The sequence below is a fragment of the Mycolicibacterium septicum DSM 44393 genome (assembly GCF_000455325.1).
Taxonomy (GTDB): Bacteria; Actinomycetota; Actinomycetes; order Mycobacteriales; family Mycobacteriaceae; genus Mycobacterium; species Mycobacterium septicum.
In genome coordinates this window covers 1,510,825-1,561,107 of the sequence record NZ_HG322951.1, presented here as the reverse complement: position 1 = coordinate 1,561,107, position 50,283 = coordinate 1,510,825, and the positions used below count along the sequence as shown (strand labels likewise).

Sequence of the window (50,283 nt, the reverse complement as noted above, 5' to 3'; positions counted from 1 at the left end):
CAGGCGACATGTCCGTCTGGGACTGGCACTGACGCGAACGCATCAGTCCGGGAGTGAGTTGCTCAACCGCTCGGTGGCGGCGAGGTAGTCCTCGATGAACTCGCGGACCACCTCGCGGGCCGGCTTGACCTTGTTCATCAAACCCACGCCCTGCCCGACGAAGTAGGTGGCCAGTGCTTGCGCCCCCGGATGCCCCTGGGCGGCAAGCACATCCACGCGCCGGATGATCGGCTCGGCCAGCATGTTCTGCAGCGGCAGCGGCAGGGTCTGGTGACCTTCGGGATTCGGCTGCCAGGCGTCAGTCCATTCCGACTTGAGCTGGCGGGCCGGCTTGCCGGTCCGCCCGGTCGAGCGCACGGTGTCCCGCGAGGTCGCCGCCAGCATCTTCTGCACGGTGTGCGGTGCGGTCTCGGCCTCTTCTGTGGTCAGCCACACCGAGCCCGTCCAGGCGCCGGCCGCACCCATCGCGACGGCCGCGGCCATCTGCCGGCCGGTGACGATGCCGCCGGCCGCCAGCACCGGGATGTCACTGCCGGCCTGCTCCAACGTTTCGAGTACTTCCGGCACCAGCACCAGTGTGCTGACCTCACCGCAGTGCCCGCCGGCCTCGGTCCCCTGCGCGACGATCAGATCCACCCCGGCCTGAACCTGTTTGAGGGCGTGCTCGCGGGCACCGACCAGGGCCGCGACCGGGACACCGCGCTCGCGGCCGGCTTCGATCATGTAGTCGGGCGGCACCCCGAGCGCGTTCGCGATCAGCTTGATCGGATGACTCATCGCGACGTCCAACAACTCCCGGCCGGTGTCACCCGACAACGAGGACCCGCCCAGGCGTTGGCGGTCCTCGGGCTCGATGCCGTGATCGGCCAGCAGTTGCGCGACGAACTCGCGGTATTCGGCCGGGATGCGATCGGTGAGCTGTCCGCGCGACAGGTTCTCGCCTTTGCCTTCGAACTTCGCCGGGACGATGATGTCGGCCCCGTAGGGCTTGCCGCCGACCTGCTCGTCGATCCAGGACAGCTCCTGGTCCAGCTGCTCGGGCGTGTAGGCCGTGGCGCCCAGCACGCCGAAGCCGCCGGCGTTGGTCACCGCGGCCACCACGTCACGGCAGTGGCTGAAGGCGAAGAGCGGAAAGTCGATACCGAACTGCTCACAGATCGCGGGTTTCACCCCGTCAGTATTGGCACCCCTACTTGACGGGTGTCAAGAGGGTGCCCGATCTCAGCCCGTCACGGCAGTTCGAACGGCAGCTTCACCCCGTCGTGGGCCAGACAGTGCGTGCAGGCACGCTCGGTGTCGACGGCCTCCAGCGCCTCGTGCACGAGCTTCTTGAACGGCACCAGGTTGCGCTCGAATTCGGCGAACACGTCCACCGTCGTCACCCCGGATCCGGTCTCGATGCCGGCATCCAGATCGGTCACCAAAGCGATTGCCGCATAACACATCTCAAGCTCGCGAGCCAGAACAGCCTCGGGGTAGCCGGTCATGTTGACCAGGGTGAAACCCTGATCGGCGAACCACCGGCTCTCGGCCCTGGTGGAGAACCTCGGCCCCTGGATCACCACCATGGTGCCGCCGTCGACCACCCCGGGCAGCCCGGCCGCGGTCGACCGCAATGCCGGGCAGTAGGGATCGGCGAAACCGACATGGATGCCGCCGGAATCGAAGTACGTGTCGGCCCGCGCTCGGGTGCGGTCCACCAACTGATCCGGCACCACGATCGAACCCGGGCCCAGCTGCGCGGTCAGGCTGCCCACCGCGCACGGACCGAAGATCCGCCGCACCCCCAACATGCGCAGCGCCCACATGTTGGCCCGGTACGGGACCGTGTGCGGCGAGAACTCGTGGCCGGCCCCGTGCCGGGGCAGAAAGGCCACCTCGTGCCCGCCCACGGCCCCGATCGTGATCGGTGCGCTGGGCGCACCGTACGGGGTGTCCACGGTGACGGTGCGGGCCTCCGGCCCGAAGAACGAATAGAAACCGCTACCACCGATGACGCCGAGCATGCAGTGCTATTCGGCCTCGTCGGGTTTCTTGACGGGATCTGCCGGGCCCTCGTCGAGATCCGCGTCCACGGCTGCGCCGAGGTCGTCGTCGTCGAAGTCGTCGAAATCCTCATTCGCCTTGCGGGCGCCGTCGGCGATCTCGAAGACATCGGTGGCCAGGCCACCGATGACGGTCGCGACGTCCTTGACGGCCGTGGTGATGATCGAGGTGACCTGCCCGACCGTGGAGGCCACTGCCTCGACGGATTCCTGCAGCACGTCCTTGCCGATCTCGGTCTTGCTGAGCTGCTCCTTCATAAGGCTCAGTGTAAGAGTCCGCGCGGGGTGGCACCGGGTCAGCTCATACGATGGCCGTCGTGGCCAGTTTCGCGCAATGGATCGAGGGTGCCCGTCCCCGCACCCTGCCCAACGCTGTAGCCCCGGTGCTCGCCGGTACCGGGGCCGCCGCCTGGGTGGGTTCCGCCGTGTGGTGGAAAGCGTTGCTGGCGCTGGCCGTATCGCTGGCACTGATCATCGGGGTGAACTACGCCAACGACTACTCCGACGGTATCCGCGGCACCGACGACGTGCGGTCCGGCCCGCTGCGCCTGGTGGGTTCCAAGCTGGCCTCCCCGCGCGCGGTGCTGACCGCGGCCCTGGTGAGCCTGGCGGTCGGCGCGGTGGCCGGGCTGGCGCTGGCGGCGGTGAGCGCGCCGTGGCTGATCGCGGTCGGTGCCGTGTGCATCGCCGGGGCCTGGCTGTACACCGGCGGCAAGAAGCCCTACGGCTACCTCGGCCTGGGCGAGGTAGCCGTGTTCGTCTTCTTCGGCCTGGTCGCGGTGCTGGGCACGCAGTACACCCAGGCCCTGCGCGTCGACTGGGTCGGCCTGGTCGCCGCGGTGGCAATGGGCTCGCTGTCGTCGGCCGTGCTGGTGGCCAACAACCTGCGCGACATCCCCACCGACAGCCAGTCCGGGAAGATCACCCTCGCGGTGCGCCTCGGCGACGCGCGTACCCGGCTGCTGTATCAACTGCTGGTCGGCGTGGCCCTGGTGCTGCCGCTGGTGCTGATCCTGGCCACTCCGTGGTGTGCGGTGGGCCTGCTCGCGGCCGCACCGGCGGTGCGGGCACTGCGGCCGGTGCGCAACGGCAGCACCGGCGCCCAGCTGATCCCGGTGCTGCGCGACACCGGGCTGACCATGCTGGTGTGGGCGGTTGCGGTGTCCGCAGCCCTGTTCCTGGCCTGATCCCTCTCCCGCGAGCAGACGTGAAAGTACCCTCCAGACATCGTTTTCGGGTACTTCCGCGTCTGCTCGGCACCGGTGAGCGCAAGGTTATCCACAAGTCGTAATCGGCACCTTCCTCTCGGAGACGCCGGCAGCCACGATCGTGAACGTGAGCGTCGAAGAGATCTTTGCCGCCAATGGCGGAGTTGCCACCGCTGCACAGTTGACCACCGTGATGACCCGCAAGATGGTCGCGTCGCTGGTGCGGTCGGGCGCAATCGTGCGCGTACGACGAGGTGTCTATGCCCCGAGCCGCCCCGATATCGCTGACCGATTGGCCGCCCTCGACCTGCTCAACGCCACCCCCATCGCCGTGTGCATGAGCACAGCTGCCGCGATGTACGGTTTCGACACCGAAAACGACGACCGGATCCACGTCCTCGAACCCGGGGTCCGTATCCGGCCCGACGCCCATGTCATGGTGCATCAACGCCTCGGCGCACCGCTGCGGCGCGTGTCCGGGCGGCTCGCAACAGCACCGGCCTGGACGGCAATCGAAATCGCCCGCACGCTGCGCAGACCACGGGCACTGGCCACACTAGACGCTGCACTGCGCGTCAACGCGTGTACGGCTGCGGAGTTGGATGCTGTGATCGCCGAACAGAAGGGGCGCCGTGGCATCGTCGCGGTACGCGACCTACTGCCGCACGCCGACGGCAGGGCCGAATCTCCGATGGAAAGCGAAATGCGTCTTGTCTTCATCGACTGGTCGGTGCCGCCTCCGGAGCTTCAGTACGAGATCGTTGACCGCAGTGGTCAAACGTGGCGCGTCGACTTCGCCTGGCCACATGCCAAACTGGCCGCCGAATACGACAGCATCGAGTGGCACGCCAATCCTGCGGCATTCACCCACGACCGGATCAAGACTGCGCGGCTGCAGGAATGCGGTTGGACCACGATCCCGGCAGTGGTAGATGACATCCGCAAGCAACCCGAGCACTTGGTGCGCCAAGTGCTGTGGCGCTTGAACTATCCCGCACTTGTCGGCTGAATTTCCCGGCGAGCAGACGCCAATGCACCCCACAACGACGGATTTGGGGTACCGGCGCGTCTGCTCGGCAAAAAAGCACTAACGTGGCCGTCGGCCTGCAACGCCGACCACCTGGGGGATGCGCATGACCATTTCGACCGAGGCGCATCAGCCCGCACCGTCGGGCCGCGCCGAAACCCGTCGGGCCATCTGGAACACCATCCGGGGTTCGTCGGGCAACCTCGTCGAGTGGTACGACGTCTACGTCTACACGGTGTTCGCCACGTACTTCGAAGCGCAGTTCTTCGACAAGGCCGACAAGAACGCGACGGTCTACGTGTACGCGATCTTCGCGGTCACGTTCCTCACCCGCCCGATCGGCTCGTGGTTCTTCGGCCGATTCGCCGACCGGCGCGGCCGCCGTGCCGCGCTGACCTTCAGTGTCTCGCTGATGGCACTGTGCTCACTGGTGATCGCACTCGTGCCGTCGCGCGAAACCATCGGTGTCGCAGCGCCGATCATCCTCATCCTGTGCCGGCTGGTGCAGGGCTTCGCGACCGGCGGCGAGTACGGCACCTCGGCGACCTACATGTCCGAAGCCGCCACCCGGGAACGGCGCGGCTTCTTCTCCTCGTTCCAGTACGTGACACTGGTCGGCGGTCACGTGCTGGCCCAGTTCACCCTGCTGATCATCCTCACCACGCTCAGCACCGAGCAGGTCCACGAATTCGGTTGGCGCATCGGCTTTGCCATCGGCGGCGTGGCCGCGGTTGTGGTGTTCTGGCTGCGCCGCACCATGGACGAATCGCTGTCCGCCGAACAACTCGAAGCGGTCCGCGAAGGAAAGGACACGAGCTCGGGCTCGTTGAGCGAACTGCTCACCCGCTACTGGCGGCCACTGCTGCTGTGCTTCCTGATCACCATGGGCGGCACCCTGGCGTTCTACGCCTACAGCGTCAACGCCCCGGCGATCGTCAAGACCACCTACAAGGACCAGGCGATGACCGCCACCTGGATCAATCTGATCGGGCTGATCTTCCTGATGGCGATCCAGCCCATCGGCGGGATGATCAGCGACAAGGTGGGCCGCAAACCGCTGCTGCTGTGGTTCGGCATCGGCGGGGTGATCTACACCTACGTCCTGTTCACCTATCTGCCCCAGACACATTCACCTCTGATGTCCTTCCTGCTGGTCGCCGTCGCCTACGTGATCCTGACCGGCTACACCTCGATCAACGCCCTGGTGAAATCCGAGCTGTTCCCCTCGCACGTGCGGGCCCTCGGCGTGGGAATCGGCTACGCCCTGGCGAATTCGATGTTCGGCGGGACCGCGCCGGTGATCTACCAGGCGCTCAAGGAACGCGACCTCGTGCCGTGGTTCATCGCCTACGTCACGGTGTGCATCGCGCTGTCCCTGCTGGTGTATCTGTTCTTCCTCAAGAACAAGGCCGAAACCTATCTGGACCAGGAGAAGGGTTCGGCCTTCATCCGGTAGCGCCGGCGCCGACAGAACGGGGACCCAACCGGTACGTTCATGGTCGTGATGAGTGCGCTGCGGGTGGTCGTCGCCGACGATGACGTGCTTCTGCGTGAGGGCTTGGCCAGCCTGCTCGACCGGTCCGGATTCGACGTCGTCGGGCAGGCCGCCGACGCAACGGAATTGCTTGCCCTGGTTCGGGATCAGGCACCGCAACTGGCCGTGGTCGACATCCGGATGCCACCCACCCACACCACCGAGGGCCTGGACGCCGCAAAGGTGATCCGTACCGAGTCCCCCGATACCGGCATCCTGGTGCTGTCCGCGCACGTCGACGTCGAGCACGCGACCGAGCTGCTCGCCAGCGGCCACGGCATCGGCTACCTGCTCAAGACGCGGGTGACCGACGTCAACGATTTCGTCGAGACCCTGGAGCGGATCGCCAAGGGAGCCTCCGTGGTCGACCCGGCGCTGGTGTCCGAGTTGGTCTCGGCCCGCCGCCGCGACGACCCGCTGGCCGCCCTCAGCGCCCGCGAGCGCGAAGTCCTGATGCTGATGGCCGAGGGCCGGTCCAACGCAGGCATCGCCCGCCGGCTCTGGGTCACCGAGGGCACCGTGGAAAAACACGTCCGCAGCATCCTGACCAAACTGAACCTCCCCGAGACCGGCGACGACCATCGCCGGGTCCGCGCCGTGATCACCTATTTGGAAGCGCGGTAGCCGTCAACTCGCGGAGCGCTTCCACCGACAGCGCGTATTTCGACACGAAGCCCAGCGCCGGGCTGGCCGCGATCACCTCGACCAGATCCTGCTCGGAGTAGGTCGAGGTGAGGATCACGAGCGGCCGGTGCGCACTGCGGTGCAACTGGTCGGCCACGTCGAACCCGCTCTCGGCGCCGAGCATCACATCGAGCAGAACCACGTCGGGCCGCAGTTCGTCGCACATCTTCATGGCCTGCTCGCCGTCGGCCGCCGCGCCGACGACCTCGACCCCGCCGCCACCCAACAACCGGGTCGCGGCGCTGCGGAATCCGGCGCTGTCATCGACGATGAGGCAGCGCACCGGGCCCCCACATCAGAGTCATGAACTCAGCGTCTCAGTCCCGGATCGCGGTTGCATTACCGCTAGCCGGAATATCGCCGCACAGCCGGCATGAACGCCGGCGGCGTAGCGTTCGTACTGTTCAGATGACTGTCGCCCGTGCTGTCCCGACTCTCGCCGACCGGCCCTGGCGGTCGGTGCGTACCCGGCTGCTGGGGATGCTGCTGCGGCCGAAGGCGCCGCCGCTGGCGGCCGGGATCGTCGTTGCGATCGTCTTCATCACCGCCGAGACCCTGGTCGTCACCCAGTTACGCCGGACGGCACCCGAAAGCTCGTTCGGCGCGGTGTTCCTACTCGGGGTCCTGGTGGTCTCGGCCGGCTGGGGAATCTGGCTCGCGGTGGCCACGTCCTTGGCCAGCGCCGTGGTCTACGTGCATTTCCACATGGAGACCCACGGCGCACTGATGCCGATCCACGACCAGGACATCACCGCCATCCTGGTCTTCCTGCCGGTCGCGCTGCTGACCAATCTGCTGGTCGGGCAGGCCCGGCTGCGGGCTGCCGATGCCGCGGCGCTGGCGGGACAGCAGGCGGCGCTGCGCCACGTCGCCACCCTGGTGGCTCGCGGATCCCATCCCGACGAGGTCTACCCGGTGGCGGTCGCGGAGTTGGCCGGCGGGCTGGGTATGGACCACGTGGGGCTGCTGCTCTATCAGGACGACGGGACCGCGGCGGTGCTGGCCTCTCGCGACCCACACGGTGCGACCAAGCTGCACATCGGCGAACGATTGCCGCTGGAGAGCGGGTCGCTGCTGACCGCGATCGCCGAGACCGCCGAACCGGCCCGCATCGAGGACTACGCCAGGGAGACCGGCGTCACCGCGTCGCGCATCCGGGGCATCGGGATCCGCTCGGCCGTCGGCGCCCCCATCACCGTCGACGGTCGGGTTCGCGGCCTGTTGGTGGTCGGCTCGGCCCGGCCGGGCGCCTTCGACCCGGGAACCGAAGCCCGGGTCGGCGACTTCGCGGACCTGGTCGCCACCGCGATCGCCAACTCCGAAACCCGTGCCGCACTGACCGCCTCGCGGGCCCGGATCGTGACTGCCGCCGACCAGGCCCGGCGGCAGTTCGAACGCGACCTGCACGACGGCGCCCAGCAGCGGGTCGTCTCACTGAGCCTGGCGTTGCGGGCCACCCAGGCATCGTTACCGGCCGGCCAGACCGAACTCAACGAGCAACTCGACAACCTCGTGGCGGGGCTGTCCGCGCTGTCGACCGAACTGCAAGAGCTTTCCCGCGGAATGCATCCGGCCGTGCTGTCCCGCAGCGGCCTGGGCGCCGCGATCCGCTCCCTGGCCCGCCGCTCACCGATCCCGGTCGACGTCGAGGTCGACCTGAACGACCCGATCCCCGAATCGGTGGGCGTGGCCGCGTACTACGTCCTCGCCGAGGCTTTGACCAACGCGGCCAAGCATTCCGGCGCAACGGCCGTGGAAGTCACGGCCTCCGTCACCGACCACACCCTGCACCTCTCGGTGCGCGACGACGGTGTCGGCGGTGCCGTCACCGGGGCCGGGTCCGGATTGATCGGTCTGGCCGACCGCGCCGAGGCACTGTCCGGTCAGCTCAGTGTCACCAGCCCACCGGGAACCGGGACCACGATCTGCGCCTCGATCCCGCTCAATTGCGGTCAGCCGCAGCCTCGTCAGTGATGGAACAGCAGCCCGTACGGCCCGAAGAACGGGTACTGGGCCTGGTAGTCCACAGCCGGCGGGGTCGCGACGACCTGCGCATTGCCGTCGGATCGGCACACCGTCGAGGTCGCCCCGGAGGTGGTACAGGTCTGCGCGCCGGGGTCGGCCTGGGCCACGGGTGCCAGAGCGATTGCCGCAGCGGACGCGGTCAAGAGCATCGACAAACGTATCGAGTTACTCATGGTGGCGGTACTCCTTTGTCAGCCAACTCAATTCGAGTAACTCAAGCCTCGCCGACAGTGGCGCCGGAAACGACGGCGCTGACCCCCAATTCTCGTTACCTGCTATCCCCCAGAAGCTTGATCGCGTTCTGGGAGTGAAGATTTGCTGCTATTTGGATTTCGGTGGCTCGTCGCCGCGCAACCGCGCCTGCAGCTGCTCGCGATCCTTGCGCCGTCGCTCGTCGACGACCGCGATGGAGGCCGTCGCCCGCTCGCGCAGCGGCCGGAACAGCCAGATCCCCAGCGGCAGTGCGATCACGATCGCGAACAGCAACGCCACCACCACCGGGAAATCCCCGGTGACCAAATACCCCAGACCGTAGATCGCACCGGTCAGCACAGCGACCAGCACAAGCCGGGCGATGAGGTAAACCACGACGTCGGTGACCATGCGGGAGGTCGAACCACTTCCTGACACGCTCCGAGCCTACCGACGGCGCGTATATTCGGATAAAGGAGGTTTCGAGTGGCGTATCTACTCCTGCTCATTGCCGCAGCAAGCCTGGTGTACATCGGCTGGCGGCTGGCGCGGGTTTCCGGCAGTCAATCCAAGACCCGGGTCATCGGTCCCGATGACGACCCGGAGTTCCTGCGCCGGCTCGGGCACGGCGACAATCCCCGCAACTAGCCCGCGTCAGGCGCGCGAGTTCGTCGACCGGCGTGCCCCCGCGAAATCGGATGCCACCACCGCCGCCAGCTCGATCAGCGCCTCACGGGTACCCGGCTTGAGACGATCCAGGCTGATCTCGGCGCCTTCCTCCAGATGCGGATCGAACGGCACCAGCCGCACCGCACGGCACCGCCGCGAGAAGTGGTCCACCACCTTGGACAGATCGACCTTGCCCGAGCGTGGCCGCACCGCGTTGATCACCGCGATGGAATTGCGCACCAGATCCTGATGGCCGTGGGCGTCGAGCCAGTCCAGCGTCGCCGACGCGCTGCGCGCCCCGTCCACCGAACCCGAGCTGATCACTACCAGCACGTCGGCCTTGGACAGCACCGCCGACATCGCCGAGTGCATCAACCCCGTCCCACAATCGGTGAGCACCAGGCTGTAGAACCGCTCCAGCACCTCCAGCGCGTGCAGATAGTCGTCGGAACTGAACGCCTCCGACACCGCCGGATCGCTCTCGGAGGCCAGCACCTCCAGCCGGCTCGGCCCCTGTGAGGTGTAGGCCCGCACATCGCTGTAGCGCTCGATGCCTTCGGCGTCCCGCAGCAGGTGCCGCACCGTCGCAGCCGTCTCCAGCGGCACCTTCTGGCTCAGCGTGCCCCGGTCGGGGTTGGCATCCACCGCGACCACCCGATCTCCGCGGATCGAGGCGAACGTGGCGCCAAGCGTCGCGGTGACGGTGGTCTTACCCACGCCGCCCTTCAAGGACATCAACGCGATCCGGTAGCAGCCCTGCAGCGGCTGGCTGACCTCGCCGACCAGGTTGTTGCGGTGCGTGGCCTTGGGGCTCTCACCGACGTTGACCTGCTTGAACGACGCGACGTAGAGGGCCTTGCGCCAGCCCGAGGTGGGTGGGTTCTTGCGTTGGCCCAACAGTGCGGCGGTGGAGAGGTCCCGGTAGGGCGTCGCGAAGTCAGCAGCGGCGGGCCGCTCGACAGACCCAGCGGCGGGCCGCTCGACAGATCCAGCGGCGGGCCGCTCAACAGACCCAGCGACGGGCTCGACAGGTCCACCGGCGGGCCGCTCGAAGATTCCCGCTGCCGGCCCCGGGAAGTTTGCGGCGACCGGCCCCGGAAAGTGGCCGGGCACCGGCGGTGCGGTGATCACCGGGATACCTTGCGGCGGCGTCGGGGCGGTCCACTCCGCGGGCAGCGGCGTGGAAACACCGGGCTCGGTGGGGTTGCTGAACCGCTGCTGACCGCGGAAACCGGGCACCGGTGCGAACACCGACGGCACGAGCGGAGGCTCGGCGACCGGGGGTGGCGCGAGCGCCGGGGAAGCCGCGGGCGGTGCGTCGAGCGCGGCGTCTGTTGACGGTTCGCTGTTGTCCTGTGGGGCGGATTCCTGCGTCTCGGACGGCTCCGACACTGACTCAGGCACTGGTTCGGACACGAATTCCCCTCTTCTCCACACGCTTCCGACCGGACCGCGGCTGCGCCACAACCTCAGGGCGCGCGGTCACTCACCAACCCGACGGTGCCTAGCCGACCCCCGCGTACGAATGCAGACCCACGGTCACCAGATTGATGAAGAACAGGTTGAACACCATCGCGACGAAACCGACGACGTTGATCCAGGCCGCCTTGCGGTCCCGCCAACCCGCGGTCGAGCGTGCATGCAGGTACGCCGCGTAAACCACCCACGCGATGAACGACACCGTCTCCTTGGGGTCCCAGCCCCAGTACCGGCCCCAGGCCTCCTCGGCCCAGATCGCGCCGAAGATCACGCCGAAGCCGAAGATCGGGAACGCGAAGATCGTGGTGCGGTAGGCAATCCGGTCCAGGGTCTGCGCGTCGGGCAGCCGGGCGATGATCCGCGCGACGGTCCCTTCGCGGCCTGGCTCGCCCAGCGGCGACATCTTCAGCAGGAACAGGATGCTGGCCACGCCGGCCACCAGGAACACCCCGGAGCCGAGGCTGACCACCGAAACGTGGATGGGCAGCCAGTAGGACTGCAGCGCGGGCATCACCGGGGCGGCATTGGAGTACAGCCAGCGTCCCGACACCGTCAGCAGGATCAGCACCGGAACCAGCACGAACACCCACAGCGCGCGGTACAGCGGCTTGCGCAACACCACGGCCGCCGCGATCAGACCGCAGAAACTGGTCAGGTTGATGAACTCGTACATGTTGCCCCACGGCACCCGTGAGGTGGCCAGGCCGCGCAACACGATGCAGATGAACAGCATGCCGATGCCGACGTAGGTCAGCGCCAGCCCGGTCTTGCCGACCCGCTCGTCGAACGGGCGCCGGGGTTCCTCGGCGACGACGCCGGGGGTGACGCTGTCGGCGCCGACGGTGGCACCGACCAGTTCACGGCTTTCGACGCGACGTCCGCGGCTGTAGGCGAGTTCGACGGCGAGCAGGATCAGCGCGCCGACCAGAATCACCACCGACGACGTGAACGCCCAGTCGGAGTACCTGGCCAGTCCGATGTCGATGTGCTCGGTATTCACTGGTCCGCCTTCTCTTCTACCGCCGGCGCGTCGTCGTACCCCTCCAACAGCCGCGCGGTCAGCTTTTTCGAACTCATCGCCCCAACCGGAGTTGTCGGTACGGGCCAGCCCGCCCAGCTCGACGTTCACCGTACCCGCAGTCGCGGGTTGGATCCGAACCCAGATCCGGCGCCGCCGTACCACCAACGACACCAGCAACCCGGTCATCATCGACATCGCGAACACCAGCACCCAGACCTGGGCCGGGTCGTGGGAGACCTGCAGGTTGACGAACGGCACCGCGCCGTCGAACCGGACCTTGGTGCCGTCGTCGAGCCGGGTGTCCTGACCTTCGACCAGGTTGACGCGGGCCACCTTGGTCAGTTGCTTGCGATCGATCAACCGGGGATCGAGGGAGAACAACGACTGCGGCCGGCCGGTGTCCAGGCCGGTGTCACCGCGGTAGATGTCGATGGCGACGGCCGGGTCGTTGAGCGCCGGGAAGCTCGACGACAGCAGCGTGCCCTCGAGTTGCTTGGTGGGTGCGAACAGGCCCTGGATCGCGATCTGGTGCTTGCGGCGCTCGTCGGCGTCGGGATACGTGCCGGCGGGCGGGTCGATCCGGACGACACCCGAGGACAGCAACGTCAGCTGTTCTTCGGGCCGCCATTGGATGGTCTGGCTGCGTTGCTGACCGTCGGGGAAGGTCACCGTGAACGACGGCGCGTAGCCGTGTCCCTGCAGGTACACGCGGTCGCCGCCGATGCGCAGCGGGTGGTTGACCTCAAGACGGTAGGACCGCCAGGTATCGGCGGCCAGATCGTCACCGGACTGGTAGTCGATGTCGGCGGCGAACGACAACGCCTGCCCGGTGGGCAGGTAGTGCGCGTCGAAGTCGTTGACCCGCAGACAGATCGGGCTCAGTGAGGTGCCGTCGACGGTGTTGCCGGCCCGGAACGAGTCGAAGGCCGCCGGCGAGGCGGTGCAGAATCCGGGGCCGCCGTCGGCGATGACGATGACGTTGCCCTCGTACCCGAACAGCTTGCCCGCGGCCACCGCCGCCAGCAGACCGAGCAGCGAGAAGTGGAAGACGATGTTGCCGAACTCCCGCAGATAGCCCTTCTCCGCCGATATCTCGGTACCAGCATCGGTCTGCCGGGTGACCTTGCGCCAGCCCTTCAGCCGCCGCGTCACGGTCTCGGCGATCTCGTCGGCGTCGGCGCTCACCTGCTCGGCATTGTGTTTGGGCAGCCGGCCCAGGTTGCGCGGTGCCGGCACCGGCACTGCCCGCAGGTTGCGGAAATGCTCGACCATCCGGGGGGTCAGGCAGCCCACCAGCGAGATGAACAGCAGCACGTAGATGGCGGTGAACCAGAAGCTGGAGAACACGTCGAAGGCCTGCAGCCGGTCCAGCCACGGCCCGAGGGTGGGATGTGCGGCCAGGTACTCGTCGACCTTGGACTCGTTGAGGCTGCGTTGCGGCAGCAACGCACCCGGGATCGCGCCGAGCGCCAGCAGGAACAGCAGCACCAGCGCGGTGCCCATCGAGGTCAGGGTCCGCCAGGTGTTGCGCACCAGCGCGATCAGACGTGAGAACGCTCCAGGGCGCCGAGTTTCGGCGTCGGTCATATCGGCAGCCTCACATCACTGACGAACGCGTCGCGCACCCACGACACGAAGTCGTTCCACAGACCCGTCACGAGTGCGGTGCCCACCAGGATCAGCAGCACACCGCCGAGAATCTGAATGGTCCGGGTGTGCCTGCGCAACCAGCCCAGCCCGGTCACCGCCCGCGCCGAACCCAGCGCCAGCAGCACGAACGGGATGCCAAGGCCCAGGCAGTAGGCCAGCACCAGCACCACCCCGCGAGCCACGGTGGCGCCGTCGGTGGCCGAGGCCACCGCGATCACCCCGGTCAGCGTCGGGCCCAGGCAAGGCGTCCAGCCCAGCGCGAACACCGCGCCCAGCAATGGGGCGCCGGCCATCGTGGACCACTGCCGGGGCGCGAACCGGGCCTGGCGTTGCAACGCCGGGATGAAGCCGACGAACACCAGGCCCATCACGATCGTCACGACACCGCCGATGCGTTGCAGCAGAACCTGATTGGCGATCAGAGTGGTGGTCATCCCCAGCACCGCGACGGCACCGAGCAGAAACACCACGGTGAAACCCGCGACGAACAGTGCGGCCGCACCGGCCACCCGCAACCGCGCGGTGCGGGTCGCCTGCTTCGTCAATCCGGCCTCGCCGGCCACCGGGGCTTCCTGGACCCCGACGACCGCGGCCAGATAGGACAGGTAGCCGGGCACCAGCGGCACCACGCACGGCGAGGCGAACGACACCAGACCGGCCAGCACACTGATCCCCAGCGCCAGCAGCACCGGCCCGGCCGCGGCGATCTCGGCGAACCCGGTCATTTCTGCGGTCCCGGTTCGGCCGCCAGCCGCTCGACGACCGGTTGCAGATCCTCGGCCAGCAGCTCGCGCAGGAACACTGCGGCCACCCGGTGCTGACGGTCCAGCACCACGGTCGACGGGATCACCGTGGTCGGGTACTTCCCGCCGAACGCGATCATCGTCCGCATCGCCGGGTCGTAGATGGACGGGAAGGTGACCTTGCGGTCGGTGACGAAATCGACTGCGGCATCACGGTTGTTGTCCCGCACGTCGATGCCGAGGAACTGAACGCCGTCGCGACGGGTCGCTTCGTACACCTTCTGCAGCTGACCGATCTCGGCCCGGCACGGCCCACACCACTGGCCCCACACGTTGATCACCACGACCTTGCCGGCGAAATCATCCAGCGAGATGGTCTTGCTCGGGTCGGCTAGGTCGGGACCGCTCAATTTGCCTGGGGTGCCGCGCTTTTCGGGCGGATCGTAGAAGATGTCGGTCTTGCCGCCGGGTGCGACGAACTCGAAGGTGCCACCCTGGGCCACCGCGTCGTCACCCGTCGAGCATCCGGTGAGCAGCACCAGTCCTGCCAGCACCGCCGCACTCACCCGGGCGACCAACGACCTCATTCAGATTCCCCAGGGCTCCGTGTAGCCCCACCGGATCAGCTTGTCGTCGTCGAAGCTGAACGACGTGATCGAAGACAGGTTGCACAACCGGCTGTGCGGCAACGGCAGGTGGGCCAGCTTGCGTCCGGTCATGGCCCGGCGCAGCGTCTCGACCGGGAGCTGGTGACTGACGCACACGGCCTCGTGCCCGGCCGCCTTCTCCCGGGCGCGGTGCATGGCCGCCATCATCCGCGGCGCGATCTCGTCGTAGGGCTCGCCCCAGGACGGTTTCATCGGGTTGCGCAGCCGCGGCCAGTTCCTCGGGTCGCGGAGCGCACCGTCGCCGGGGGCCACCCGCTCCCCCTCGAACATGTTCCACGACTCGATCAGATCGCCGTCCGTGGCGATCGGCAGCCCGTGGCTTTCGGCGATCGGGGTGGCCGTTTCCTGAGCCCGCTCCAACGGTGAGGCCACCACGTAGACGACGTCCTTGCTCGCCAGCCAATCCGCGGCGGCCTGCGCCTGGGCCCGCCCGCGGTCGGACAGGTGGTAGCCGGACAGCCGGCCGTAGAGCACCTTCTCCGGGTTGAACACCTCGCCGTGGCGCATCACGTGCACGGTCGTTCGCGTCACTGCTTGGCCTCCGCGGCGGCACGGGCCGCGCCGGGCAGCGCGTCGGCGATGCGGGAGAACGCCTCGTCATCCAAAGCCGCTGAGACGAACCAGGTTTCGAAGGCGCTGCACGGCGGGTAGACCCCGGCCTCGAGCAGCGCGTGGAAGAACGGCGGGAAGCGCCAGGTTTCGGTGGCCTTGGCCGCCGCGAAGTCGTCGACCTGCTCGTCGGTGAAGAACACGCTGAGCATGTTGCCGGCGCGCTGCACGCGGTGGGCCACGCCGGCGTCGGTGAGCGCACCGGTGAGCAGGCCTGCCAGCCGGTCGGCATTGGCATCCAGCCGGGCGTAGGCGGCGTCGTCGGCGTTGCGCAACGTGGCCAGCCCGGCGGCCATCGCCACCGGGTTACCGGAGAGGGTCCCGGCCTGATAGACCGGCCCCAGCGGGGCCAACCGCCCCATCACCTCGGCACTGCCGCCGAAGGCCGCGGCCGGCAGGCCGCCGCTCATCACCTTTCCGAAGGTGAACAGGTCGGCGGCGACGGGATCGAGCCCGTACCAGCCGGCCCGGCTCACCCGGAAGCCCGTCATGACCTCGTCGAGGATCAGCAGCGCGCCGTGGGCCGCGGTGATCCGGCGCAACGCCGCGTTGAAACCGGGCAGCGGGGCGACCGTGCCCATGTTGCCCGGGCTGGCCTCGCTGATGATGCAGGCGATCTCGTCGCCGAACCGGCCGAAGATCTCTTCCACCGCGGCGATGTTGTTGTACGGCAGCACGATGGTGTCGGCCGCCGCCGCGCCGGTGACACCGGGCGAGGACGGCAGACCCAGGGTGGCCACACCCGAGCCGGCGTCGGCCAGCAGCGCGTCACTGTGGCCGTGATAGCAGCCGGAGAACTTGATGATCTTGGCGCGACCGGTGTAGCCGCGGGCCAGCCGGATCGCGCTCATGGTGGCCTCGGTGCCCGAGTTGACCAGCCGCAGCCGCTCGACGGGGGCGACCCGGTCGATGATCTCGGCGGCCAGTTCGGTCTCCGATGGGGTCGGGGCACCGAAGCTCAGTCCGTCGACCACCGCCTTCTGCACGGCCTCCACGACCGCGGGGTGCGCGTGGCCGAGCAGCATCGGGCCCCACGAGCAGACCAGGTCGACGTAGCGGTTGTCATCCGCATCGGTCAGCCAGTAGCCCTTGGCCGAGGTGATGAACCTGGGGGTGCCGCCGACCGAGCTGAAGGCTCGCACCGGGGAGTTCACTCCACCGGGGATAACTGCGCAGGCATCGGCGAACAGCTGGGCCGATCGCTGAGTCTGCGGTTGATCAACACGCATGGCCACCAGTGTCCCAGTCGGCGCAAGCGCGTCAACTACAGGGTGTAGTGGTCGCGGTCACCCAGCCGGCGTCAGCGCGAACACGGGGTGATCCGCGTCGTCGGGCAGGTCGCGGAAGTAACCCTCCACCACCTTGCCTGCCAGCGGCCGGTAGGCCGCGATGATGGGCGCCCGCTGCTCCACCGGAACCTCGGCGGCGAGGTAGCTGGACTTGCCCAGCGTGACGCGCGGATTGGCCCGGATGTTGCGCACCCATTCCGACTCACCACGGGTGGAGACCAGATACCGGACGCCTTCGACCACAGGAACCACGACGGGGATCTGCTGCGCCTGTTTGCTGACGCGGGTAGTGATGGTCAGGGTCTCGCTATGGCCGATGCCGGTGGCCATCGCGATCCGGTTGAACACTGCGCGAACAAACCAAGGGGGCTTGAGGTAGGCCATGGCTTCAGTCTCGGCTCATTCGACCCGGCGCGGCAAGATGAAACGATGGTGCGATTCTCAGACCGACGTGCTCGGTTCAACCGACGCGTCACCAACCGGATCTTCCGGCCTGTGTCGGGCTACCTGCCGATCTGGTCGATCATCGAGCACACCGGGCGACGCAGCGGCACCATCTACCGCACACCGGTGACGGTGTTCAGCACCGAAGAAGGAGTGGCGGTGCTTCTGCCCTATGGACGACAACGGGATTGGGTGAAAAACCTACAGCGCGCGGGCGGCGGCCGGGTGAAGTTCGAAGGGCGCACCTTCGCCGTCGATCAGCCCAGAATCGTGCCCACAACCGAGGCGCTGCCACATCTGAGGGCGCCGTGGCGCCAACTGATGGCGCGCGCGGGTGTCGAGCACACGCTGTTGCTCAGGCGTTCGGACGAAATCCGACCACAGTAGGTTGTGACCGCCGTCACGGCCGCGATTGAATGGGGCTATGCAGCTACCGCAATCGCTGGCCCGGTTCAACCGCCATGTGACCAACCCCATCCAGCGCATGTGGGCGGGCTGGGCACCGACGTTCGGCATCCTGGAACACGTCGGCCGGAAATCCGGCAAGACCTACCGGACGCCGTTGAGCGTCTTCAGCACCGACAACGGCGTGGCCATCATGCTGACTTACGGTCCGGATCGGGACTGGCTGAAGAACATCACCTCAGCGGGTCACGCGCGGATCCGCCGCCACGGTAAGACCATCGAGGTCAGTGGGCCGCGGGTGGTGTCCAAGGCCGAAGCGGCCGAGCATGTGACCGGCGCGATGCGTCGCCCGTTCGCGCGACTGCCCTTCGAACAGGCCGTGCTGCTCAAAAAGGTCTAGCGGACACCAGCGGGACCGGGGACGCCTGCGAGTCCAGTCGCCGGTTCTGACAGATCACCACCCGGCGTAGGCCCAGCAATATCGCGGCCGGCGCCGCCATCAGCGCCATGATCTGGAGCATCTCACTCATCGCGGGTTCCGCCTCGGACGCCCGGGCGGAATCAGTGCCACGGCGGTGGCGGGAAGTTCATTCGGTGTTTCGTCTCGCATACCTGCCGGTCTACGCCGGTCCCCGGCACCCGGCGTCGATCTCAACGGTTTCTTGACGGCCGAGGATCGAATCCTTACAGGCCCTGTGATCGTGCCCGTCAAGAGACTGTGCAGAATCCCGTTGCACCCGTATAGAAGTCGTGAACGATCGGGCCGGCGGGCGCGCGAGCCGCTGGGATGACATGCATGGCACATGACGACGCGGACAGACGGCACTGGCAACTGCACGCGAGGTGTCGAGGCATGGACGCTTCGGTGTTCTTCTCCCCCGAAGGAGAACGCGGGCGCGCTCGATCGAATCGCGAACAGCGGGCCAAGGCGCTGTGCCGGGACTGCCCGGTGCTGGCGCAATGCCGAACGTATGCGCTCACGATCGCCGAACCGTTCGGCGTCTGGGGCGGATTGTCGGAGGCGGACCGGCACGGCCTGATGGATCCGAAACGATCCGCGACCGGTTGATTCAGCAAACTGACAAACCCTTGTTCACCTGGGAATTCAAGGTCTACCGTAGATAAGTCACTACTGCGGTCAGCAGCAGGGCGCGGCATCTGTCCCGACGGTGGCAGGAGGTCACCATGAAGCGCCTGTTCATCATCGGTTACGGGATCGTGAGCTATCTGGCGTTCCTCGTTGCCTTCCTCTACGCGATCGCCTTCGTCGGCAATTTCGCGGTGCCGCGCACGGTCGATTCCGGTATCGCCGCACCGACGTCCGAGGCGGTGCTCGTCAACGTGCTGCTGCTGTCGGTGTTCGCCATTCAGCACAGCGTGATGGCCCGGATCTGGTTCAAACGCTTGTGGACGCGGATCGTCCCGCAGGTGATCGAGCGAAGCACCTATGTGCTCTTGGCGAGCCTGGCGCTGTTCCTGCTGTACTGGCAGTGGCGCACCATGCCCGCGGTGGTGTGGAACGTGGAATCCGCTGCGGGACGGGTGATTCTGTGGGCCTTGTTCTGGGCCGGCTGGGCCACGGTGCTCGCCTCGACGTTCATGATCAACCACTTCGACCTGTTCGGGTTGCGGCAGGTGTGGCTGAATTGGCGCGGCCGGCCGTACAGCGAGCTGGGCTTCCGCACCGTGATGTTCTACCGGGTGATCCGGCACCCGATCATGGCCGGCTTCATCGTGGCGTTCTGGGCCACCCCGACGATGACCGCGGGCCATCTGCTGTTCGCGGGTGTCAGCACCGCCTACATCCTGGTGGCGATCCAACTAGAAGAACGCGACATGATCGAGATGATGGGCGATCAGTACCGCGACTACCGGCACCGCGTCGGGATGCTAGCCCCCGGTCTGCACCTCGGGCACGACACCCCCGCCCCGAAGGTCAGGCACCGGGCGGCGTAGCGGGACAACTCTTGAGAAGCCGGGTGTGGTGAGCGGCTCCGCCGAACCACACCCGGCATACCGCTACTCTTCGCCGCCACCTGCACTCCCCGAGGACTCGTTGCCCCCGGAAGCCGTTGCTGGTTTGTTCAGCCCCGACTTCACCTTCTTCACAAAGGATTTCACCGATGCTGCCGCCGGTGATTCAGTCTTGGCCGACGCCGACGCATCGGCGCCGTCGGTCTCCGCACCAGCAGGGCTCGCCACGGTCTGCCCTGGCCGAACCTTGTTGCCCTTGCCGAAGATCGAGCGCAGGTTCGGCCGGGCATGCGTGGTCGACGCCGGGGAGTCGACCGTCGCCGCCACCCGGGATTCAACGGCACGCTCCAGCGCCAGATTCGGTGTCACGGGCTGGGCCTGGAGCGCGGTCTTGACCGCCTGCCGGGTGTCGTGGACAACCGCCGCAGTGGCGTTGGCCAGATCGATCGTGCGCATGGCGACGTCTTTCACCCCGTGCTGGAACGCGTTGATGGTCGCGCCCGGGTCAAGCGTGGCCGCGGCATCCAGGACCTCACCGATCGAGAAAACCGCCTGGTCGATGAGCGGCTTCACATAGCTGATGCCGAGGTAGATCGGTATCGAGATCGCACTCTCCACCACCACGGGGACCAACGCCTGGGCGACGGCCAGCGGGCGTTGCAGCAGGTACTCCACCGACGGGACCGACTGAATCACGTACTGGATGATCGGCGTTCCGACCGCATTGAGGATCTCGATGGATGCCTGCGAGGGGTCACCGTGCGCGATCGCGTCGGCCGCCGCCGAAAGACCGGCGGGAAGCCCGGTGACGACGTCCACGGCGGCCTTGATGCCGTCGACCACGATCCCTCCGGCCACGTTGACCGTGGCGATCTGGTTCATCAGAAGCTGATTGAGAATCGGGGCCGGGTCACTGAGTTCAGCGGCGATGAGTCCGGCGATGACTTCCTGCGAGAACTCGAAAACCGGGGCGAACACCTCGGCCGGGTTCTCCACCGCGGCTGCGAGTTGTACACCGCCGGAATGGATTTGCGGTGGCGGGTTGACCGGGGCCGTGGCGATGACGCCGGCTCCGACGAGGGCGATTCCGGCACTGAGATAGGGCCGAACACCTGCGTGCATGTGATCCCTTTCATCCGAGTTGGCATTCCGGACGGGCTCGATGCACCGCACGCAGCCAACGTCGAGAGAACGTACCGACGCAGCTGTAACGTGTTTCACTTTCTTCCAAAGTAGGGCATTCCTCATTTGCGCGAGCAACTTTTAGCAATGGGAATGACTGCGATCTAGCTGGGATTTTTTCAATATAGCTACTTACCGTAGCGTAAATACTGCTCGCGCATACTTGCTAGTAGCATTCACAAATCGAATCCCGGCGCTGCGCGGCACCGCACCCGGCAGCAGACGTTCGCGGCCCGCGCACGACCAAAAAATTGCCGACTGGCTTTTATTTTTTTCTGATGTATGGTCGGGCCCAGTGATTGTTTGCGAATAAAAAGGAGCAACGATGGCTGATAAATCCCAGGGTCGACTGCCCAAAAAACCGTCGATGACCATCAAAGAGCGACGGGCGGCAAAACGCACCAAGGCCGCCGAGGCCGGGGAGACCATTCCCAGGAGGAAGCGTCCGGACCGCGCTTAGCAGTCTGAGCTTCAGGTTTATCGGTTCAATCGTTCATCACGCCGTACCCGGAGATGCGAATTAGCGGCGAATTCAACTCACTATTTTGTGCCGATTAGAACTACACGCGATTCGCGCTTTTACTTTGGCGATCGTTGTGGATTAATTGCGCAGAATAATGGCCGGCCGGAACATGACAATTACCGATAAGCGACAGGAACTGGCGGGCCCTCAGGTCCGCCAGTTCAACACTTCACCGGATCCCGCTGTCATGACCGTGCCCGGCATCACCCGCAGCCGGTAGGGGGTCAGCCTCAGCGCCGCGAATTGATCCGAGGTCGGACCGCCACTCCATTGCGGGATGATGTACGGGTCATAGCCCACCGTGGCGGGCCCCTTGGTGAAGCGGTCCCAGACCTGCGTGCAGGTCTCGTCGTCGGTGTACCACTCCACCAGGCAGTCCGCGGCGCAGGTGTCGTGGTTGGTGGTCCAGTAACTGACCGAGACGTACGGATGCACCGCAAGGTGTGCGCGCTTGACCGCGGTGGGAACGGTGGCGACCCAGCCGAACAGATCGGTACCGTCCCACTCCCAGATCGGGTGCAGGATGCGACTGCGGGGCTGACCGTCGGCGTCGACGGTGGCCACTGAAGCCCACACGATCTCGTGGGCCATGGTCACGAAGGCAGGGGCAATCCGGTCCAGCGGGGTAGCGGTCACATCAGCCACAGTAGGCAAGGGATGACCTGCGACGGCGCAGGTTCGCGGTTACTGCTCCGGGTCCGCGTCACCGTACTTGGGGTTGCCGTCCTCGTCGAGCCAGTCGTTGACGGCGGTGCCCGATACCGTGCCATGACTGCCTGGCAGGGTGACGGTAGGGCGGGTGTCGTCATAGGACTTCAGGACGCGCTTGGCTTCTCTGCGGTTCTCTTCGCTGACGGGCGGCGGATTCTCGGTGCTCATACTTGTGGCTGCCCGAAAGTGTGAGCCACCAAACACTTCGGCCGGCGGGTGCCCGAGCGGATCAGGCGGAGACGGTACGAAGCGAGGCAGGCAGGCTGGGCAGGAAATGCCGGGTGGCGAAGGCCCGGAGATCCTCGGGGGTGTCGAGGGGTTCGACACTGGGCATCAACAGCACCATCCCCGCATAACGCAGGATGGTGTCCGCGAGGTCGTTGACCGCCTGCTCACCGATCCGCTCGGCGAACCCGGCCGGGAAGATCACCTTGAGCGCCGCGGCCATCCGCTCGATCGCCGCGCCGTAGTGGGTGTGCAGCATCTCCATCACCAGTGCCGGTTCATCGGCGATCATCTGATTGAGCACGTGGTGGCGACGGAACTTCAGGATCGACAGCGTGAACGCCTCGACGTAGTAGTTCGATTGTGGCCCTGCGTTTTTCAGCTCGTTGGCGATGTCGGAGAACAACGCGACGTTCTCCCGCTCGATCACCGCCGCGACCAGCTCGTCGCGGTTGGCGAACCTGCGGTAGATCGTGGTGCGACTGACCCCGGCCCGGCGCGCGACGTCATCGAGGGCGACCCGGCGCAGGCCGTGCCGCTCGAACTCGACGAGGGCCGCGTCCAGGATCCCCGTCACCGAATCAGCCACCGCCGCGGGCGGCGAATCAGGCCTGGGCATAGCCCTTTTGCGCAAATTTGTTGTAGCGCACGCTCATCGGTAGATGATCCCACACCCAGTTCACCGGGCGGGACCTCCAGAACGCCGCGAACCGCTGGTAGTTGCGTTCCTGGCGTTCACTCCACGGCAGGTCGAGCAGGTCGCGGGCGCGCGGCGGCAGACCGCCTGCGGTCAGGAAGGCCGCGGCCGGGTTGAACACCGTGGCGACCACGCGCCACACAGCGGGGTGCACTGCCTTGGGGCACGGGAAACCCTTGGTGACGTAGCCGACGCCGTAGCGGGCGGACTTGTGCGGGACAGCCACCTCGTTCATCATCCGGTCCCAGTACTGCTCGAACTCGGCGTAGGTGGCGGGCATCGGCCGATCGCTGACCCCGTAGCGCCGGTACCAGGTCTTGGACTCCAGGTAGATCTGTTCCTTCTCGGCGTCGGTGAGTCGTTTGACGAAGGTGTCGGCGAAGTAGAAGACCTGCTCGACGAACGTCGCGTGCGCCCAGAAGTAGGTGTCGGGATCCAGCGCGTGATAGCGCCCGACCACTTCTCCGTCGGGGCCGGGCATATCGCCCTTGACGTGGTGGTGGAAGTCGCGCACCTGGGTTCCGGCGTTCTCGTCCTCGGTGCCGTAGACGGTCCGGTAGATCGGCGGGATGGTGCGCCTGAGCCGCTCGGCGGTGTCGGAGAAGAACGTCGAATGGTCCAGCACGCCCTGGCCCAACTCGGCCAGCATGTTCTGGAGGACGGCGGGCCGCGGCCCGATCAGGTACATCCGGTTGTCGCCGAAGTACTTCCAGACCAGCGATTGCGGCCCCAGGGGCAGGGCGTCGGTCTGCTGCGGCTGTTCGGCCAATTCCGTCATGGACACAGTGTTACAGATTTCGCACTTTGTACCAAGATGGGTGTGACCAGGGTCACCGACGCGGTGAGGGCGTTATCGGGCTGTTGCCGGACCGTGTCGCGCGCCGACACCCATGACGCACTCGGGGTTGGAATGATGCGCAGGTGAACTCGCTGACCCGCCGCGATGCGCTGCGTCTAGGTGTCACCGGCGCGGGTGCCGCGGGACTGATGGCATTGGGCAGCCTGCTCGATCCGCCGCTGCCCCGCGCGTCTGCCAGCCCCAACCAACCGGCCTCCGCGGGCGACCCGGCACCGACCCGCGATTCGGGTTCGTTCATCTCCGCGGCCCGCGGCGGCGTCGAAACCAATTGGATCATCGCCCGCCCACCGGGCCAGCACGGCCCGCTACGTCCGGTGATCGCCCTGCACGGGATGGACAACGACGCCGCCGGCGTGATGAGCCTGGGCATCCCGGAAGCGCTGGCTGGGCTGACCGCGGCAGGCCGGCCGCCGTTCGCAGTCGTCAGTGTGGATGGCGGCAACTCGTTCTGGCGCCGTCGGGCCTCTGGTGGAGACTCCGGGGCGATGGTGCTCAACGAACTGATCCCGATGTTGGCCACCAAGGGCATCGACACCTCGCGAGTGGCCTTCATGGGCTGGTCGATGGGCGGCTACGGCGCCATGCTGTTGGGTGCCAGACTGGGCGCCGCGCGCACCGCGGCGGTCTGCGCGATCAGCCCGGCGCTCTACCTCACGTACTGGGGCGCGCCGCCCGACGCTTTCGACAGCCTCGAAGACTGGCAGCAGAACTCAGCGCTGAGACTGCTACCGGCACTGGGGTCGATCCCGCTACGCATCGACTGCGGCACGGGGGACGGGTTTTACGCCGCGACCCGAATGTTCGTCAACCAACTGCCCAAGACCCCGGCCGTCGGTTTCTACCCCGGCGGCCACGATCAGGACTTCTGGCGCGCGCACCTGTCCGACGAGCTGGCCTGGCTCGATTCCTGAACCGCGCCTTGGGCTCTCACCCCCAGGTCAGCGGATCCAATGCGAGGTAGAACCGCAGCCGGTCCTCATCTATCGCCGCCGGATAGCCCGCGGCCAGACCTGCCGATGCGTCCGCGGCGAAGCCGGGAAAGGTGTCGGCGGTGTTGGCCAGCACCAACGCGAGGTCGGCGTGCCGGTCCGCGACACCCAGACGGCCCAGGTCGATGAAGCCCTCGACGGCGAGCCGGTCGGGGTCGATCAGGATGTTGGGCAGGCACAGGTCGCCGTGACAGACCACCCGGTCGGCGGCCTCCTGGCGGCGACGCAGATCGGTCTCGCGTTCGACGCGCATCAGCAGCTCGGCGGGCGGGATGTCCTTGTCCTCGTCCGGCAGAAACTCGGGGTTCACCGCGCCCGCGGCGACGACCGACCGGGCGCGGGACAGCATGCCGTCGAGGTCGCGCCGGTAGGGACAGTCGTCGATCGGGATGCCGTGCAGGTCGCGGATCGCCCGCACGACCGAGGGCCACGCCGTCCGCAGGTCTGCTTCTGCGAGCTGATCGGCCGCGACGCCGCCGACGGCACTGGTGACCAGGAACGCGCCGTCGTCCTCGGTGGCGCCCCAGTCGATCACGGCGGGTGCCGGCACGCCGCGATCGTGGGCCCAGGACACCCGGTCGCGCTCGGCAGCCAGATCGGCCGCGGCCGCAGGCCCGACCACCTTGGCGTACCGGGAACCGTCCGCGCTACGGAACACCCCGGCGCCGGATTCACCGCGCGTGACGGGATGCCAGTGGGTCACGGGATCAGTGGCGCAGCCGGGCGACGCCCAGCACGGCCAGCACGCCGGCCAGACCCGCGAGCACCAGTGCCAGCACCAGCAGCGGCGCCGAGTAGCTGATCGCGGTGGTGGGCGGCTCACCGTCGAGCACGGGCGCCACTTCGATCGTCGTTGCCGCGGCGATCCAGCTCAGTACACAGCCCACCGCCGCGACGACGGCCACCACGAGCTCCAGGACGGCTCGGCGTTTCACGGGGTGCGCTCCTCGACCAGCGGCGTCAGCGCTTCCCGCAGCTTCCGGTGCTTGCGCGCCCAGGCCTGCGCCGTACGGGCGCCGGTGAGCTTGAGCCCGATACCGTGACGGCCCCGCGGTATCCCGGACAGTTCACCGAGGGCGCGGGCGGACTCCCACTTCGGCGACTCCGAACCCGAGGCCTCGGGGTAGATCAGCACGATCTCGTCGATCTTCAGGATCTCGGCGCCCTGCCGCAGGGTCTCGGCGGTCAACTCGACCGAGGTGTGGATGCGCGCGGCCTTGATCTGGATGGCCACGAACCCCGACACCAATACCAGGAACAGGATCGGAATCCAGAGGTCGTACCCGTACCCGCCGGTCATCTGCAGAATCGCCATGCCGACGCCGGCGAACGGCCCCAACAGGAGCCAGGCCCAGCTGGCGCCCTGCTCGTAGAACAGCACCTCGGAGGCCACCTTGTTCACCGGTTCACTCTCCATCGTCGACCCTCCGTCCCGGCAGTGCACTGAGGCCGGTACCCGCGATCAGCAGGAGTAGCGCGAGCAGCGTCAGGATGTGGACCGGGGCCAGGCTGAACGCCGCGATCAACGCGATCACCACAACGATCGCCATGGACAGCGCGATCGCCGCCCGGCGGTACCGGGCATCGCCGGTGCGACTGCGGCCGGCCAGGAACGCCATCCCGGCGCCGGCCAGGGCCGTGAGCACGCCCACGCTGCGGAACAGTGTGCTCTCGGCGCTGGGCCAGGACGCCGAGGCTGCGATCAGGCCGCCGACGATCAACAACACGGCGCCGACCAGCCAGCAACTGAACGAGATGGTCGCGCGGCGCGACGCTGATGATGAAGGCATTGTCGGCAAAGCCTAGCGAAATCAGCGGGTGAAGAAACCGTCGGCGTCCTTGCGGTGCAGCAGGTACAGCCCGCCGGCGATCAACACCGATCCGACGATCGCGGTGACCGCGTAGCCCACCGCCGCCGCGTCCTGGCGTTCGCCGGTCAGCAGGCTGCTGATCGCGTGCAGAACCGTGACGATTCCTCCACTGGTCAGCAGGGTGCGGGCCCAGCGATATCCCTGACGCATCAGCACCAGGAAGGCCGCCACGATCGAGGACAGCACCACCAGGAACATCACCGAGAAGACGACCGTCACCGACCGCTGCACGCCGCCGCCGGATCCGGTGAGAGCGTCGATCAGATAGCCGATCACCATCAGCACCAGCGCGGCGGTCCACAACCAGAACCCGGTCTCGACGTCCTCGGGACGACCGGTCGGGCTCTTCTGCTGCTCGGTCACCTGTCCGGTCACGCGAGCCAGCCGGCCACATCGGCCGCCCAGTAGGTCAGCACGATGTCGGCGCCGGCCCGCCGGATTCCGGTCAACGACTCGAGCGCCGCCGCCTGCAGGTCGATCCAGCCGTTGGCCGCCGCGGCGCAGATCATCGAGTATTCACCCGAAATCTGATATGCCGCAACGGGTACCGGCGAGATATCGGCGGCGGCACGCACCACGTCCAGGTAGCTCATCGCGGGCTTGACCATCACGATGTCGGCACCCTCGTCGATGTCGAGCTCGATTTCGTGCACGGCTTCCCGGATGTTGCCCGGATCCTGCTGATAGGTGCGCCGATCCCCCACCAGACTGGACGACACCGCTTCACGGAACGGGCCGTAGAACGCCGACGCGAACTTGGCCGCGTAGGCCAGGATGGCCACATCGGTGTGCCCGGCCGCGTCCAGTCCGTCACGGATGGCGGCCACCTGGCCATCCATCATGCCGCTGGGGCCGACCACGTGAGCACCCGATTCCGCTTGCGCCACAGCAAGTTCCACGTAGCGCAGGTTGGTCGCGTCGTTATCGACGCGGCCCGCGGCGTCCAGCACGCCACAGTGCCCGTGGTCGGTGAACTCGTCGAGGCAGGTGTCGGCCATCAGTACGGTGGCGTCGCCGAGGTCCTTGGCCAGATCCCGCAGCGCCACGTTGAGGATGCCGTCCGGATCGATGCCCACGGCACCGGTCGGATCCTTGTCCTCGTCGCGGGGCACGCCGAAGAGCATCAGCCCACCCACGCCGGCCGCCACCGCGTCGGCGGCCGCCTGACGCAACGATTCCCGGGTGTGCTGCACCACGCCGGGCATCGAGGAGATCGGGCGCGGTTCGTCGATACCGTCGGCGACGAACATCGGCAGCACCAGATGGCGTGGCTCCAAAGAGGTTTGGGCCACCAGCCGACGCATCGCCGGCGTGGACCGCAGCCGACGTGGACGATGCCTCGGGTAACCCATGGCAAAGACTCCTTCTGCGCGTCTCCGCGAATACCGTTTCGGCGGCTGTCTACCTGCGGCGGCTCTTCTTGCGCGGCGGGGGCAGTGCCCCTTCGGCGCGCAAGCGGGCAGCGTGCTCGGCGAGCGCGTCGACCAGCGGTCCCACCGCGGCCGACTCGGGCTGCACGTCCACCCGCAGACCGAACTCCGCAGCGGTCTCAGCGGTCTTCGGTCCGATGCAGGCCACGATGGTCCGGGCGTGCGGCTTGCCTGCGATACCGACCAGGTTGCGCACCGTCGAGCTCGAGGTGAAGCAGACCGCGTCGAAACCACCGGTCTTGATCATCTCGCGGGTCTGCGCCGGCGGCGGAGCCGCACGCACGGTGCGGTAGGCGGTCACGTCCTCGATCTCCCAGCCGCGCTCGCGCAGGCCCTCGGCCAGCGTCTCGGTGGCGATGTCGGCGCGCGGCAGCAGCACGCGGTTCACCGGATCGAAAACCTCGTCGAACGGCGGGAACTCGTCGAGCAGGCCGAGTGAGGACTGCTCCCCCGACGGCACCAGCTCGGGATTGATGCCGAACGCCCGCACCTTGTCGGCGGTGGCCTGTCCGACACACGCGATCTTCACGCCCGAGAACGCCCGTGCGTCCAGGCCGAACTCGTTGAACTTCTCCCACACCGCACGCACGGCGTTGGTCGAGGTGAACACCACCCACTGGAACCGGCCGTCGACCAGACCCTTGACCGCGCGCTCCATCTGCGCGGGGCTGCGCGGCGGCTCGACGGCGATGGTCGGCACCTCGATCGGCAGGGCACCGTGGCCCACCAGCCGGTCGCTCATCTCGCCGGCCTGATCCTTGGTGCGCGGCACCAGCACGGTCCAGCCGTACAGGGCGCGGCTCTCCCACCAGTTCAGCTTGGCCCGGTTGGCCACGGTCTTGCCGATGGTGACGACCAGCGGCCCGACCAGCGGCCCCGCCAGCTCGCTTCCGGCCGGCTTCTCCAGCACGCCCTTGTCGGTCAGCCCACCGAGGGTGGCCTCCACCGAACGCTGCTGGCAGGTGGTGCCGCTCGCGGTCACCACCGCGGGAGTGCCCTCGGCCAGACCGAACTCGATCAGGGTGCGCGCGGCGTCCGGCAGGTGCGACGCGGTCGCGTGCAGGATCAGCGGGCCCGGCGCGGCGGCCAGGGCCGCCCAGTCCACGTCACCGCGGACATCGGCCACGGTGTGCGACGAACCCAGCGGCAGGCCGGCGTAGGTGGGCACCGCGCTCGTGGCGGGCAGCCCGGGGACGATCTCGAAGTTCACATGGGCCTTGGCCAGCGCGCCGATCTCGGTGATCACGGCGTCCACCGACAGCGGGTCACCCGACACCAGACGCACGACGTCATAGCCGTGGCGGGCCTCGGCGACCAGCGTCTTGGCCACCTCGGCAGGATCGCCGAGAGCGGGCCGGACCTCGGGCCCACCGGCGATGACGGCGGCTTGCGCGGCGTCGGGGGTTCCGGCGGCCCCAGCACCTCCCGCATCCGCGGCGGCGTCGGCCGGCTCAGCCGGGGCCGGGCCGGACGCCGGCGGCAGTTCGGTGCCGATCAAGGCCAGCACGGCCTCGGGGACGTCGGGATCGGTGAACACCAACTCGGCGTGCGCCAGCACGGTTTGTGCCCGTGCCGTCAGCAGCCCCGGATCACCCGGGCCTGAGCCCACAAATGTGATGCGGCCGGGCTTCGCCTTGCGACCTCGCATGGTCATTCTTCACTCCCGCGCTCTACCAACAGCTCGCGTGCACCCAGCTCGAAAAGCTCCGCGGCCACCGAGACACCCAAGTCGGCGGCCCGATCGGGAGTTCCGATGCCGGACGCACGAATCACGTCGGATCCGTCCAGCGTCGCTACGCAGCCGCGCAACGACAGCTCCTCGAAGACATTGCCGTCCTCATCGATCGACTCGACCACTTCTGCGATCGCGCCAACCGGTGCGGAACAGCCCGCCTCCAGTTCGGCGAGCAGGATCCGTTCGGCGGTGACCGCGGCGCGCGTGTCGGTGTCATCCAACTCCGACAGCACCGAAATCAGCTCGGTGTCGCCGGCGCGGCATTCCACCGCGAGCGCACCCTGAGCCGGCGCTGGCAACATCTGCACCGGCTCGAGCGACTCGGTGACTGCATCGAGGCGTCCGATACGGGCGAGACCCGCGCGGGCGACCACGATGGCGTCGAGATCACCGCTCGTAACCCTGTTCAACCTGGTATCTAGGTTGCCTCGTAGGGGGCGGATTTCCAAACCGAGACCCAGTGCTCTAAGCTGCGCGGCCCGTCGCGCACTCGATGTGCCGATCACAGAGCCTGCCGGCAACTCACCGAGCACCAATCCGTCGCGTGCAACCAGCGCGTCACGGGCATCCTCACGCGGCGGCACGGCGGCGATCACGAACCGGTCGTCACGAGCGGTTGGCAAATCTTTGTAGGAGTGCACGGCCATGTCCACCCGGCCGTCGTCGATCGCCTCCCGGAGCGCCGCGGTGAAAACCCCGACGCCGATATCGGCGATGGGGCCCTGGTTGCGGTCCCCCTCGGTCGAGATGATCACCAGCTCGCAGGCGTGGCCCGCGGCCAGCAAAGCGTCCCTGATGGTGCCGGCCTGCGTGGTCGCCAGCAGGCTACCCCGGGTGCCGATCCGGATTACCGTATCGCGCGTTTCTACCAAAACCTACTCAGACTTATCGAGATCTGTTGTCATGAAGGGCAATTCGCTGGCCGCCACAGCTTCGACGGCCTGCGGATCGAGTTCGAACAGCTCACGCAGGGCCTCTGCGTAGCTGTCCCCGCCAGGAGCGCTGGCGAGTTGTTTCACCCGCACCGTGGGCGCGTGCAAAAGCTTGTCGACGACTCGGCGGACCGTCTTGGCCACCTCGTCGCGGTGGGTCGCCTCCAGCTCGGGCAGCCGGTTGTCCAGGCGCAGCAGCTCGGCCTCGACCACGTCGGCGGCACGCTGGCGCAGCGCGGTGACGGTCGGGGTGACCTCGGCCATCCGCTGGCCGGCCAGGTAGTTGGCAACCTCGGTGGCAACGATCGTGCGAGCAGCATCGGCGTCGGTGGCCGCGGCCCGCGCCGACGGTTCCCGCTGGATCCGGTCCATGTCGACCACCCAGACACCGGGCAGCCCGGCGACCGCCGGATCCACGTCGCGCGGCATCCCGAGGTCGCAGATCACCAGCTGCCGGTCGCCGCCGGCGGCGTTGCGCTGGGCGAGTGCGTGGTGCACATCTGCCAGCGAGACCACGGGGCGTACCGCGCCGGTGCTGCTGACCACGACGTCGACGTCGGCCAGGGCCTCGGCCAGATGATCCAGGGAGAAGGCCTGCGCCTGGACACCCTGCTCGGTGAGGTTCTCGGCGAGACGCTGGGCCCGCGGCAGCGAGCGGTTCACCACATGGACCCGCTCGATTCCGGCCCGCACCAGGTGCGCACCGGCCAGGGCCCCCATCGAGCCCGCGCCGATCACGGCCGCGGTGCGGCCGGCGAGGCCGCCGTTGAGCTTGGTCTCGGCCATGCCGAGGGCGACCGACACCACGGATGCGCCCGCGGCGTCGATCCCGGTCTCGGAGTGCACCCGCTTGCCGACGTTCAGGGCGCGCTGGGCCAGCTCGTGCAGCGTGCGCCCGACGGTCTGGTGTTCCTCGGCGGACGCATAGGCGCGGCGCACCTGACCCAGCACCTGGGCTTCACCGATGACGGCCGAGTCCAGGCCGCTGGTCACCGCGAACAGATGCTCGACGGCGGCCTCGGCGTAGCGCACGTAGGCGTATTTGGTGAGATCGTTCAGCGACATGCCGGAGTGGTCGGAGAGCACCTGCCCGATGATCGACAGGCCTCCGTGGAAGGCCTCGACCACGGCGTATATCTCGACGCGGTTGCAGGTGGACAGGACCATCGCCTCGGTGACCAACGAGGACCGAAGCACCTCGTCGATGATCTTGGCCTGATCCGACTCATCAGTGCTCAACTGCTCGAGAACTGACACCGGCGCGCTGCGGTGCGAAACCCCGAATAGCAGCACACTCACGGCTTGATCACCACGTCACCAAGGTAATCGTTTCCCGCCCGCCCACCAAATTTCATCTGGCGGGGATGTCAGCCCGAAGCGCCTGCTCGTCGACATCCCAGTAGCTGTGTTCGGTCCCGTTCAGCAAAATCACCGGCAACAGGTCGCCGTACCGGGCCCGCAGGGAGGCGTCACCGGCCGCGACGGCCTCGTCCACGTCCGTGGTCACCAGCTCGAAGTCCAGTTCCTCGCGCAGGGCGGCCAGCTGCCGGGCCGCCCGTTCGCACATGCTGCACCCGGCGCGGGTCAGCAACGTCACAGTGGCCAGACCGCCGGTACCCGCCTGCTCGCGCTCCACACCGCCAGTATCCCGGCGCCGTGACTTAGGGTGAATTCGTGTCCGAATCCGGTAGTGCCGATGCGCTCGAACAGGAGCTTGCCGCCGAGGCGAGCGCCGAACTCGCTGTCACCGAGCTCGAGTCCGACGCCGAGGACGACACCGCCGGGGCCCCGGCGCCGCCGCCCGATCTGACGGCCGCGGCGTTCTTCGACGTGGACAACACCCTGGTACACGGATCGTCGCTGGTGCACTTCGCCCGCGGCCTGGCCGCCCGCAAGTACTTCACCTATCGCGACATCCTCGGCATCGCCTACGCGCAGGCCAAGTTCCAGTTCACCGGCAAGGAGAACAGCGACGATGTCGCCGAGGGCAAGCAGAAGGCCCTGGCGTTCATCGAAGGCCGTTCCACCGCCGAACTCGTCGAACTCGGCGAGGACATCTACGACGAGATCATCGCCGACAAGATCTGGCCGGGCACCAGGGCGCTGGCCCAGATGCACCTGGACGCCGGGCAGCAGGTGTGGCTGGTCACCGCGACGCCCTATGAGCTGGCCGCCACGATCGCCCGGCGGCTGGGCCTGACGGGCGCCCTGGGCACGGTCGCCGAGTCGGTCGACGGGGTGTTCACCGGCCGGCTGGTCGGCGACATCCTCCACGGCACCGGCAAGGCCCACGCGGTGCGGTCGCTGGCCATCCGGGAAGGGCTCAACCTGCGCCGGTGCACCGCCTATTCGGACAGCTTCAACGACGTGCCGATGCTGTCGCTGGTCGGTACCGCGGTGGCGATCAACCCCGACGCCGCCCTGCGCGATGTCGCCAGGGAACGGGGCTGGGAGATCCGCGATTTCCGCACCGCACGCAAGGCGGCGCGCATCGGCGTGCCGTCGGCCCTGGCCCTCGGTGCACTGGGCGGCGCGCTCGCGGCTGCCGCGTCCCGGCGCCACGACACTCGCTGAACAGGCCACCCGCGCTGATAAACTGCCGCGGCGGGTCGCGTCATCTTGCCCCGCAGCCATGCACGTTTGTGCGCACCCGCGCACCGCATACCGAACAGCGCAGGGAACATGAGCATCGCCGCAAACATCATCGGGACCCACTACCGGTATCCCGACTACTTCGAGGTCGGCCGGGAGAAGGTCCGCGAGTTCGCCCGCGCGGTCAAGGACGAGCATCCGGCGCTCTATGACGCCGAGGCCGCCAAGGAGTACGGCCACAACTCGGTCGTCGCGTCGGTGACGTTCCTGGCAGTGGCCGGCCGACGGGTCCAGCTGGAGCTGTTCGACAAGTTCGACATCCCGATCAACCTGGAGCGCGTCTTGCACCGCGACCAGAAGCTGATCTTCCACCGGCCGATCATGGTCGGCGACAAGCTGTGGTTCGACTCGTACCTGGACTCGGTCATCGAGTCGCACGGCACCGTGATCGCCGAGGTCCGGGCCGAGGTCACCGACGACGACGGCAACCCGGTTGCCACCAGCATCGTCACCATGCTGGGCGAGGCGGCCATCGACGAGGCCGACGAGATCAGTTCACAGATCGCCGCGGCACGCGATGCCGCGATCGCCAAGATGGTTGCTGGGCAAAAGTCCGGCGCCTGATTTCTCTTTGCGCGAGCAGAAAGAGAACTGCCCATTTCCACGCGGAAATGGGCAGTTTTTGTCGGTGAGGCGAAAAACTCAGCCGAAGAACATGTTTCGGCGGCCCGCCAGCAGCTGATAGAGCGTGTGCTGGATGGTCTCGCGGACCTGATCGGTCAGTTCGAACGTGATCATCGGATCGTCGGCGGCGCTCTCGTCGTAATCGGTCGTCTCGATCGGCTCGCCGAACTGGATGTGCCACTTCGACGGCAACGGCACCAGCCCGAGCGGGCCGGCCAACGGGAACAGCGGCGTCACCGGGAAGTACGGCAGACCGAGCAGCCGGGCCAGCAGCTTGACGTCGGCCATCATCGGGTAGATCTCCTCGGACCCGACGATCGAGCACGGCACGATCGGGGCCTGGGCCCGCAGCGCTGCCGAAACGAAGCCGCCGCGGCCGAACCGCTGCAGCTTGTAGCGATCCTTGAAGTTCTTGCCCAGCCCCTTGAAGCCCTCCGGGAACACGGCGGTGAGCTCGCCGTTGGCGAGCAGCCGGTGCGCGTCGGCGGTGCAGGCCATGGTGTGGCCGGCCTTGCGTGCGGCCGCACCGACCATCGGCAGATCGAACACCAGGTCGGCGGCGAGCAGACGCAGATCGCGGTTGAGCGGGTGGTGGTCGTGCACCGCCACCTGAGTCATCAGTCCGTCGAAGGGCAGCACCCCGGCGTGGTTGGCCACCACGAGCGCCGCACCGTTCTCGGGCAGGTTCTCGATGCCCGACACCTCAACCCGGAACCAGGACCTGAAAAACGTTCTCAGCAAAGGCAAGAAGATTGCGTTGGTGATGTGCGGGTCGAACCCGAACTCGTCCACCGAGTACTCACCGGTCATCCGGGTGCGGATGAATTCGGAGACCGCCGCGATGCCCTTGGCGAGTTCGCTGGGGCCGTCGTCAGCCGAGTGGCCCGAGACGCTGCTGCGCCGCTGATCGATCTCCCGAACTACCGCGGCGATCTGCTCCGCCGAGGCCCGGCTACCCGGGTCGGCCAGGACGGAAGGATGTCGGCGGGCGCTGTCAGACCGGGCCGCAGCCCGGCGCGCAGCAGAGGAACGACTCGAGTTCCCATGTAGCGGAATAACTTTCGCTTTGGATTCAGCCGCCACGTCGATACCTTCTCCCACCCCGGATAGAGCCAGTCTTAATATCCCAAACGCTGCGCCACCCCCATGGCGCGACTCTCCATTGAGCGTACCCATCGCGGATCGAGTATCGGTGTCAATCCACGACCACGGACGTAATCGTCGAATGCCTCGGCGGTCGTCCACTTGGGACTGTAGCCCAGATCCCTGTGCATCCGCGTGGTGTCCATGACACGGCCGTAACTGAGGTAGTTCATCTGATCGCGGTCGAGTTCGGTGTAACGCGTTGCGCGACTGAGTGAATTGATCGCCGACAATGCCCCGCGCGGGACCGGGAGCCGGAGGCGACCCGACCTCCGGATCGCCTGGCTCATCATGATGATGCCCGAGGCGCCGACGTTGAACGTGCCCGCTCTGCCGGCCACTGTCGCCCGCTCGAGGGCGCCGAGAGCGTCCTGTTCGTGGAGCAACTGCAGCCGTGCGTCGTGCCCGACCACCGACGGGACCAAGGGCCCGGCCAGATACCGCGACAGCGCGGTGTCCATCGCCGGCCCGATCATGTTGGCCAGCCGAAGGATGGTCAGGTCGATGTCCGGGCGACGCCGGGCCAGGCCGCGTGCGTAGCCCTCGATGTCCATGCTGTCGCGGGCGAACCCGTCACCCGGAGGACGGCGAGCACTGCTCTCCTCGCTGAACATCACCGGATCACGCGAGCTCGCGCCGTACACCTCCGAGGTGGACTTGAGTACCACCCGACGGACCGACGGTGTCTTCTGGCAGGCCGCGAAAAGCTGGATCGCGCCCATCACGTTGAGTTCCTTCAACGTGGCCCGGCCTCCGGACCGCGGCGCGTAGGACGCCGCCGCGGCATGCACGACGGTGTCCACGTTCCCGTTTCGGATCACCTTGGCGATAAACGGGTTGCGGATGTCCGCGCGGACGAATTCGGCCCGCCCCATCCGACGCATGAGGTCCTTGCTCGGCACCACCGCATCCACGGCGATGACGTGCTCGATCAACGGGTTCTGCGCCAGCCTGGCGGTCAGATAACCACCGAGGAACCGGCACGCACCCGTGACCAGAACCACTTTCGGATGGGGAGTCGCCCCGGCGGATTGCGATCCACCGGAGGAATCCGCACCGGAGGACCCGGGGACTCCCGTCGGGCGTCCCCCCGAACGACCATCAGAATCCATCGGCTCAGCCTAGCGGCCGGGGCGGAAAGCTACTTGCCGAGCTTTCTACGCTGCACCCGAGTACGGCGAAGCAGCTTGCGGTGCTTCTTCTTCGACATACGCTTGCGCCGCTTCTTGATGACTGAGCCCATAAACCCTGGTGTCTCCGCTACTTAGCCGATGGTTGACCCGGTTACTTTACCCGGGCCGACCACCGAAACGGAAAACGCCAGCCTGCTCAACCCGCCCAGCCCGCTGTGGCGTGTGCCTAGCCGGCGTCGAAGTACGAGGACTCCAGCAGATCGTGGACCGCCTTGGCGTGGACCCGGAACGATCGGCCCACACGAACAGCAGGCAGTTCACCGTTGTGCACCAACCGGTACACCGTCATCTTCGAGACCCTCATCAAGTTCGCCACTTCGGCGACCGTCAGAAATTGAGCTCGAGGCTGACCGTCGCCAGCATCCCGCGCCGATGGCCCGTTCATAGACGTCATCGCAACCCAATCAATCAGGCACAGGCAGTTCCAGCGGCTTCCCCACCGCTGGCACCGACCCGCGCATACAAAGGGAGAATAGCGTGGCGGGTGGGGTTACTGCGACGGGTGTGGGCTAATCAGTTGGAATTAATCTAATTACTCAGATGTAATTCCGAGCTGCTCAGAGCGCGTTTTCGCGGCCTGAACGGCGTTGGAGACCGCGGCCCGCAGTCCCCCTCGCTCGAGTTCCCGCAGCCCAGCGGCCGTGGTCCCGGCCGGAGAGGTCACCATCGCCCGCAATTGGGCCGGTGTGGTGTCCAGCGCGGCGCCTCCGGCCGCGTTCACCTCGTCGAGGCGTTCCAGCAGCATCGCGGCCGAACCGGCCATCGTCTGGACCGCCAGATCGGTGGCCACCGCACGCGACAGACCCGATTCCACGCCCGCATCCACCAGGGCCTCGACCATCAGGAAGAAGTACGCGGGCCCCGAGCCGGAAACCGCCGTTACCGCGTCCAGCTGCGACTCGCTGACGGTGATGACGCCGCCGACCGCATCGAAGATCGCCGAGACCTCCTTGAGCTGGTCGGCAGTGGCGAACCGGCCCGGCGCAAGTGCGCTCACCCCGCCGCCGACCACGATCGGCGAGTTGGGCATGACGCGGATCACCGGCGACCCGGCCGGAAGCTTGTTCTCGTAGTACGACGTGGCCACACCCGCCGCGATGGAGACGAACACCTGCTCCGCGGTGTCGCTGTCGGCGCGTACCGCCGCATCGGCGATCTCGTCGATCACTTTCTCGACGTCGGCCGGTTTCACCGCGATGACCACATAGGTGGCGCTCTCGGCGGCAGCGGCGACCGAGGTCACCTGCACCGAGTACTTCTCCGACAGGAACTTGGCCCGGTCACCGAACTTCTCCGCGACCACCATGTCCTTGACTTGCCTGCCAGCCCGTAACAGCCCCGACAGCAGCGCCTCGCCCATGCTTCCGCCGCCGATTATCGCGATTCTCGACATGGGCGACAGCATTCCATGTCCGCCCGTCAGGGCCGCATCGACGCCTCCGGCGTCAGCTCGGCGCGGGGACCATCGCCAACTGCCGTGACTGCACGATGATCCGGCCCTCGCAGTCGACCACGATGTGGTCCTCGTCGAACCAGTCCTGACCGATCTGAACCGACGTGCACATCACCCGCAGCCAGCCGTCGGCCGGCAATGCCCGCAGATAGGCCGTCAGCTGGACCGTGGGCGCCCAACCGGTGCGTTCCACGGCAAATGTCACCGGAGCCGACACATCGCCGCACAGGAGCGCGAACAGGACGTCGGGAGCGACACCCTTGGGCCGCACCCAGTACTCAAACACGGGCGGCCCGCCGTCGGTACGCGGCCCCATCGTGTGCAGCGCCGGCCGGATGTCGCAGCCGTGCGCCAGATGCACGACATGCTCCATCGGATGCCCGGGCCCGATGGGCTCCAGCCCGGGTGGCGGTTCCGGCGTCATCAACGGGACCACCGGGTTGAACGACAGCAGGGGCGGCACGTGATGCTCGGGTTCGCCCAGGGTCACCGACACCGTGACCGCGACACGGTCCCCCTGCCGGAGTTCCACGTCCACCAGGCCGATCCGGCGGCCGCGTTTGCGCACCGTGGTGACCACCTGCATCGGACCGGGATCGGGCGCCCACAGGTAGTTGCCCGACACCGCCAGGGGCTGCGCGGAGGTCCCCAGCTCGGCGCGGGCGGCGTTGGCGCACAGCGCGAGCATCGCGCCGCCGTGCACCTTGGGCCCTATCGTCCAATGCTCGTTGAGCTCACCGTGATAGACACCGTCGCCGGCCGGCGTCAGTGCCATGGCATCGGTGAACAGGGTGGAGCCAGTCATGTGCGGTCCTCTGCGGGGGTCGGCGGGATCGGTTCAGCGCAACAGGTGCGTGCGGGCGAACTGCAACGACTCGGTCAACAGCTCCTCGCGCTCGGCGGCGGTCTTGGCCGCCGAGGTGGTGACCTCCAGGACGACGTGGCCGGAGAAATCGCTCGCCGCGAGCATCTGGCACACCTCGGCGGTGGGCTGGCTGCCGCGACCGGGAACCAGGTGTTCGTCGGTGGAGGCACCGTTGCCGTCGCACAGGTGCAGATGGACCAGGCCCTCGCCCATCCGCCGGGCCATGTCCAGGGCGTCGGTGCCCGCCGTCGCGGTGTGGCTCAGATCGAGTGTGTAGTGGGCGTGGTTGCCGTCCAACGGGTCGTAGGACGGTGCGAACGCCGAGATGCCGGGCCCGGGCCCGCCGCCGCGCTTGCGCATCCGCTCGATGGACGTGCCGCTCGCCCCGAAGAACCGGTCGGCCCGGAACGGGAACATGTTCTCCACCGCCACCAGGACCTCGCTGTCGGCCTCCAGCCCGGCGACCTGGTCGCTGAATCCCTCGGCGTAGCGACGCTGCCAACGGAACGGCGGATGCACGACGACGGTCTGCGCGCCCAGCTGTTCGGCGGCGCGCACGCTGCGTTCCAGCTTCGGGATCGGGTTGGCGCCCCACACCCGCTGCGAGATCAGCAGGCAGGGTGCGTGCACCGACAACACCGGCACGCCGTAGTGGGCGGACATCTTCGCCACGGTGTCGATGTCCTGGCTGACCGACTCCGCCCACACCATCAGCTCGACACCGTCGTAGCCGAGGCGGGCGGCGTACTCGAACGCGGCCTCTGTCCTCAGCGGGTAGACCGAGGCAGTGGACAGGCCGATCTTGATGGCAGGGCGCACAACCCAATTGTGTACTGAGGCTTCCCCGCTCCTCGCGTGCGTGGTGACCTAACTCGCTTGCAGCAGAGCCAACGGTCCGAAGGTGACCAGCGCTCCGACCGCCACCGCGGTCAGTGTGCTGCCGATGTCCTCCGTCTTGCGGACCACGCGCACGCCACCGGCCAGACCGAGGATCACCAGCACGCCGAGCACCAGCGCGACGATGGTGTTCCACTTCCACAGCTGATCGAAGGCGATGAACAGACCGGCGCCGAAGCCCACCGCGATCACGCACTGGCCGACGATCCACAACGCGCGGACCAGCGGGGAGCTGGGCTGCTGTTCCTCGTCGAATTCGTCGTCCTCGTCGAAGGCGTCGCCCTCACGGGTGTCCTCGGACAGGTCTTCGTCGAGCTCGCCGAGATCGTCGACACCGCCGCGGCCACGGGGGCGACGGGCCATGTCGTCGGCGACGGACTCGCCGCCGAACAGCGGGCCGAGCGAGGCGTAGGAACCGTCCCCGTACTCGTCGTCGTAGTCGTCGTACGCGGTGTCGTCGGTGTCCGCGCCATGGATGTCCTGGACCTCGTGGACGTCGGCCTCGACCGCGTCGGCGGACTCCGCCGCGGCGCCGTCATCGAGGTCATAGAGGGGGTCAGGGCTCATCCGCTCGGCGCCGGTTCCCGAAGGCTGGTAATCGCGCGCCGGGCGCTTGTACGGCCCGCGGCGCGGGCGCGGCCGGAATTCGACGGGTTCGGGATCGGCATCGCGCGCAGCCAGGTGCGCGTCGTAGTCGTCCTCGGCGTCGGTGCGCACGTCCTCGGGTTCGGCCGGCCGGGGGGCAGGCTTGACCCGTGGGGGCCGTGGGCCGCCGTTGCGGGCCCCGTTGCGGACCCGGGACTCGTCGCGCGGTTGCGGTTGCTCTCGCGGCTCACGGGGTTCGCGCGGCTCGTCCACGATGGGGGCCACGACGGCGGTGTCGACCAGCGGGTCGGGGGCGGGAACCGGTTCGTCGAGCGGTTCGAGCTCGATGTCGTCGGTGATGATCGGGATCTCGCCGGTGAGTTCGGCGACGGTCACCGCATCGCTGTTACCGCGACGACGCCGGCGGCGACCGCCGACCGGGGGTGCCCCGATGGTCCCGTTCTTTGCCAGCAACTCCGCTACCGAGATCGGTCGGGTGCCGGGTGGGGTGTTCTCTGGTCCTGTCATACCTATGTTGCCTTTGGGGCTAGCTTTTCCTTAACGTCCGGCATCCCGCGCCGACGTCTCTACCAAGGCTGTGCCGTCGGCCTCGCTGTCGAGCTTCCGCAGAATCAACCCCTCCCGCAACGCCCAGGGGCAAATGTCGACGGAATCGATCTCCAGTGCTCGCATACTAGCTTCAGCTACCAAAGCACCGGCCACGATCTGTGGTGCCCGCTCGGCACTCACCCCTTCCAGTTCGGCACGGTCAGCCGCTGTCATCCTAGAGATGAAAGCTATGAGCTGTCTTAATCCGGCAGCGGTGAGGGTCCGCTTGACCCGTGGGCCTGCCCCTGAGGGGGCCGCCCCGGTGAGTCGGGCCAGGGACCGGAAGGTCTTCGACGTCGCCACCGCCAGGTCCGGGTTCCCGGATCGGCGCATGGTCGCACCGGCATCGGCGAGCTCGGTGGCAAGCCAGTCCCGCAGCATCGCGACCCGGCGCCGCCCAGGTGGGTCTTCGGCCAGCCATTCCCTGGTCAGCCGGCCGGCACCCAGTGGCAGCGAGAGCGCCACCTCGGGCTCCTCGTCGACCCCGCTGGACAGTTCCAGCGAGCCGCCGCCGATGTCGATGTTGATGATGCGGCCCGCACTCCAGCCGTACCAGCGGCGCACCGCCAGGAAGGTCAGCCGGGATTCGTCGACGCCGCTGAGCACACCGAGGGACACCCCGGTCTCGGCCCGCACCCTGGCCAGCACTTCCTCGGAGTTGGTGGCATCGCGCACCGCCGAGGTGGCAAACGCCATCAATTCGGCACATCCCGAGCTGGTGGCGATCTTGGCGAACTCGTCGACGGTGGCCACCAGGCTGTCGGCACCCTTTCGGGTCAGCTTGCCCGAGTTGTCGATAGCCTCCGCGAGCCGCAGGGCCGCCTTGGTGGAGCTCATCGGGGTCGGGTGTCCGCCACGGCGCGCATCCACCACGAGGAGATGAACCGTGTTACTACCGACATCGAGCACGCCTAACCGCACTGCACCAACCTAACCGCAGTCGAGAGGCGCTTCGTGGCCGGACCTCCCGGAACCCGCGCGATGCGCGCGCCCGGGTTGTGCGGTATCCCACCGCGCGTCACAGCCCGGTTGGGAAATGCGTTCAGGCATATGGGAGTACCGTTTGCGCCGTGACAGAGGTGCATCCCGGCGAAGTCGAACTGGACTTTGCCCGCGAATGGGTGGAGTTCTATGACCCGGAGGACGCGACACATCTGATCGCGGCCGATATGACGTGGTTGTTGTCCCGCTGGACGTGTGTGTTCGGCACACCGGCCTGCAAGGGCACCGTCGAGGGCCGCCCGGACGACGGCTGCTGCTCGCATGGCGCGTTCCTTTCTGATGACGACGACCGGGCCCGGCTCGACGACGCGGTCAAACAGCTGACCGACGAGGACTGGCAGTTCCGGGACAAGGGCCTCGGCCGCAAGGGCTACCTGGAAGACGACGAGTACGACGGCAAGCCCAACCTCCGCACCCGTAAATACAAAGGGGCGTGCATCTTTCTGAATCGGCCGGGTTTCTCCGGCGGAATCGGGTGCGCGCTGCACAGCAAGGCCCTCAAACTCGGTGTCGAGCCGCTGACCATGAAGCCCGACGTGTGCTGGCAGCTGCCGATCCGGCGGAGCCAGGAATGGATCACCCGGCCCGACGACACCCAGGTCCTGCGGACCGTCATCACCGAATACGACCGGCGCGGCTGGGGCGAGGGTGGTGCGGACCTGCACTGGTACTGCACCGGCGATCCCAACGCCCATGTCGGCGCCCGCCCGGTGTTCGAGTCCTACGCCCCCGAACTCACCGAGGTGCTCGGCGAGAAGGCCTACGCCGAGCTGGCCGCGATGTGCCGTCGGCGCAGCGGCCTCGGGCTGGTCGCCGTGCATCCGGCGACCCGCGTCGCCGAGCATCGAGCGACCCCGGCCTCCAACGGGGTTCAGCCCTCCAGCTTGTAACCGAGGCCGCGCACGGTGACCAGGTGCACCGGGTTGGCCGGGTCAGCCTCGATCTTGGAGCGCAGCCGCTTGACATGCACGTCAAGGGTTTTGGTGTCGCCCACGTAGTCGGCGCCCCACACCCGGTCGATGAGCTGGCCCCGGGTGAGTACCCGACCGCTGTTGCGCATCAGGTACTCCAGGAGGTCGAACTCCTTGAGCGGCAACGTGATCTGCTCCCCGTTGACGCTCACGACGTGCCGCTCGACGTCCATCCGCACCGGGCCCGCCTCGAGCACGCCGTCGCCGATCGCGCTGTCGTCGGTGTCCGCGCCGCGGCGCAGCACCGCCCGGATCCGCGCGATCAGCTCGCGGGCCGAATACGGTTTGGTGACATAGTCATCGGCGCCCAACTCAAGGCCGACAACCTTGTCGATCTCGCTGTCGCGTGCGGTGACCATGATCACCGGCACGCTGGAGCGGGCACGCAGTTGCTTACAGACATCGGTACCGCTCATCCCCGGCAGCATCAGGTCCAGCAGGACGATATCGGCGCCGGAGCGCTCGAACTCGGCCAGTGCGGAGGGACCATCGGCCACCACGGTGGCCTCGAAGCCTTCCTTGCGAAGCAGGAATGCCAGGGGATCGGCCAGCGACTCCTCGTCCTCAACGATCAACACGCTGGTCATCGGTCTCGCTAATCCTCTCGGTCGTCTGAGTCACCTGTCGACTCATCGGTTTCGGGATAGGCCGGGATCGACAACGTGAATGTCGACCCGGTGCCCGGCTGACTCCACAGCCGGATGGTTCCGTTGTGGTTGGCGGCCACATGTTTGACGATCGCCAGGCCCAGTCCGGTGCCCCCGGTGGCGCGGGAACGGGCCTTGTCGACCCGGAAGAACCGCTCGAAGACCCGTTCCTGATCGGCCTTGGCGATTCCGATACCGCGGTCGGTGACCGCGATCTCGACACTGCCGCCCCGCCGGCGCCGGCTGATTGATATGCCGGATCCGTTGGGCGAGTAGGCAATTGCATTGGACACCAGATTGGCGATCGCCGTCACGAGCAGGGTCTGGTCCCCCAGCACCCGGTACCCGGTCGGCGCGTCGGTGGTGATCGCGATGTCGGCCTTGTCGGCGGCCACCTTGTGCCGCGACAGCGCTTCGGACACCACGGTGTCGACGTCGACGGCGCCCAGGTCGGGCAGCCGCTCGGCACCCTGCAGCCTGGACAGCTCGATCAGCTCGCCGACCATGTCGGCCAGCCGTAGCGATTCGGCCACCATCTTGTCCGAGAAGCGGCGCACCATGTCGGGATCATCGGCAGAGGCCTGCAGCGCTTCGGCCAGCACCCGCATGGCACCGACCGGGGTCTTGAGCTCATGGCTGACATTGGCGACGAAATCACGCCGGGTCGCTTCCATCCTGGCGTGCTCGGACTGGTCGTCGGCATAGACGACGGCGAAACGGCGGTCTTCGGCGGACAGCAGCCGCACCCAGCCGCGCACCGAGATACCCGACCGTCCGGGGTGCGGGAGCTTGCGCGGCGACAGGTCGACATCGATGGCCTGGCCGGTGGCGAACACCTGCTCAGCTGCCCGCCAGGCCCGGTCGTCGAGGAGCCGGTCACGCACCACGCCGAGTTCGGAGGCCCGGTCGTTGGCGTAGACCACGTCGTTGAACGTGTCGACGACGACGATGCCGTTGGGCGATGCGGACACGATGTGCTGCAGCATCTGCGAGACCGTCAGGCCGGCCTGATCAGCCTCGCGACGCCGCCGCTTGGCCACGATGCGGGGTGCGACTACCGATGCCACACCCGCACCGACGATCAGCGCGAGCAACGACACGACCGTCGTCAGCAGTAACGCCGACACCAAGCTCACGCGAAAATCGTACGCATCCGGTGAACGTCATCCCAGCAGCGTGCGGCCAAAACGGGACAAGTCACACCGACAAACACAGGAGTTCGGCTGTCGTTAACCCCCGGTAACCTGCTGTTTGCCCGCAGGCCTGCGTGTCCAGCGAACTATTTCTTGGCGCCCTGCGCGGCGACCGCGGCGGCCCCGGCGGCGGCGGCCTCGGGGTCCAGGTACTCACCGCCCGCGACCAGCGGCTTGAGGTTGTCGTCGAGCTCGTAGCGCAGCGGGATGCCGGTCGGGATGTTCAGGCCGACGACGTCCTCGTCGGACATTCCGTCGAGGTACTTGACCAGCGCACGCAGCGAATTTCCGTGGGCGGCGATCAGCACGGTCTTGCCGGCTTTCAGGTCGGGCACGATCGTGTCCTCGTAGTACGGCACGAACCGTGTCACCACGTCCTTGAGGCATTCGGTCAGCGGGCCGCCACCGATGTCCGCGTAGCGCGGGTCGGCGTCCTGGCTGAACTCGCTGCCCTTCTCGATCGGCGGCGGCGGCGTGTCGTAGCTGCGCCGCCACGCCATGAACTGCTCTTCGCCGTACTTCTCCTTGGTGGCGGCCTTGTCCAGGCCCTGCAGGGCGCCGTAGTGCCGCTCGTTGAGGCGCCAGTCGCGGTGGACCGGGATCCAGTGCCGGTCGGCGGCATCCAGGGCGAGGTTCGCGGTCGTGATCGCGCGGCGCAGCAGCGACGTGTAGACCACGTCGGGCAGCACGTCATTCTCGACGAGCAGCTTGCCACCGCGGATGGCCTCGGTACGGCCCTTCTCGGTGAGGTCGACGTCGACCCATCCGGTGAACAGATTCTTCTGGTTCCAGTCGCTCTCACCGTGGCGGAGCAGGATCAGCGTCGGCATGACAGCGATCTTCTCACGACTGCTCAGTCGTCGATGAGGTGCTCAAACGCTTCGAGGTTCTTCAGCGACTCACCGCGTGACACCCGCCACTCCCACTCCTTCTGGATGGACGTGCGGAAGCCCAGCTCCAGCAAGGTGTTGAAGTCGGAGTCGACGGCCTCGAGCACCTGGCCGAGTACCCGGTCGATCTCCTCGGCGGTGACCGAGTGCAGGGCCATCCGGCCGACGAGATAGATGTCGCCGACGTTGTCGAGGGTGTAGGCGACCCCGTAGAGCCTGCGGTTGCGCTTGAGCAGGAACCGGTAGACGCCTTCGAAGTTCTCGTCGGGCTTGCGGCACACGAACGCCTCGACCCGTACCGAGTGCTCGCCGATGCTCAGGATGGTGTTGGTCTTGAGCTTCCGTTCCCCGGGCAGCTCGACGATGATGCCGGGCAGGCCGCCGTGTGCGCCCTCGTGCCGGTGGTAGACCAGCTCGTGCTCGTCGAGGGCCCCGGTGATGATCTGTTCGACGCTGGTGCCCATGGTTACGCCCGCACCCCCCGACGCAGCGCGAACCGCCGCCCGGGACGACGGCCCGGCCTGCGGTGCCGGGACCGGTAGTCGCTCATCGCATGGGCGTAGCTGTTCAGCAGGGCATCGACGGTGTGGCCCCAGGAGAACTGCGCGGCGTGGGCCGCGGCGGCCACGCTCAGCGGGCCCGGATCGCGCTGCAGCACGCCGTCGATCGCGGCGGCCCAGTCGTCGACGTCGTGGCCGTCGACGAGGGCTCCGCTGACACCGTCGGCCACCGCTACCGGCAGACCGCCGACGGCGGCCGCCACCACCGGGGTGCCACAGGCCTGGGCCTCAATGGCGACCAGGCCGAAGGATTCGGAGTAACTGGGCACCGCGACCAGATCGGCGGCGCGGTACACGTTGACCAGCTCTTCACGGGACTGCGGGGGCAGGAACGTCACGCGGTCGGTGATACCCAGCTCGTCGGCCAGGCGAATCAGGGTGTCGGGCTCGGCCAGCCCGCTGCCGGAAGGTCCGCCGGCGACCAGCACCCGGACCCCGGGCAGCTTCGCGGCCGCGCGCAACAACACGTCGGGCGCCTTCAGCGGCTGGATCCGGCCCACGAACGCGACCACCTGCTCGTCGGGCGCGATCCCGAGGATCGCCCGGGCGGCGTCACGGTCTCCCGGGGTGAAGGCATCCAGGTCGACCCCCGGGTGCACCACATCGATCCGTCCCGGATCGGCATGATGCAGTGAAACCAGTTGCTGTGCTTCATGTTCGGTGTTGACGATCAGGCGGTCGGCCTCGTCGACCACCTGCTGCTCCCCCACCGCACGCAACGGCGGCTCGGGTGAATCACCGGCGGCCAGTGCGGCGTTCTTCACCGCGGCCAGGGTGTGCGCGGTGTGCACCAGCGGCACAGCCCAGCGGTCCCGGGCCAGCCAGCCGACCTGGCCCGACAGCCAGTAGTGGGAGTGAACGACGTCGTAATAGCCGGGCTCGTGGGTCGCCTCGGCGCGCAACACCCCCGCGGTGAACGCACACAGCTGGGTGGGCAGGTCGTACTTGTCCAGGCCCTCGAACGGCCCGGCCACCACGTTGCGCACCAGCACGCCCGGCGCCACCGGCACCACAGGGGCGTCCGACGACGAGGTCGCCCTGGTGAAGACCTCCACCTCGACACCGCGTTTGGCCAGCTGTAATGCCGTCTGCAGCACGTAGACATTCATCCCGCCGGCGTCACCGGTGCCCGGCTGCGCCAGCGGCGAGGTATGTACGGATAACACCGCAACGCGGCGGGGAATCTCGAGGTCCGTGGCTAGACGCACACAGACATGTCTACACCGCGGCGGATCGGCGGGTTTGAGCGCGCCGCATCGCACCGATCGGATCGGCGTACAGGCCGCCCAGCGAAACGATGCCCGCACTGGCCTCCTGCACCCGGTTTCCGAAGGCCGTCAGCCGGATATCGCGGGGACCCAGCACCGAGCGCCGCGTGACGGCGTCCTCCACGACGGACATGCCCTCGGGGTATTCGGTGAAGGCCTGGCCGCCGAGCACCAGATCGTCGGGGTTGAGCAGATCGCGCAGGAGCGCGACGGCCTCGCCGAGCACCCGGGCCCGGTCAGCCAGCAGCTCGACCGCCTTCTCGTTGCCCTGCCGGGCCGCGCGCAGCACCGCCGACAGGGTCGAGGACGGGCCTTCGGCCGGGATGATCCGCAGCTTGCGGGCCGCGTTGAGCACCGCTTCGTCGCTCACGGTGGACTCCAATTGCCCTGAGCCGCCGAGCAATTCCGACTGCGCGGGCAGACCGGCGATGGTGCCGGGCCCACTGGCCGGTGAGTGCACCCGGCCGTCGATGGACAGCGCGTAGCCGACGGTCTCGCGGGCGTAGACGTAGAGGCTGGTGCGGGCCTGGGCGCCCACGGTTTCGGGTGAGGAACGCCGTCCACCCAGCAGCAGCTCGGCACCGGCCATCGCGTCCACGTGCGAGGCCACCGACACCGGCAGCGCCAGGGCTTCGGCGAGCACCGGGCCCACCGGGGCGTCGGCCCAACCGAGCCGGGGGTGGTCGAGATATCCGGTGGCACTGTCGACGACGCCACCGGCGGCGATGCCGACCCACAGCGGGCGGCGGCGGTGCCAGCGGCTCAGGTAACGACGAGCGCTGGAGGCCAGCGTGGCCAGCGCGGCGGACTGCGATCCCGTCGGGGTCGGCGTCTCGACCACGTCCAGGGTGCGGCCGAACAGGTCGGTGGCCACGATGCTGGTGGTACGCGCACCGATGTGGATGCCGAGCGTGAGGTAGGGCTCGTGGTTGACCTCGACGGGAACACGGGGCCGGCCGATGGCTCCCGAAACCGCGAGATCGGCACGCTCACGCAGGATTCCGGCTTCGAGCAGCGCGGTGACCTGACGGTTGACGGTCGCGATGCTCAGCTGGGTGAGCTGCGCGATGGCGTCGCGGGCGATGGGGCCGCGGGTGCGGATCGCGCTGAACACCGAGGCCGCGGCGGCGTCGGGCACCTTCAGCGACGGGGCGACGATGTGCAGGAGCCGCGACTGCGGGTAACGCGAAGCGGCCAGCGGCCGGGCAGTGCGCGCGGAAGCTCCGGCGGAGTTACGAGCGGCGGTCCGACGGGGGGCGGCAATGGCGGTGGTCACGTGAATGGTCCTTACTGGTTGTCGGCGGGTGGGGGCGAAACCACACCTGGCGACTCAGCAGGACGGGAAAACGGTGTCCGGGTTCAGTCAGGCGCGGCGGGGTGCGCAACAACAACACGCACGCCGCACGAAGCGGGACTGGAGCTTTCCGGACACACGAAGAACTTAGCACGCCATCTAATGTTGGTCAGGTGACGACATCACAGTCAGAAAAAAGGGTGGCAGTGGTTACCGGCGCCAGCGCCGGGATCGGTGCCGCGACCGCTGAATCTCTTGCTGCACAAGGCTTTCACGTCGTCTGCGTGGCCCGCCGAAAGGATCGGATCAAGGCCCTGGCCGAGCGGATCGGCGGCACCGCGATTGTGGCGGACGTCACTGACCAGGCCGCGGTCGACGCCATGGCGGCCCAGCTGGACCGGGTGGACGTGCTGGTGAACAACGCCGGCGGGGCCCGTGGGCTGGAACCCGTCCTGGACGCTGACCTGGACCATTGGCGCTGGATGTGGGAAACCAACGTGCTGGGCACCCTACGGGTCTCCCGGGCGCTGCTGCCCAAGCTCATCGCCTCCGGCGACGGCCTGATCGTCACGGTCACCTCGATCGCGGCGTTCGAGACCTATGACGGCGGCTCGGGATACACAGCGGCCAAACACGGCCAGGGTGCGTTGCACCGCACGCTGCGCGGTGAGTTGCTCGGAAAACCGGTGCGGCTCACCGAGATTGCACCGGGTGCGGTGGAGACCGATTTCTCGCTGATGCGCTTCGACGGCGATCAGGAACGCGCCGACAACGTGTACCGGGGCATCACCCCGCTGGTGGCCGAAGATGTCGCCGAGGTGATCGGGTTCGTCGCGTCGCGGCCCTCACACGTGAACCTCGACCAGATCGTGATCCGGCCGCGCGACCAGGCGCCGCACGGCCGCTTCAACCGGAAGTAGCCGCCAGATCAACGCAGTGGTCGTTCCGCCATACAGCCGACGACCATTGCGTTGCTCTCAACGCAGAGTCCTAGCCCCCGGGGGTGGGCTTGGGCGGCGTGGTGGTCGTCGGCGTGCCGGACAGCGTCGGCGCGTCCGTCGGCGTCGCCGGAGCCGTGGCAGGCAGGTTCGCCGGCGAATCCTCCGTGGACAGCGCCGACATGGACTTCCACTCGCTCCAGTCCACCGCCCAGTCCCAGAGGTCGCCGTCGGCGTAGGACAGGTCGATGCGGGTGCCGGTCACCTCGACCGGGTCGCCATAGATCGCGCTGTTGAAGTACTGCTGCGAATTCTCCAGGTTCAGGTTGATGCAGCCGTTGGTGACATTCGTGTTGCCCTGCGAACCGATGCTATTCGGGTTGCAGTGGATGAACTCGCCGTTGTTGGAGATCCGCACCGCGAAGCGTTCGTGCACGTTGGAGTATCCGGCGGCCGGGTTGGTCATCCAGAAGTCCTCGTACTTCTCGGTGACCACGTGGACGCCGCTGCGCGTGACGTTGCGGTCCAGGTCGCCTTCGCCGTAGCTGCACGGGAAGTCCATGATCACCGCGCCGGAGGCGTCGAGCACCTGGATGCGGTGGCTGGACGCCTCGGCCTTGACCACCTGGCGCCGCCCGATCTCGAAGTCGAGCGTGGAGTCGGCCGCGCCGTAGGCGCC

The 50,283-nt window shown here is 67.6% G+C and carries 61 protein-coding genes and 1 pseudogene; 16 read left to right on the top strand and 46 right to left on the bottom strand.

Annotated features, from left to right (window positions below):
• Positions 1 to 42: 42 nt before the first annotated feature.
• The 3 genes from TX88_RS07295 to TX88_RS07285 are packed head-to-tail and all read right to left on the bottom strand — an operon-like array spanning position 43 to position 2,303.
• Positions 43 to 1,170: a nitronate monooxygenase gene (locus TX88_RS07295; protein WP_044515735.1), complete on the bottom strand. Its 1,128-nt coding sequence runs from the start codon at positions 1,168 to 1,170 to the stop codon at positions 43 to 45.
• Positions 1,171 to 1,229: 59 nt separating this feature from the next.
• A complete protein-coding gene (locus TX88_RS07290; RefSeq protein ID WP_044515733.1) occupies positions 1,230 to 2,006 on the bottom strand; it encodes an S-methyl-5'-thioadenosine phosphorylase in 777 nt (258 codons plus the stop codon).
• 6 nt (positions 2,007 to 2,012) lie between these two features.
• Entirely contained in the window at positions 2,013 to 2,303 is a 291-nt protein-coding gene (locus tag TX88_RS07285; protein WP_044515732.1) for a hypothetical protein, read from the bottom strand.
• 59 nt (positions 2,304 to 2,362) lie between these two features.
• Here TX88_RS07285 and TX88_RS07280 point away from each other — a divergent pair, with 59 nt between their 5' ends.
• The 4 genes from TX88_RS07280 to TX88_RS07265 all read left to right on the top strand — a co-directional run bounded on the left by TX88_RS07280 (position 2,363) and on the right by TX88_RS07265 (position 6,438).
• Entirely contained in the window at positions 2,363 to 3,232 is an 870-nt protein-coding gene (locus TX88_RS07280; protein ID WP_044519173.1) for a 1,4-dihydroxy-2-naphthoate polyprenyltransferase, read from the top strand.
• A 148-nt stretch (positions 3,233 to 3,380) separates the two neighbouring features.
• Positions 3,381 to 4,262, top strand: coding sequence for a type IV toxin-antitoxin system AbiEi family antitoxin domain-containing protein (locus tag TX88_RS07275; protein ID WP_049925148.1), 882 nt, complete (start codon positions 3,381 to 3,383; stop codon positions 4,260 to 4,262).
• Positions 4,263 to 4,386: 124 nt separating this feature from the next.
• Positions 4,387 to 5,736 carry an MFS transporter gene (locus tag TX88_RS07270; RefSeq protein ID WP_044519172.1) on the top strand — a complete coding sequence of 450 codons (1,350 nt, stop codon included), beginning with the start codon at positions 4,387 to 4,389 and terminating at the stop codon, positions 5,734 to 5,736.
• A 48-nt stretch (positions 5,737 to 5,784) separates the two neighbouring features.
• Positions 5,785 to 6,438: a response regulator gene (locus tag TX88_RS07265; RefSeq protein WP_044519171.1), complete on the top strand. Its 654-nt coding sequence runs from the start codon at positions 5,785 to 5,787 to the stop codon at positions 6,436 to 6,438.
• Here the strand turns inward: TX88_RS07265 and TX88_RS07260 are convergent.
• Positions 6,416 to 6,781: a LytR/AlgR family response regulator transcription factor gene (locus TX88_RS07260; protein WP_044515728.1), complete on the bottom strand. Its 366-nt coding sequence runs from the start codon at positions 6,779 to 6,781 to the stop codon at positions 6,416 to 6,418. The genes TX88_RS07265 and TX88_RS07260 overlap by 23 nt on opposite strands.
• Positions 6,782 to 6,906: 125 nt before the next feature.
• Between TX88_RS07260 and TX88_RS07255 the strand changes: the two genes are divergently transcribed.
• Complete coding sequence (locus TX88_RS07255; RefSeq protein WP_044515726.1) at positions 6,907 to 8,472, top strand: GAF domain-containing sensor histidine kinase; 1,566 nt, start codon at positions 6,907 to 6,909, stop codon at positions 8,470 to 8,472.
• Here the strand turns inward: TX88_RS07255 and TX88_RS07250 are convergent.
• Positions 8,466 to 8,696: a hypothetical protein gene (locus TX88_RS07250; RefSeq protein ID WP_044515724.1), complete on the bottom strand. Its 231-nt coding sequence runs from the start codon at positions 8,694 to 8,696 to the stop codon at positions 8,466 to 8,468. The genes TX88_RS07255 and TX88_RS07250 overlap by 7 nt on opposite strands.
• A gap of 148 nt (positions 8,697 to 8,844) precedes the next feature.
• Entirely contained in the window at positions 8,845 to 9,126 is a 282-nt protein-coding gene (locus TX88_RS07245) for a DUF4229 domain-containing protein (protein WP_044515722.1), read from the bottom strand.
• Between the two features lie 75 nt (positions 9,127 to 9,201).
• On the opposite strand from TX88_RS07245, the gene TX88_RS34515 reads away from it, so the two are divergent.
• Positions 9,202 to 9,363, top strand: coding sequence for a hypothetical protein (locus TX88_RS34515; RefSeq protein WP_167333290.1), 162 nt, complete (start codon positions 9,202 to 9,204; stop codon positions 9,361 to 9,363).
• Positions 9,364 to 9,369: 6 nt separating this feature from the next.
• Here TX88_RS34515 and TX88_RS07240 read toward each other — a convergent pair whose 3' ends face one another.
• The 8 genes and pseudogenes from TX88_RS07240 to TX88_RS07210 all read right to left on the bottom strand — a co-directional run bounded on the left by TX88_RS07240 (position 9,370) and on the right by TX88_RS07210 (position 17,227).
• Positions 9,370 to 10,800, bottom strand: coding sequence for a MinD/ParA family ATP-binding protein (locus TX88_RS07240; protein WP_409365854.1), 1,431 nt, complete (start codon positions 10,798 to 10,800; stop codon positions 9,370 to 9,372).
• Between the two features lie 88 nt (positions 10,801 to 10,888).
• A complete protein-coding gene (ccsB, locus tag TX88_RS34975; protein ID WP_280113233.1) occupies positions 10,889 to 11,797 on the bottom strand; it encodes a c-type cytochrome biogenesis protein CcsB in 909 nt (302 codons plus the stop codon).
• 62 nt (positions 11,798 to 11,859) lie between these two features.
• Positions 11,860 to 13,387: pseudogene (locus TX88_RS34970) on the bottom strand (cytochrome c biogenesis protein ResB).
• Between the two features lie 80 nt (positions 13,388 to 13,467).
• On the bottom strand, positions 13,468 to 14,259 hold the full coding sequence (locus tag TX88_RS07230) for a cytochrome c biogenesis CcdA family protein (protein ID WP_044515720.1): 792 nt from the start codon (positions 14,257 to 14,259) through the stop codon (positions 13,468 to 13,470).
• Positions 14,256 to 14,864, bottom strand: a complete 609-nt coding sequence (locus TX88_RS07225; protein ID WP_044515718.1) for a TlpA disulfide reductase family protein — start codon at positions 14,862 to 14,864, stop codon at positions 14,256 to 14,258. Before TX88_RS07225 ends, TX88_RS07230 begins: the two co-directional genes overlap by 4 nt.
• On the bottom strand, positions 14,865 to 15,452 hold the full coding sequence (locus tag TX88_RS07220) for a histidine phosphatase family protein (RefSeq protein WP_044515716.1): 588 nt from the start codon (positions 15,450 to 15,452) through the stop codon (positions 14,865 to 14,867).
• Positions 15,453 to 15,472: 20 nt separating this feature from the next.
• Positions 15,473 to 16,783 (bottom strand): glutamate-1-semialdehyde 2,1-aminomutase, encoded by a 1,311-nt coding sequence (gene hemL / locus TX88_RS07215; RefSeq protein ID WP_044519168.1) that lies wholly within the window; start codon positions 16,781 to 16,783, stop codon positions 15,473 to 15,475.
• 57 nt (positions 16,784 to 16,840) lie between these two features.
• Positions 16,841 to 17,227: a nitroreductase/quinone reductase family protein gene (locus TX88_RS07210; protein WP_044515715.1), complete on the bottom strand. Its 387-nt coding sequence runs from the start codon at positions 17,225 to 17,227 to the stop codon at positions 16,841 to 16,843.
• Positions 17,228 to 17,272: 45 nt separating this feature from the next.
• Here TX88_RS07210 and TX88_RS07205 point away from each other — a divergent pair, with 45 nt between their 5' ends.
• Both TX88_RS07205 and TX88_RS07200 read left to right on the top strand, forming a co-directional pair.
• Positions 17,273 to 17,674 carry a nitroreductase family deazaflavin-dependent oxidoreductase gene (locus tag TX88_RS07205; RefSeq protein WP_044515713.1) on the top strand — a complete coding sequence of 134 codons (402 nt, stop codon included), beginning with the start codon at positions 17,273 to 17,275 and terminating at the stop codon, positions 17,672 to 17,674.
• Positions 17,675 to 17,711: 37 nt separating this feature from the next.
• Positions 17,712 to 18,092, top strand: a complete 381-nt coding sequence (locus TX88_RS07200) for a nitroreductase family deazaflavin-dependent oxidoreductase (RefSeq protein ID WP_044515712.1) — start codon at positions 17,712 to 17,714, stop codon at positions 18,090 to 18,092.
• Here the strand turns inward: TX88_RS07200 and TX88_RS34185 are convergent.
• Positions 18,079 to 18,222 (bottom strand): hypothetical protein, encoded by a 144-nt coding sequence (locus TX88_RS34185; RefSeq protein WP_162563099.1) that lies wholly within the window; start codon positions 18,220 to 18,222, stop codon positions 18,079 to 18,081. The two genes, TX88_RS07200 and TX88_RS34185, sit on opposite strands and share 14 nt — an antisense overlap.
• A gap of 257 nt (positions 18,223 to 18,479) precedes the next feature.
• Here TX88_RS34185 and TX88_RS07195 point away from each other — a divergent pair, with 257 nt between their 5' ends.
• Both TX88_RS07195 and mddA read left to right on the top strand, forming a co-directional pair.
• Entirely contained in the window at positions 18,480 to 18,761 is a 282-nt protein-coding gene (locus TX88_RS07195) for a WhiB family transcriptional regulator (protein WP_084621828.1), read from the top strand.
• Positions 18,762 to 18,877: 116 nt separating this feature from the next.
• Positions 18,878 to 19,648 (top strand): methanethiol S-methyltransferase, encoded by a 771-nt coding sequence (gene mddA, locus TX88_RS07190; protein ID WP_044515708.1) that lies wholly within the window; start codon positions 18,878 to 18,880, stop codon positions 19,646 to 19,648.
• A gap of 63 nt (positions 19,649 to 19,711) precedes the next feature.
• Here mddA and TX88_RS07185 read toward each other — a convergent pair whose 3' ends face one another.
• Positions 19,712 to 20,788: a hypothetical protein gene (locus TX88_RS07185; RefSeq protein WP_162563098.1), complete on the bottom strand. Its 1,077-nt coding sequence runs from the start codon at positions 20,786 to 20,788 to the stop codon at positions 19,712 to 19,714.
• Between the two features lie 385 nt (positions 20,789 to 21,173).
• Here TX88_RS07185 and TX88_RS35535 point away from each other — a divergent pair, with 385 nt between their 5' ends.
• Complete coding sequence (locus TX88_RS35535; RefSeq protein ID WP_268952469.1) at positions 21,174 to 21,308, top strand: hypothetical protein; 135 nt, start codon at positions 21,174 to 21,176, stop codon at positions 21,306 to 21,308.
• A gap of 210 nt (positions 21,309 to 21,518) precedes the next feature.
• Here TX88_RS35535 and TX88_RS07180 read toward each other — a convergent pair whose 3' ends face one another.
• The 4 genes from TX88_RS07180 to TX88_RS07165 form a co-directional block, all read right to left on the bottom strand.
• Positions 21,519 to 21,962, bottom strand: a complete 444-nt coding sequence (locus TX88_RS07180; RefSeq protein WP_044519167.1) for a pyridoxamine 5'-phosphate oxidase family protein — start codon at positions 21,960 to 21,962, stop codon at positions 21,519 to 21,521.
• A 93-nt stretch (positions 21,963 to 22,055) separates the two neighbouring features.
• Entirely contained in the window at positions 22,056 to 22,250 is a 195-nt protein-coding gene (locus TX88_RS07175; protein ID WP_044515705.1) for a hypothetical protein, read from the bottom strand.
• Positions 22,251 to 22,311: 61 nt separating this feature from the next.
• Positions 22,312 to 22,926, bottom strand: a complete 615-nt coding sequence (locus tag TX88_RS07170) for a TetR/AcrR family transcriptional regulator (protein WP_044515703.1) — start codon at positions 22,924 to 22,926, stop codon at positions 22,312 to 22,314.
• Entirely contained in the window at positions 22,913 to 23,782 is an 870-nt protein-coding gene (locus tag TX88_RS07165; RefSeq protein WP_044515702.1) for an oxygenase MpaB family protein, read from the bottom strand. The genes TX88_RS07170 and TX88_RS07165 overlap by 14 nt, the downstream gene beginning before the upstream one ends.
• A gap of 143 nt (positions 23,783 to 23,925) precedes the next feature.
• Here TX88_RS07165 and TX88_RS07160 point away from each other — a divergent pair, with 143 nt between their 5' ends.
• Complete coding sequence (locus TX88_RS07160) at positions 23,926 to 24,774, top strand: alpha/beta hydrolase (protein WP_044515700.1); 849 nt, start codon at positions 23,926 to 23,928, stop codon at positions 24,772 to 24,774.
• 16 nt (positions 24,775 to 24,790) lie between these two features.
• On the opposite strand, the gene TX88_RS07155 is transcribed toward TX88_RS07160, so the two are convergent.
• From TX88_RS07155 to TX88_RS07110, 10 genes are read right to left on the bottom strand one after another with little or no spacing between them, the layout of a single operon-like run.
• On the bottom strand, positions 24,791 to 25,555 hold the full coding sequence (locus TX88_RS07155) for an APH(3'') family aminoglycoside O-phosphotransferase (protein ID WP_044515698.1): 765 nt from the start codon (positions 25,553 to 25,555) through the stop codon (positions 24,791 to 24,793).
• 4 nt (positions 25,556 to 25,559) lie between these two features.
• A complete protein-coding gene (locus TX88_RS07150; RefSeq protein ID WP_044515696.1) occupies positions 25,560 to 25,787 on the bottom strand; it encodes a hypothetical protein in 228 nt (75 codons plus the stop codon).
• Entirely contained in the window at positions 25,784 to 26,269 is a 486-nt protein-coding gene (locus tag TX88_RS07145; RefSeq protein ID WP_044515695.1) for a transport-regulating membrane protein Mce1N, read from the bottom strand. Before TX88_RS07145 ends, TX88_RS07150 begins: the two co-directional genes overlap by 4 nt.
• The gene (locus TX88_RS07140; protein ID WP_044515693.1) at positions 26,259 to 26,642 is read right to left on the bottom strand and encodes a hypothetical protein; all 384 of its coding nucleotides are present in this window, start codon (positions 26,640 to 26,642) and stop codon (positions 26,259 to 26,261) included. The genes TX88_RS07145 and TX88_RS07140 overlap by 11 nt, the downstream gene beginning before the upstream one ends.
• 21 nt (positions 26,643 to 26,663) lie before the next feature.
• The gene (locus TX88_RS07135) at positions 26,664 to 27,098 is read right to left on the bottom strand and encodes a hypothetical protein (protein WP_044515692.1); all 435 of its coding nucleotides are present in this window, start codon (positions 27,096 to 27,098) and stop codon (positions 26,664 to 26,666) included.
• Positions 27,095 to 28,075 (bottom strand): porphobilinogen synthase, encoded by a 981-nt coding sequence (gene hemB / locus TX88_RS07130; RefSeq protein WP_044515690.1) that lies wholly within the window; start codon positions 28,073 to 28,075, stop codon positions 27,095 to 27,097. Before hemB ends, TX88_RS07135 begins: the two co-directional genes overlap by 4 nt.
• A gap of 49 nt (positions 28,076 to 28,124) precedes the next feature.
• Positions 28,125 to 29,807 carry a bifunctional uroporphyrinogen-III C-methyltransferase/uroporphyrinogen-III synthase gene (locus TX88_RS07125; RefSeq protein WP_044515689.1) on the bottom strand — a complete coding sequence of 561 codons (1,683 nt, stop codon included), beginning with the start codon at positions 29,805 to 29,807 and terminating at the stop codon, positions 28,125 to 28,127.
• Entirely contained in the window at positions 29,804 to 30,760 is a 957-nt protein-coding gene (gene hemC / locus TX88_RS07120) for a hydroxymethylbilane synthase (RefSeq protein WP_044515687.1), read from the bottom strand. Before hemC ends, TX88_RS07125 begins: the two co-directional genes overlap by 4 nt.
• A 3-nt stretch (positions 30,761 to 30,763) precedes the next feature.
• Positions 30,764 to 32,119 (bottom strand): glutamyl-tRNA reductase, encoded by a 1,356-nt coding sequence (locus TX88_RS07115; protein WP_044515686.1) that lies wholly within the window; start codon positions 32,117 to 32,119, stop codon positions 30,764 to 30,766.
• 52 nt (positions 32,120 to 32,171) lie between these two features.
• Positions 32,172 to 32,456, bottom strand: coding sequence for a glutaredoxin family protein (locus tag TX88_RS07110; RefSeq protein WP_280113220.1), 285 nt, complete (start codon positions 32,454 to 32,456; stop codon positions 32,172 to 32,174).
• 38 nt (positions 32,457 to 32,494) lie between these two features.
• Between TX88_RS07110 and TX88_RS07105 the strand changes: the two genes are divergently transcribed.
• Both TX88_RS07105 and TX88_RS07100 read left to right on the top strand, forming a co-directional pair.
• Positions 32,495 to 33,394 carry an HAD family hydrolase gene (locus TX88_RS07105; protein ID WP_044515684.1) on the top strand — a complete coding sequence of 300 codons (900 nt, stop codon included), beginning with the start codon at positions 32,495 to 32,497 and terminating at the stop codon, positions 33,392 to 33,394.
• Positions 33,395 to 33,502: 108 nt separating this feature from the next.
• On the top strand, positions 33,503 to 34,036 hold the full coding sequence (locus tag TX88_RS07100; RefSeq protein ID WP_044515683.1) for an FAS1-like dehydratase domain-containing protein: 534 nt from the start codon (positions 33,503 to 33,505) through the stop codon (positions 34,034 to 34,036).
• A gap of 78 nt (positions 34,037 to 34,114) precedes the next feature.
• On the opposite strand, the gene TX88_RS07095 is transcribed toward TX88_RS07100, so the two are convergent.
• The 9 genes from TX88_RS07095 to TX88_RS07060 form a co-directional block, all read right to left on the bottom strand.
• On the bottom strand, positions 34,115 to 35,179 hold the full coding sequence (locus TX88_RS07095) for a lysophospholipid acyltransferase family protein (protein WP_044515681.1): 1,065 nt from the start codon (positions 35,177 to 35,179) through the stop codon (positions 34,115 to 34,117).
• A gap of 35 nt (positions 35,180 to 35,214) precedes the next feature.
• Positions 35,215 to 36,351, bottom strand: a complete 1,137-nt coding sequence (locus TX88_RS07090) for an SDR family oxidoreductase (protein ID WP_209446958.1) — start codon at positions 36,349 to 36,351, stop codon at positions 35,215 to 35,217.
• Positions 36,352 to 36,380: 29 nt separating this feature from the next.
• Positions 36,381 to 36,482, bottom strand: a complete 102-nt coding sequence (locus tag TX88_RS33190; protein ID WP_003402602.1) for a 30S ribosomal protein bS22 — start codon at positions 36,480 to 36,482, stop codon at positions 36,381 to 36,383.
• 116 nt (positions 36,483 to 36,598) lie between these two features.
• Complete coding sequence (locus TX88_RS07085) at positions 36,599 to 36,826, bottom strand: cell division/environmental response transcriptional regulator (RefSeq protein WP_029110679.1); 228 nt, start codon at positions 36,824 to 36,826, stop codon at positions 36,599 to 36,601.
• A 138-nt stretch (positions 36,827 to 36,964) separates the two neighbouring features.
• Positions 36,965 to 37,825: a pyrroline-5-carboxylate reductase gene (gene proC, locus TX88_RS07080; RefSeq protein ID WP_110918026.1), complete on the bottom strand. Its 861-nt coding sequence runs from the start codon at positions 37,823 to 37,825 to the stop codon at positions 36,965 to 36,967.
• A 52-nt stretch (positions 37,826 to 37,877) separates the two neighbouring features.
• Entirely contained in the window at positions 37,878 to 38,690 is an 813-nt protein-coding gene (locus TX88_RS07075) for a thioesterase family protein (RefSeq protein WP_044515676.1), read from the bottom strand.
• A 33-nt stretch (positions 38,691 to 38,723) separates the two neighbouring features.
• Positions 38,724 to 39,569, bottom strand: coding sequence for a sugar phosphate isomerase/epimerase family protein (locus tag TX88_RS07070; protein WP_044515675.1), 846 nt, complete (start codon positions 39,567 to 39,569; stop codon positions 38,724 to 38,726).
• Positions 39,570 to 39,617: 48 nt separating this feature from the next.
• Positions 39,618 to 40,760, bottom strand: coding sequence for an Rv0497 family membrane protein (locus tag TX88_RS07065; protein ID WP_044515674.1), 1,143 nt, complete (start codon positions 40,758 to 40,760; stop codon positions 39,618 to 39,620).
• Between the two features lie 30 nt (positions 40,761 to 40,790).
• Entirely contained in the window at positions 40,791 to 41,762 is a 972-nt protein-coding gene (locus tag TX88_RS07060) for a Ppx/GppA family phosphatase (protein WP_038565358.1), read from the bottom strand.
• 149 nt (positions 41,763 to 41,911) lie between these two features.
• Here TX88_RS07060 and TX88_RS07055 point away from each other — a divergent pair, with 149 nt between their 5' ends.
• Entirely contained in the window at positions 41,912 to 42,733 is an 822-nt protein-coding gene (locus TX88_RS07055) for a DUF3109 family protein (protein WP_044515669.1), read from the top strand.
• Here the strand turns inward: TX88_RS07055 and regX are convergent.
• The 6 genes from regX to TX88_RS07025 form a co-directional block, all read right to left on the bottom strand.
• The gene (gene regX / locus TX88_RS07050; protein ID WP_044515668.1) at positions 42,715 to 43,401 is read right to left on the bottom strand and encodes a two-component sensory transduction protein RegX; all 687 of its coding nucleotides are present in this window, start codon (positions 43,399 to 43,401) and stop codon (positions 42,715 to 42,717) included. The genes TX88_RS07055 and regX overlap by 19 nt on opposite strands.
• Before the next feature lie 8 nt (positions 43,402 to 43,409).
• Positions 43,410 to 44,597 (bottom strand): sensor histidine kinase, encoded by a 1,188-nt coding sequence (locus TX88_RS07045; RefSeq protein ID WP_044515666.1) that lies wholly within the window; start codon positions 44,595 to 44,597, stop codon positions 43,410 to 43,412.
• A 143-nt stretch (positions 44,598 to 44,740) separates the two neighbouring features.
• Positions 44,741 to 45,484 (bottom strand): phosphoglyceromutase, encoded by a 744-nt coding sequence (locus TX88_RS07040; protein ID WP_044515665.1) that lies wholly within the window; start codon positions 45,482 to 45,484, stop codon positions 44,741 to 44,743.
• Between the two features lie 23 nt (positions 45,485 to 45,507).
• Positions 45,508 to 46,008, bottom strand: coding sequence for a type III secretion system chaperone family protein (locus TX88_RS07035; RefSeq protein WP_044515663.1), 501 nt, complete (start codon positions 46,006 to 46,008; stop codon positions 45,508 to 45,510).
• A gap of 2 nt (positions 46,009 to 46,010) precedes the next feature.
• Positions 46,011 to 47,312: a D-inositol-3-phosphate glycosyltransferase gene (mshA, locus tag TX88_RS07030; protein WP_044515661.1), complete on the bottom strand. Its 1,302-nt coding sequence runs from the start codon at positions 47,310 to 47,312 to the stop codon at positions 46,011 to 46,013.
• 10 nt (positions 47,313 to 47,322) lie between these two features.
• Positions 47,323 to 48,648, bottom strand: coding sequence for an ROK family protein (locus TX88_RS07025; RefSeq protein WP_044515660.1), 1,326 nt, complete (start codon positions 48,646 to 48,648; stop codon positions 47,323 to 47,325).
• A 191-nt stretch (positions 48,649 to 48,839) separates the two neighbouring features.
• On the opposite strand from TX88_RS07025, the gene TX88_RS07020 reads away from it, so the two are divergent.
• Complete coding sequence (locus TX88_RS07020) at positions 48,840 to 49,586, top strand: SDR family oxidoreductase (protein WP_044515658.1); 747 nt, start codon at positions 48,840 to 48,842, stop codon at positions 49,584 to 49,586.
• A gap of 70 nt (positions 49,587 to 49,656) precedes the next feature.
• Here TX88_RS07020 and TX88_RS33185 read toward each other — a convergent pair.
• Positions 49,657 to 50,283: L,D-transpeptidase (locus TX88_RS33185; RefSeq protein ID WP_044515656.1), on the bottom strand; the 627-nt coding region annotated here is incomplete at its 5' end.

Coding starts and splice junctions, on each gene's coding strand:
- TX88_RS07090 (WP_209446958.1), bottom strand. CDS start 36,351: ATGGATTCTGATGGTCGTTCGGGGGGACGCCCGACGGGAGTCCCCGGG.
- TX88_RS07210 (WP_044515715.1), bottom strand. CDS start 17,227: ATGGCCTACCTCAAGCCCCCTTGGTTTGTTCGCGCAGTGTTCAACCGG.
- TX88_RS07170 (WP_044515703.1), bottom strand. CDS start 22,926: ATGCCCAGGCCTGATTCGCCGCCCGCGGCGGTGGCTGATTCGGTGACG.
- proC (WP_110918026.1), bottom strand. CDS start 37,825: ATGTCGAGAATCGCGATAATCGGCGGCGGAAGCATGGGCGAGGCGCTG.
- TX88_RS07065 (WP_044515674.1), bottom strand. CDS start 40,760: ATGACAGGACCAGAGAACACCCCACCCGGCACCCGACCGATCTCGGTA.
- TX88_RS07040 (WP_044515665.1), bottom strand. CDS start 45,484: ATGCCGACGCTGATCCTGCTCCGCCACGGTGAGAGCGACTGGAACCAG.
- TX88_RS07085 (WP_029110679.1), bottom strand. CDS start 36,826: ATGACGTCTATGAACGGGCCATCGGCGCGGGATGCTGGCGACGGTCAG.
- TX88_RS07225 (WP_044515718.1), bottom strand. CDS start 14,864: ATGAGGTCGTTGGTCGCCCGGGTGAGTGCGGCGGTGCTGGCAGGACTG.
- TX88_RS07075 (WP_044515676.1), bottom strand. CDS start 38,690: ATGACTGGCTCCACCCTGTTCACCGATGCCATGGCACTGACGCCGGCC.
- TX88_RS07195 (WP_084621828.1), top strand. CDS start 18,480: ATGACATGCATGGCACATGACGACGCGGACAGACGGCACTGGCAACTG.
- hemL (WP_044519168.1), bottom strand. CDS start 16,783: ATGCGTGTTGATCAACCGCAGACTCAGCGATCGGCCCAGCTGTTCGCC.
- TX88_RS07205 (WP_044515713.1), top strand. CDS start 17,273: ATGGTGCGATTCTCAGACCGACGTGCTCGGTTCAACCGACGCGTCACC.
- TX88_RS35535 (WP_268952469.1), top strand. CDS start 21,174: ATGGCTGATAAATCCCAGGGTCGACTGCCCAAAAAACCGTCGATGACC.
- TX88_RS07100 (WP_044515683.1), top strand. CDS start 33,503: ATGAGCATCGCCGCAAACATCATCGGGACCCACTACCGGTATCCCGAC.
- TX88_RS07290 (WP_044515733.1), bottom strand. CDS start 2,006: ATGCTCGGCGTCATCGGTGGTAGCGGTTTCTATTCGTTCTTCGGGCCG.
- TX88_RS07035 (WP_044515663.1), bottom strand. CDS start 46,008: ATGGGCACCAGCGTCGAACAGATCATCACCGGGGCCCTCGACGAGCAC.
- hemB (WP_044515690.1), bottom strand. CDS start 28,075: ATGGGTTACCCGAGGCATCGTCCACGTCGGCTGCGGTCCACGCCGGCG.
- TX88_RS07180 (WP_044519167.1), bottom strand. CDS start 21,962: ATGGCCCACGAGATCGTGTGGGCTTCAGTGGCCACCGTCGACGCCGAC.
- TX88_RS07175 (WP_044515705.1), bottom strand. CDS start 22,250: ATGAGCACCGAGAATCCGCCGCCCGTCAGCGAAGAGAACCGCAGAGAA.
- TX88_RS07200 (WP_044515712.1), top strand. CDS start 17,712: ATGCAGCTACCGCAATCGCTGGCCCGGTTCAACCGCCATGTGACCAAC.
- TX88_RS07250 (WP_044515724.1), bottom strand. CDS start 8,696: ATGAGTAACTCGATACGTTTGTCGATGCTCTTGACCGCGTCCGCTGCG.
- TX88_RS07245 (WP_044515722.1), bottom strand. CDS start 9,126: ATGGTCACCGACGTCGTGGTTTACCTCATCGCCCGGCTTGTGCTGGTC.
- TX88_RS07285 (WP_044515732.1), bottom strand. CDS start 2,303: ATGAAGGAGCAGCTCAGCAAGACCGAGATCGGCAAGGACGTGCTGCAG.
- TX88_RS07185 (WP_162563098.1), bottom strand. CDS start 20,788: ATGCACGCAGGTGTTCGGCCCTATCTCAGTGCCGGAATCGCCCTCGTC.
- TX88_RS07230 (WP_044515720.1), bottom strand. CDS start 14,259: ATGACCGGGTTCGCCGAGATCGCCGCGGCCGGGCCGGTGCTGCTGGCG.
- TX88_RS07220 (WP_044515716.1), bottom strand. CDS start 15,452: ATGCGCCACGGCGAGGTGTTCAACCCGGAGAAGGTGCTCTACGGCCGG.
- TX88_RS33190 (WP_003402602.1), bottom strand. CDS start 36,482: ATGGGCTCAGTCATCAAGAAGCGGCGCAAGCGTATGTCGAAGAAGAAG.
- TX88_RS07145 (WP_044515695.1), bottom strand. CDS start 26,269: ATGGAGAGTGAACCGGTGAACAAGGTGGCCTCCGAGGTGCTGTTCTAC.
- TX88_RS07270 (WP_044519172.1), top strand. CDS start 4,387: ATGACCATTTCGACCGAGGCGCATCAGCCCGCACCGTCGGGCCGCGCC.
- TX88_RS34185 (WP_162563099.1), bottom strand. CDS start 18,222: ATGAGTGAGATGCTCCAGATCATGGCGCTGATGGCGGCGCCGGCCGCG.
- TX88_RS07140 (WP_044515693.1), bottom strand. CDS start 26,642: ATGCCTTCATCATCAGCGTCGCGCCGCGCGACCATCTCGTTCAGTTGC.
- TX88_RS07265 (WP_044519171.1), top strand. CDS start 5,785: ATGAGTGCGCTGCGGGTGGTCGTCGCCGACGATGACGTGCTTCTGCGT.
- TX88_RS07255 (WP_044515726.1), top strand. CDS start 6,907: ATGACTGTCGCCCGTGCTGTCCCGACTCTCGCCGACCGGCCCTGGCGG.
- regX (WP_044515668.1), bottom strand. CDS start 43,401: ATGACCAGCGTGTTGATCGTTGAGGACGAGGAGTCGCTGGCCGATCCC.
- TX88_RS07165 (WP_044515702.1), bottom strand. CDS start 23,782: ATGACGGAATTGGCCGAACAGCCGCAGCAGACCGACGCCCTGCCCCTG.
- TX88_RS07125 (WP_044515689.1), bottom strand. CDS start 29,807: ATGACCATGCGAGGTCGCAAGGCGAAGCCCGGCCGCATCACATTTGTG.
- mddA (WP_044515708.1), top strand. CDS start 18,878: ATGAAGCGCCTGTTCATCATCGGTTACGGGATCGTGAGCTATCTGGCG.